This is a genomic window from Meridianimarinicoccus zhengii (assembly GCF_003254465.1).
Classification (GTDB): domain Bacteria; phylum Pseudomonadota; class Alphaproteobacteria; order Rhodobacterales; family Rhodobacteraceae; genus Meridianimarinicoccus; species Meridianimarinicoccus zhengii.
Map to the genome: position 1 here is coordinate 1 of NZ_QDFI01000021.1, position 53,890 is coordinate 53,890.

A 53,890-nucleotide genomic window follows, 5' to 3' on the forward strand; every position below is an offset into this window, starting at 1 on the left:
GCCCGGTCGTCCAACGCGGCCGCGGTCTTGGCGGCGCGCGCCTCGGCTTCGCCCAGCTTCTCCGCGCGCACGGCCAGCACTTCGGCATCGCGGGCCGCGGTTTCGGTCCGGGCGGCCAGTTGCGTCTCCATCCGGTCGAGCCGCGCGCGCTCTGCGTCCAGCGCCGCCCGGTCGGCCTCCAACGCCGCGCGCTCCGCGTCCAGTGCCGCGCGGTCTGCCTCCAGCCGTGCGGCCGTGTCGCCGTCGCGCGCGCGCAGACCCAGGTAACCGGGCCGCAGGTCACGCACGCGGTTGACGTAAAGATCGCCCAGCACCCGGCCATCCGCCACCATCGGCTCCAGCGCCGCATAAAGCCGGTCCCAGGACGCCTCCGCCACCTCGGGCGTATCCGACGGCAGGCCGAAGAACGCCACCGCATCCTGCCATGTCAGGTCCAGCCGCCGCGGCGCATTGGCGGGCGCGTCGTGCCAGTCGATCAGCCGGGCAAGGATCTGCGCGTCGAAGGCGGGGTCGGGGGAGGTCATGGGCGCGCGGTCCTTCGCAGTTGGCCACGCCCGCTTACGCAAGCGACGCGGCGCTGTCACGGAAAACCATGCGCATCGGCACGCGGCGCGGCGATGCTGCGGCGAAATCAGGCAGCTCCACGAAAAAGGCCCCCGGCAAGCGGGGGCCCTGTCACCAAGCGGTCGCTGCCTTACAGCGTCAGCGCCGGGATGATCTGCTTCTTGCGGCTCATGATGCCCGGCAGCACCACGTGGTCGCCCGCGACCGTCGCACCGAAGCTCTTCTCGGCCACGGTTTTCACCACGTCGTTCGGGACCAGCAGCGTCGCCTCTTCGCGCAGGATGTCCACCACGAACAGCAGCACCTCGTCCGCGCCGTCCTCGGTACACACCGTCTTCATGGTCTCCATCAAGCTGGCCTTGCGCCCCAGCGGGATCTCCGGCGCGGTGGTTTCCAGAACCGACACGCGGAAGGTCTTGCCGCCCACGTCGAACTTCTTGCTGTCCATGCGGATCAGCTCGGCATCCGAAAACGCGCTCACGTCGGACTTCGCGGCGAACATCTCGCTTGCATAGGCGCTCAGGTCCACGCCCAGATCGGTGGCCAGCGTTTCGGCCAGCGTGCGGTCCGCTGCCGTGGTGGTGGGCGAGCGGAATTCCAGCGTGTCCGACAGGATGCAGGACAGCATCGCGCCCTTGATCGCTTCGGGCATCTTTGCCGCATCCGCGCCCATCAGGTCGTGCAGGATCGTCGCCGTGCAGGCCACGGGGCGCACGGTGATGTTGATCGGGCCCTTCGTTTCCAGCCCGCCGACCAATTTGTGGTGGTCGATGATCTCCAGGATGTCGGCGTCGTTGATGCCCGCGGGCAATTCAGCGGGGTTGTTGGTGTCCACGATCACCACCGGCGCGCCGGGCTCTACGCCATCGACGATCGCGGGCTTGTCCAGTTTCCAGCGGTCCAGCACGAAGGCGGCTTCGGTGTTCGGCTCGCCCAGCAGCACGGGCGCGGCAGGGGTGCCCTTGATCTGCGACAGGTACCACGCCCAGATGATCGGGCTGCCGGTGGAATCGGTGTCGGGGGCCATGTGGCCGAAAACCTTGATCGTCATGTCGGTCCGTTCGGTTGGGGTGTCCGCGCGCCGTATAGGCGGGAACGGCGCCCATGTCACCCGTCCCCGGCAGGGGCCTGTCGCCGCAGAAGCGCCGCACCGCGGCACCCCGGTGACGCTTGCGGTTTGTTTTTGCCGCGCCGGGTGCTAAGGGCGCGGCACGACCCGTGTCATGCCCCCGTCACAGTAGCGCACAACACCCCGAGGACCCCCCCGCCATGCCCCAATCCGCGGAACCCAAGCTGATCTCCGGCAACGCCAATCGCCCGCTCGCCAACGCCATCGCGCGGCGCATGTCCATGCATCGCGGCATGTCGGTGGGGCTTGTCGACGCCCGGATCGAACGGTTCAACGACGCCGAGATCTTCGTCGAGGTGTTCGAGAACGTCCGCGGCGAGGACATGTTCATCATCCAGCCCACGTCGAACCCCGCCAACGACAACCTGATGGAGCTTCTCATCATGGCCGATGCGCTGCGGCGCAGCAGCGCGGGCCGCATCACCGCCGTGATCCCCTATTTCGGCTATGCACGGCAGGATCGGCGCACCAAGGCCCGCACGCCGATTTCGGCCAAGCTGGTGGCGAACATGATCACCCATGGCGGGATCGAACGGGTTCTGACCATGGACCTGCACGCAGCGCAGATCCAGGGCTTCTTCGACATCCCCGTGGACAACCTCTATGCGTCGCCGGTCTTCGCGCTCGATATCGAACACCAGTTCGCCGGACGGCTCGACGACCTGATGGTGGTGTCGCCGGACGTGGGCGGCGTGGCGCGGGCGCGCGAACTGGCGCAGCGGATCGGCTGCCCGCTCGCCATCGTGGACAAGCGGCGCGAAAAGGCCGGCGAAGTGGCCGAGATGACCGTGATCGGCGACGTGACCGGCAAGACCTGCCTGATCGTGGACGACCTCGTGGATACCGCCGGAACCCTGTGCAAGGCGACGGACGTGCTGCTCGATGCCGGGGCGGAGGAGGTGCACTCCTACATCACCCATGGCGTCATGTCCGGCCCGGCGGTGGAACGGGTAACGAACTCCCGGATGAAAAGCCTCGTGATCACCGACACGATCGAACCCCCGGCGGCGGTGCGGACGGCGGCGAATATCCGCATCGTGCCGGTCGCGCCCATCTTCGCGCAGGCGATCCTGAACATCTGGAACGGCACGTCGGTGTCGTCGCTCTTCGGGCACGAAACGCTGGGTCCGATCTACGAAGGCTTCTATTCGCGCGCCTGACCGGATGCCGGGAGGCACCGGCTTTCGCCGGTGCACCGGGGCGCGGGGCGGCGGATGCGGCGCGCCCCCGCCCCGCGTCCTTTTCGGACCGCAAGGCGTGGCCCCATGCCGCTGCGCGGGATGCCGGGTGGTGTGGCGCTCAGGCCCCGGCCGCGGCCCGTCGGAGCGCAGCGATATTTGTGCCATAGGCCGCCGGATCGTCGGCGCTGCCGCCCGTGAACACCGCCGATCCCGCCACCAGCACATCCGCCCCGGCGGCGGCGATGCGCGCCGCGGTGGTCAGGTTCACCCCGCCATCCAGTTCGATATGGATGGGCCGGTCGCCGATCATCGCGCGCAGGGTCCGGATCGTCGCGATCTGCCCCTCGATGAAGCTCTGCCCGCCGAAGCCGGGATTGACCCCCATCACGCACACGAGGTCCACCAGATCGAGCAGCGGTTCCGCCGCCGCGATGGGCGTGCCGGGATTGATCGCCACGCCCGCCTTCATCCCCGCGCCGCGGATCGCCTGCAACGTGCGGTGGATATGCGGCCCGGCCTCCACATGGGCAGTCAGGATATCGGCCCCCGCATCGGCGAAGGCGTCGATATAGGGGTCCACCGGCGCGATCATCAGGTGCACGTCCATCACCGTTTTCACGTGGCGGCGGAACGCCTTCACCGCGGGCGGGCCGAAGGTCAGGTTCGGCACGAAATGCCCGTCCATCACGTCAACATGCACCCAGTCCGCGCCCTGGTCCTCGATGGCACGGATCTCGCGCCCGAAATCGGCGAAATCTGCGGACAGGATCGATGGCGCGATCTTGATGGTGCGGGAGAACGGGGGGATGGCCATGGGCGGGCTCCTTGTCGCGGGTCGCGCCGGACATAACGCCGCCGCACGCAGTCAACAAGCGGTGCCATGACCGGTGCGGAATAGCCGCCAGTTGCGCACAGCCGTGCCGCGCAGGTCGCCGGATAAGGACCGGGGCGGCACGTCCGGACGGCGCGCGTCACCCGAAGCGGTTGTCCCGCGGGAAGCCGCGCGGGGCCATGCGGCCCGCGCTGGCGCGTTTGCCCAGCCATTCCTCGATCTCGGGCGGGCGAACCGTGCGTGTCTTGCCCTCGGCATAGGGCCAGTTCAACCCGTCGGCGATTCGAAACACCACCGCGTCCGACAGCCCGCCATCCTTGAACTTCTGCAACCGCACGCCCTTGCCCCGGCCCATCTCGGGCAGCTCGTCCAGCGGGAAGACCAGCATCTTGCGGTTCTCGCCCACGCAGGCGACATGGTCTCCTTCCACCGCGCGGCACAACAGCGCCCGGCCCGGCGCGCGCACGTTCAGCACTTGGCGGCCAGCGCGAGTCTGGGCGATCACCTCGTCCTCGGGCACCACGAACCCGTCGCCCGCATCCGACGCCACCAGCAGCCGCCGCCCGGGGCGGTGCACCATCAGCGCCACGATCGCCGCGTCGTTGGGCAGGTCCACCATAAGCCGCAGCGGCTCCCCCATGCCGCGCCCGCCGGGCAGCGCTGCCGCCTGCACGGTGTAGAACCGCCCGTTCGACCCGAACACCACGATCTTGTCGGTCGTCTCGGCATGCAGGACGAAGCGCCCGCGGTCCCCGTCGCGGTATTTCAGCGGCTGGTCCGGGCCGATATGCCCCTTCATCGCCCGGATCCAACCCATCTCGGAACAGACCACCGTTACCGGTTCGCGGTCGATCATCGCCTCCAGCGGCACGTCCGCGGCCTCCACCGCCTCGGCGAAGCCCGTGCGCCGCGCCCCGCCGGGGGCCTCCGCGCCGAAGGCCGCCCGCACCTCCGCCAGCTGCTCCGCGATCCGCGCCCATTGCAGCGCGTCGTCGCCCAGCAGGTCCTCCAGCGCCGCGCGCTCGATCAGCAGATCGTCGCGCTCCCGCTTCAGCTCCATCTCTTCCAGCTTGCGCAAACTGCGCAGCCGCATGTTCAGGATCGCCTCGGCCTGCACCTCGGACAGGGTGAATTCGTCCATCAGCACGGGCTTGGGGTGATCCTCGGTGCGGATGATCGCGATCACCCGGTCGAGGTTCAGGAACGCGACGATATAGCCCTCCAGCACCTCCAGCCGCGCGTCGATCTTGCCCAGCCTGTGCCGCGACCGGCGCAACAGCACCTCCCGCCGGTGGTCGAGGAACGCCCGCAGCACCTCCCGCAGGGAACACACCTTCGGCGTGCGCCCGTCGATCAGCACGTTCATGTTCAGCGAAAACCGCACCTCCAGGTCCGACAGCCGGAACAGCGTCGCCATCAGCACATCGGCATCCACGTTGCGCGACCGCGGCTCCAGCACGATGCGCACGTCGTCCGCGCTCTCGTCCCGCACGTCGGCGAGGATCGGCACCTTCTTCAACTGGATGATCTCGGCCAGCTTCTCGATCAGCCGCGATTTCTGCACCTGGTAGGGGATCTCGGTCACGACGATCTGCCACTGCCCGCGGCCGACCTCCTCGATCTCCCAGCGCGCGCGCAGCCGGAACGACCCGCGCCCGGTGCGATAGCTTTCGGCCATGCTTTCGCGCGACTCCACGATCACGCCGCCCGTAGGGAAATCGGGCCCCTGCACATGGGCCAGAAGTGCGGCGTCCCCCGCCTCCGGGTCCGCGATCAGCGCGAGGCATGCCCCCACCAGCTCGTCGAGGTTATGGGGCGGGATGTTCGTCGCCATCCCCACCGCGATTCCGCTCGCGCCATTGGCCAGCAGGTTCGGGAAGGCCGCGGGCAGCACCACCGGTTCCGTCAGCGTGCCGTCGTAATTGTCGCGGAAATCGACCGCATCCTCGGTCAGACCCTCCAGCAGCGCCTCGGCGGCGGCGGTCATGCGCGCCTCGGTATATCGCGCGGCGGCGGGGTTGTCGCCGTCGATGTTGCCGAAATTGCCCTGACCGTCCACCAGCGGATAGCGCATGGCGAAATCCTGCGCGAGCCGCGCCATGGCGTCATAGATCGCCGCGTCCCCATGCGGGTGATAATTCCCCATCACGTCGCCCGAGATCTTGGCCGACTTGCGGAACCCGCCCGTGGACGACAGCCGCAATTCCCGCATCGCATAGAGGATCCGCCGGTGCACCGGCTTCAGCCCGTCGCGCGCGTCGGGCAGGGCGCGGTGCATGATCGTGGACAGCGCATAGGTTAGGTACCGGCTGCCGATCGCCCGGCGCAGGGGTTCGGTCACGCTGTCTGGCAGGCCGCCGGAAAGGTCGTCGGGCCCGTCGTCGGGCAGGTCGGGTTCATCCATGGCGCGACAGTATCGGCGTGCTCGGGGGGCGGCAAGATCCGTCGCGATCCTCGCCGGTCGGGCGGGCCGCCGCCCCGGCCCCCGCGCCGGGGCCTCCTGCCATCCGCGCGCACCCGTCATCGTGTGGCGGGCAGGCCACCGGGAGGCCCCGGCGCTGCGGCCGGGGCAGGGCGGCGCATGGGGCGACGGATGGCGCTCTGGTCTTGGCGCCGGGAATCGGGTTTGCTGCGGACAGGCGCGACACTGCGGGGCGGCCCATGGCCTTTCGACTGACGATCCTTCTTCTGCTGGCGATTTTCGGCGTGATGTATCTCGCGCCCGATGCGCCCCCGCGGCCCGACCGCATGGCCGCCGCGGATCCTGCGCCGCTCCCTCCCGCAGAGACCCCCGCGCCCGCCGAGGATGCAGCGCCGGGTCCCCTGCCGGAGGCGGCACCGCTGGAACCCGCCCCACCGGGGCCGGCCGACAGCGCCGGGACGCAGGACGCGCCGGATGCCACCGCCGCTGCCGCCCCGCCCGCCGACTCGCCCGCCGATCTGCCGGATGTCACCGTCACACCGCCCCCGGACGATACGGGGCCGGTGACGCTGCCGGGGCTGGGCTTTGGCGATCCGGGCGGGGATACGGCCGACGCGCTGTCGCTGTCCGACGCCGCCCGCGCCCGCGCCGCCCGCGCCGCGGCCAATGCGCGGGCGAATACGCCGGAAGACCCCGTCGTGAACAGCGTGTCCGAGGCGGCGGACGACCTGCTGCGCGGTCTCGTGGCGGGCGGCCAGACCACATCCGCCCCGCCCGTCACCGTGACGACCCCGCCGCAGCCGACCGACACGAACCCGCCGCCCGCCGCGCAGCTTGGCCGTGTCACCGGCAACGCGGTCAACCTGCGCGCCGGCCCTTCGACAGCCAACGATGTGGTAGGGCAGGTCACACTGGGGCAGACCCTGCGCGTGCTCGACCCCGACAGCGACGGCTGGGCCACGGTCGAATTGCCTGCCACCGGCGCGCGTGCCTATATCGCTTCACAGTTCCTCGAAGTCCTGCCCTGACGTGACCGCCCGCAGCATTCTCGTCACCGGCTGCTCCAGCGGCATCGGGCGCGACGCGGCGCTGCACCTGCACGCGCTGGGCTGGCGGGTCTTCGCCACCGCACGGACCGACGCGGATCTTGCGGCGCTGCGCGACGAAGGCCTGACCGCGCTGCACCTCGATTACGAAGACACGGCCAGCATCGACGCGGCCCTGGCCGCAGTCGCCGCGGCCACGGGGGGGCGGCTCGATGCGCTCTTCAACAACGGGGCCTATGCCATTCCGGCGCCGCTGGAGGACATGCCGACCGACGCCCTGCGCGCGATCTTCGAAGCGAACCTGATCGGCTGGCACCACCTGACCCGCGCGGCGATCCCCCTGATGCGACAGGGCGGCGGGCGGATCGTGATGTGTTCCTCGGTGTTGGGCTTCGTCCCCGCCCGCTGGCGCGGCGCCTATATCGCCACGAAATATGCGCTCGAAGGCTATACCGACACGCTGCGGCTGGAGTTGTCCGACACGCCCATCCGCGTGGTGCTGATCCAGCCCGGCCCCATCGCCACCGATTTCCGCCGCAACGCGATTCTGCAATTCGAACGCTGGATCGACTGGAAAGCCTCGGCCCGCGTGGACCAGTATCGCGCGTCGCTCCTGGATCAGCTTTACAAGGGCGGCGGCGGGGCCGCGTTCGAGAAGGGGCCGGAGGCGGTCACCCGCGCGCTGATGTGTGCGCTGACCGACCGGCGGCCCCGCGCGCGATATCGCGTGACGGTGCCAACCCATATGATGGCCGCAGCACGGCGGCTGCTGCCGACCCGGGCAATGGACTGGCTTTGTGGCAAGGCATAGGCGACTTTGCGAGTCCTATGGGAGTCATATGAAAGTCATACGCGAGTCATACGCCGGTTTCGGGTTCGCTTTCCCGTCATGCGCCGCTAGGTGTGGCCCGATCAGGAAGGACAGCACATGCTACAGGATCCGCTTTTCTACGTCGTCGCCGCCGCCTGTCTCGGGGTCGCGGCGATCCTTCTGGTGGGCATCGGCGGCTTCGCCCGCGGGGGCGAGTTCAACAAGAAACATGCAAACAGAATAATGCGTTACCGGATCGCAGCGCAGGCCGTGGCGGTCGTGCTGATCCTCGGTTTCGTGGCATATCGGCAGATGGGTGGGCAGTGACATGGTGGTTCTGAACCGGATCTACACGCGCACGGGCGACGCGGGCGAAACGGCCCTCGGCAACGGCGCGCGGGTTGCGAAATACTCTTTGCGCGTAAATAGTTACGGGACAGTGGACGAGGTCAATGCCACCGTCGGTCTCGCCCGTCTCCACGCCGCGGGGACCGACATGGACACGCAACTGGCCGAGATCCAGAACGACCTGTTCGACCTCGGCGCGGACCTGTGCCGCCCGGACATGGAACGCGACAAGGATGCCGAATACACGCCCCTGCGGATGGTCGATGCGCAGGTCAAGCGCTTGGAAAAGCAGATCGATTCCATGAACGACGCGTTGGAACCCCTGCGGTCCTTCGTGCTGCCGGGCGGCTCGGCGCTGGCAGCACACCTGCATCTGTGCCGCACCGTGGCGCGGCGGGCGGAACGGCTTGTGATGGAACTCGCCTCGCTGGAGGAGATCAACCCGGCCGCGGTGCAGTACCTCAACCGCCTGTCCGACTGGTTCTTCGTCGCCTCCCGCATCGCCAACGACCAGGGTCGCGCCGACGTCTTGTGGGTTCCGGGCAAGCACCGCTGAGCGCGTTGGAACGTCCAGTGGACGTTCCATTGCCCGGAAGGGCTTATGCCCCGGCCCGCAGGGCGGGCAAGCACCGCTGAGCGCAGCGAGGCGGCGGAACGTCCAGTGGACGTGTGGTTGCCCGCAAGGGCCGCACCCCGGACAGGTAGGGCAGGCAAGCACCGCCACGCGGCGCGGCCTCGGTTCAGCCCGACTGTTTGCTCAAACGCAGTCCAAATGCGTCGCAACGTTGCGTATCTTGCACCGCTTGCGTCGTTTTTGCCCTGTCCAGCTGTCCTGCGCATCTCTAAGTAGCGGGTCAGTACTGCCATTCAGGACGACGGATACGGAGTTCGCCATGAAGCTGCTGGTTCCCGTGAAGCGGGTGATCGACTACAACGTGAAGGTGCGGGTCAAGGCCGATGGGTCGGGCGTGGATCTGGCCAACGTGAAGATGTCCATGAACCCGTTCGACGAGATCGCGGTGGAAGAAGCGATCCGCCTGCGCGAAGCCGGTGTCGCCTCCGAGGTCGTTCTCGTCTCCATCGGCGTCAAGCAGGCGCAGGAAACACTGCGCACCGGCCTTGCGATGGGCGCTGATCGTGCGATCCTCGTGGTGGCCGCGGATGACGTGCACACCGACATAGAACCGCTCGCCGTCGCCAAGATCCTCGCCGCCATCGTCAAGGACGAAGAGCCGGGCATGGTGATCTGCGGCAAGCAGGCCATCGACAACGACCTTGGTGCCACGGGCCAGATGCTGGCGGCCTTGCTGGGCTGGGGGCAAGCGACCTATGCGAACAAGATCACGGTGGAGGGCGACGCCGCTACCGTCACGCGCGAGGTCGACGGCGGCCTGCAGACCGTGAAGGTCAAGCTCCCCGCCATCGTCACCACCGACCTGCGCCTGAACGAGCCGCGCTACGCGTCGCTGCCCAACATCATGAAGGCCAAGAAGAAGCCACTGGATGAAAAGTCCCCCGCCGATTACGGCGTGGACGTCACCCCGCGGCTGGAGATCGTGAAGACAGGCGAGCCGCCGCAGCGCGCCGCCGGGATCAAGGTGGGCTCGGTGGACGAGCTTCTGGGCAAACTCAAGGAAGCGGGGGTCGTGTGATGGCTGTTCTTCTTCTCGCGGAAGTGACGGACGGGGCGCTGGGGCGCGATGCGACGGCCAAGGCTGTGACCGCGGCGCAGGCCATGGGCGAGGTCACGCTGCTCTGCGCCGGTGCGCGCGCGGCGGATGCGGCGGCAGAAGCCGCGAAGATCGACGGTGTGGCCAAGGTGCTCGTGGCGGAGGATGCGCTGTACGGGCACCGGCTTGCGGAACCCGTGGCGGCGCTGATCGTCGATCTGGCCAAGGATTACAGCCATGTCTGTGCCCCGGCCACGACGGACGCGCGCAACATCCTGCCGCGCGTGGCGGCGCTGCTGGACGTCATGGTGCTGACCGACGTGATCGGCGTGGTGGACGCGGACACGTTCGAACGCCCGATCTATGCGGGCAACGCGATCCAGACCGTGAAGTCGCGCGATGCGATCAAGGTCATGTCGATCCGCACCACGCCCTTCGCCGCCGCGGGTGAGCAGGCGGCGGCGCCGGTCGAGACCATCGCGGCGGCGGCCGATCCGGCCCTGTCGGAGTGGGTCGAGGACAAGGTCGCCGAAACCGACCGCCCGGAACTGACCAGCGCGGGGATCGTGGTGTCCGGCGGGCGCGGCGTCGGGTCGGAAGAGGACTTTAAGGTCATCGAGAAGCTCGCCGACAAGCTGGGCGCCGCCATCGGCGCGTCCCGCGCGGCGGTGGACAGCGGCTTCGCACCGAACGACTGGCAGGTCGGACAGACCGGCAAGGTCGTGGCGCCCGATCTGTATATCGCTTGCGGCATCTCGGGTGCGATCCAGCACCTGGCGGGCATGAAGGACAGCAAGGTGATCGTCGCGATCAACAAGGACGAAGAGGCGCCGATCTTCCAGGTGGCCGACTACGGTCTTGTCGCCGACCTGTTCGACGCGGTCCCGGAACTGACCGGGAAGCTGTGATCCCGTGACGGCCGCGCGGTTGTGCCGACCGCGCGGCTGGTCTAGGGCACGGGGGTCGATTTACGGGAACCCGGTCATGCGTCGCTTTCTTGTTCTGGCCCTGATGGGGCTGGCCGCCTGCACCTCGCCCTTCGATCCGGAGGTGGAGAATTCCGGGCTGGGCGACTTCAGTCTCCAGCATCTCGTGGTGATCGTGGACGAGCCGATCCAGGGGGCCGTGTCACGGGGCGTGACCGATGCACAGCTGAAGACCGCGGTGACGGACGCCGTGGATGCGCGGTTCCGGCGCTTTGCGGGCGACACGCCCTATTCCATCGGGATCAAGGTCCAGGGTTACGTGCTGGCCCCCCGCGCGGTGCCGGTGCTGTTCGCGCCGCGGTCGCAACTTTACCTGTCGGTCAATGCCTATGACGGGGCGCAGCAGCGGCTGAACGCCGATACCCGGAACCTTATCGTGAACGAGCGGGCGGGCGGTGACACCGTTATCGGGTCCGGCTATTACCAGACGGCCGAAGAACAGCTTGCCGAACTGGCCGAGAATGCCGCGATCGAGATCGAACGCTGGCTGCGCGAGAACGAGGACTGGTTCGGCGGCGCCGCGGCGCGCCCCGAGACGCGCGCAACATCGCAGCCTGACGCGGAAAATCCCGCCGGCGGCGCTTGATTTTCCCGCCCGCGCTTTGTAACGAGCGCGCGTTGTTTGACCCGGGCTGGACCGCAGCCCCAGAGAAAGGCGCCTGATCCCATGGCAAAGGCAAAATTCGAACGGAACAAGCCGCACGTTAACATCGGCACGATCGGCCATGTTGACCACGGCAAGACGACGCTGACGGCTGCGATCACGAAGTATTTCGGCGATTTCCGCGCCTATGACCAGATCGACGGCGCGCCGGAGGAGAAGGCGCGGGGGATCACGATCTCGACCGCGCATGTGGAGTACGAGACCGAGGCGCGCCACTATGCGCATGTGGACTGCCCCGGCCACGCCGACTACGTGAAGAACATGATCACGGGTGCGGCGCAGATGGACGGCGCGATCCTGGTGGTGAACGCCGCGGACGGCCCGATGCCGCAGACGCGCGAGCACATCCTGCTGGGCCGCCAGGTCGGCATCCCGGCGATGGTCGTCTACATGAACAAGGTCGACCAGGTGGATGACGAGGAGCTTCTGGAGCTCGTCGAGATGGAGATCCGCGAGCTTCTGTCGAGCTACGAGTATCCCGGCGACGACATTCCGGTGATCCCCGGCTCGGCGCTGGCGGCGATGGAAGGGCGCGACCCTGAGATTGGCGAGGAATCGATCCGCAAGCTGATGGCGGCGGTGGACGAGTACATCCCGACGCCCGAACGCGCGGTGGACCAGCCGTTCCTGATGCCGATCGAGGACGTGTTCTCGATTTCCGGCCGCGGCACGGTGGTGACGGGGCGCGTTGAGCGCGGCGTGATCAACGTGGGCGACGAGATCGAGATCGTGGGCATCCGCGACACGAAGAAGACGACCTGCACGGGCGTCGAGATGTTCCGCAAGCTGCTGGACCGCGGCGAGGCGGGCGACAACGTGGGCATCCTGCTGCGCGGGATCGAGCGTGAAGGCGTGGAGCGCGGGCAGGTCCTGTGCAAGCCGAAGTCGGTGAACCCGCACACGAAGTTCGAGGCCGAAGCCTACATCCTGACGAAGGAAGAGGGCGGGCGCCACACGCCGTTCTTCGCCAACTACCGCCCGCAGTTCTACTTCCGCACGACGGACGTGACCGGGACGGTGACGCTGGCCGAAGGCACGGAGATGGTGATGCCGGGCGACAACGTGAGCTTCACGGTGGAACTGATCGCGCCGATCGCCATGGAGGAAAAGCTCCGCTTCGCCATCCGCGAAGGCGGCCGCACCGTCGGCGCCGGCGTGGTGTCGAAAATCCTCGATTGAGAATTTTCAGCACTTGGGCGTCGCCGGCGTGGTGTTGAAAATCCTCGACTGAGTGTTGATCGCACCGGGGGGAGCCAAAATCCCCGGCTGCGTCGTGCCGCGGCTCCGGTGGCCTGCACCAGGAGCGGACAGATATGGAAAGGGCGCCCTTCGGCGCCCTTTCTCGTGTGTGGTTGGATCGGGTCAGGTGCCTGCGAGCAGGTTCTCGATCCGGCTGCGGTCGGTCGCGGTCATCCCGCTTTCCAGCACACCCTTGATCTCGGCGATCTGGTTCAGCGACAGGTTCTCGAAGTTGCCGGTGTCGAAGCCTTCGACGCGGAGCGCGTTCTCGACGGCCTGGCCCAGCATCGAGGCGGCCTCGTTCATGCTCTGGGCGCTGACGGCGGGTACAAGTGCGGTCAGGCTGAGCGCGGCGACGGTGGCGAATGCAGCGATACGGTTCTTCATGTCATTCCTCCTTGGGATGTCGGGGTGTCAGCGCGGTGCGTCCGGCTGATGGCACACAGATGGCATGTCGGCGGGCGGAAGGTAAGATCATGAAAACGCTTGAAATAATATCGGACAGCGCACCGCATCGTGACTTTGCGTGTCGCGCAGCGATAGCGATTCAGCGGCGAAGCGGCGGGCCTGCCGACAGCACGCCCGAATCCGGCGTTTCGGTTCACGGGGCAGCGAGGCGGCGTGCGTCACCGTTCCTGAGCCGTGAAGTGCGTGTGATCCTTCGCGCCATGCGCGGCAAGTGTTGCAAGGCGTGACTTTATCGTGAATCACGCCATCCGGACCGGGCGTGAGCCACAGTGACCCCCGGCCATGAAAAAACCCGGCGCGGGGGCCGGGCTTTCCGTGGCGGAGTTGCTGCGCGCCGTCAGAGCGGTGTGAACGCCAGGCTGGTTCCGTTGATGCAGTGCAGGACAATTCCGTCCACGAGCAGGATATGCCCGAGATGGCTGCCGCAGCGGCGGCAATGAGCTTCGATCATGGTCAGGTCCGTATAGGGGTCCATCCCGTATTCGGCGACAGGCCCGTCGATGCCAGTCAGGACGGCGTTTTCCTCGCTGTGGCGGAAGAAGACCCAGCCCTTGTCGACGGGTTCGCGCCACGCGCCGCGGTAGAGCAGCAAGTCGCAGCCCTTGCAGCAGTAGTCGCCGGGGCGTGTCTCCGTCCAGAGTTCGCTAGAGCCGGGCAGTTCCGTGCCGCCCCGGCGAAGGATGCGAAATTCGTCCTGCGTCAGCATGGCGCGCCATTCATCGTCCGTGCGCGTGATCTCGAAGGCGAAACCGGCGGACTGGGCGGCGGCGGCATGGCGCGGTGCGGCAGCGGCGGCGGCTGTCAGGCCCGTGGCGGCGAGAAAGTCCCGCCGGGTCGGGGCGGGCCAGCGGAGTGTGCGGTCTGGTTGTGTCATGGGGGTACCTCCTGTCGCGGAGGATACGGGCGCGGTCCGCTCCGAGAAACGCAACAGGCCGCGATTGTCCGTGTGCGCCGGATCGCGCGACCGTGAAAGGTTGCACGCCTTCCCGAGGCGGGCGGACGTCCCTGGCCGGGCCACGGATTGCCCCTTGCAGCGTCGGGCGAAACTTTCTATCTGTGCGCTTGGCCTAGGGGTTTAGCTCAGTTGGTAGAGCATCGGTCTCCAAAACCGAGGGTCGTGGGTTCGAGTCCCTCAGCCCCTGCCAGCCGTTTTCTTCACATGCATGCCGCCGCGAGAGACCGGGGAAGCGTTCCCCAGTCCTGTCGCGCTGCCGGTTACTGACCCTCCAGTCGTGCCCTTGCATCCGCGGCGCCGTCGAACGCGGGATCGATCTCCAGCGCCCGGGCATAGGCCGCGCGCGCGGCTTCTGCATCGCCGAGTGCCGCAAGGGTCCGCCCCAGCCTGTAGTGCGTCGCGGCTGCGTCCGGGCGGTCTTCGAGCGCCGTCTCGAGAGCCGCGCGCGCAGCTGTCAGATCGCCGTCATGGAACAGGGCCCAGCCAAGCGTATCCATGAGAACGGGTTGGGGCCCTGCGGCATCCACGGCACGCGTGGCAAGCCCGACGGCTTCGGCGGGCGCGTCCTCCGTCAGCAGGGTCGCGAGATTGTTGAGGGCGACGACGTTGTCGACCTCCGTGGCGATGGCCGCCCGGTACGCCGTGATCGCGGTGGGCGTGTCGCCGTTCTCGGCCGCGACGACGCCCAGCCAGACCTGGTCCGCGGCATCGGCATCCGGCGCGCCGACTGCGCGCGCCGCCCAGGACTGTGCGGCGTCGAGATCGCCGAGCCGCCGTGATGCCGCGCTTGCATTGCGCATCAGCGTCCGGTCATCCGGGGCGAGCGCGAGACCCGCGTCGAAAGCTGCAAGCGCGGCGGTGTAGTCGCGCTGTGCTGCAAGCAACCGCCCCTGTTGGAGCCGCAGGGCCGGCGCGTCGGGAAAGGCCGCCACGGCGTCGTCCAGCACGGCGTTCGCGGCTGCGAAGTTCTCCCGCGCGGTCAGGAAGGCTGCGCGGTCCGCGAAGCTTTCGGCACTGGGAAAGCGCGCGGTGCGCGTGGCATGATAGTTTGCCGCACTGTCAAGATTGCCGGCCGCCGCGTTAGACACTGCCAGGGCCGCGAGCACGGGCTCCGGTGCCGTATCCGCGGCATCTGCCCATGGGTCGAGCGTCGCGAGCGCCGCTTGCGGGTCGCCGGTTTCGATCTGCACGCGGGCAAGCGTCGCTGCGAGACCGGGATCGTCGGGGGTCTGCTCCAGCGCGATGCCAAGGTAGCTCGCCGCGTCCGCGTCGCGTCCCATGGCCCGGGCAAGCTCGGCGGATTCCGTCAGGACATCTAGATCCCGCGGCGCGAGTTCCCGCGCGCGGGCGAGCGCTTCTTCGGCCGCGGCTCTGTCCCCGTTGACGGCCCGAAGCCGGGCCACCCGGCGCCACGCATTCGCATCACCCGTCCCGGCGGCCGTTTCGGACAGGAACCGGTCGGCCGCCGCGGTGTCGCCCGTGCGCAGCAGCGTCTGCGCAACACGTTCGATGGGTTCCGCGGCGCTGGTCGGGGCGATCTCATGCGCGCGGCGAAACTGCGCGAGCGCCGCGTCGGTGTCGCCCCGCGCGAGCGCGAGATCGCCGAGGCCGATCAGCGCGGGCCAGAGTTCGGCATCCTTGTCCAGCGCAGCGGCATACGCCTCTGCTGCCTCGTCCGGTCGATCCAGCAGGGTCAGGATGTCGCCGCGCACCACATCCGGGGTGCCATTGTTGCGAAATGCGCCGCTGGCCCGTTCCAGTGCGCTCAGCGCCGCGTCGTAGTCACCGGCATTGGCCCGCGCCAGCCCGAGGATGTGCCAGCCGACCCCGACATCCGGCGCGCTGCGCGTCACGCGTTCGGCGAAACTGGCGGAGGCGGCGAAGTCACCGCGTCCGAGTGCAACGACGGCTTCACGCAGCTCTGCGATGGCAATGGGCCCAAGCGCATCGGCGACACCCGGACGTTCGAGCATCTCTTGCAGGGCGGAGGGCGGTGGCGGCGGTGCGGACCTGTCGAAACTGGCAGCCGAAAGCTGCAAGGGACCGGCAAGCGCGGTGGCCAGAAGAACGGTCGTCAGCACGTCAAATCGCATGGTCCGGTTAACTCCGCCTGAAGGGTTGTCGCGATCCCTGACCGGCGCGCGCGTCGCTCACGGGCAACACGCAAGATTATATCACGGAAAGCAACCAGCTTTTCAAGGTGGTCAGGATTTCACCACCTTCCGTGTCAGATTCGCACATTTCCGTTGCTCGACTCAGAATGAATGGTTAATGTTTCCCTAAGGCGTGACCCTAGGGAAGATGTGAGGGGGCGCGCTGCGGGGGGTGCTCCGTACCTTAACCGACGTGGTTCGGCGCTTCGGTGCCGGTCCCTATTAACGTGTGCCAAGGAGACTGGAAACAATGGTTCGCAATTTCACTCTTGCAGGGACGGCGATCGCTGCCCTTGCGCTTTCGAGCGGGGCGGCATTCGCCGACTCGATCTCGCCGGACATGTTCTCGACCGAATTGCGGCCGGGCGAAAGCGTCACGATCGAGAAGACGGTCGTCGTGAGCGCGGGCGACCCGACGAGCGCCCGGATCGACGTGCACTTCCTGTTCGACACGTCGGGCAGTATGGGTGGCGAGATCAACGCGGCCAAATTGGCGGCGGAAGGTATCCTCGCCGGTCTCGACGGGTTCGGCGATGCCGCTGGTGCGGCTGGTGCATACGCGGAAGCGGCGCGCCTTCCGGGCGTGACCCCGGTAGGTGGCGCGGCGCCCGGCACGGTGCTCAATCTCGACGTTGACACAGATACCTCCGCCGGTGGTGCCGTCGATACGGCGATCAACGCGATCACGCTCAGCAATCCCGATGGCGGCGGGGACGGGCTCGAGAACGGCAACACCGCGATCGAACTCGTGGCCGAAAACGCATCCTGGCGTCCGGGTTCGAGCCGATTCATCTTCGTATTCGGTGATGCCGGGTTCAAGAATTCCGGCACCGACAACGTGGACGGTTCGCCGATCTCGTCCGACGCGGACGTGATGGCGGCACTGGCGGCCAACGACGTGCAACTGTTCGGCCTGACCTACGGCGGCGGGTTCACGAGCAGCATCGAAGGGCTGGGTGGCACGGCGCTTGCCGCCACGCTTGACCCGGATGATATCGTCGATCTCATCACCTCGGGCATCTCGGGCAGCTTCGCGGAATACAACACCGTGAGCGTCGGCGATCTGGGCGGCGGTCTGCCGGGCGTGAGCGTCAGCACCGTCTGCACGGGTGCTGATATCGGCGCCTGCGTGGGTGCCGAAGCGGTCGGCGACTATGATCGCTCGGAAGAGCGCACGTTCACCTTTGACGTGACCTTCACCAATGTGGGGATCCCGGCAGGTGGCGCCGCCGATTTCGACACCTACGCGCTGGTCGATGGCCGCATCGTCGCGACCGAAGCCGACCTGATCACCGCACCGATCCCGCTGCCCGCAGGCGCATGGCTGCTGCTGGGCGGTCTGGGCGGTCTGGCCGCGCTGCGTCGCCGCGCAGCCTGATCCGGGCGTCGGACACAACACTGGGAAGGGGCCGTTCGCGGCCCCTTTTCTGTTTCTGGTTCGGTGTCCGGTCCGTGACTTGAAACCTGGCGCATGAGCGCGTATCTGCCGCCAAAAGGAATCCAGCATGGCCACCAAGAATCCATTCCAGTTCATCCAGCAGGTCCGCAGCGAAGTCGGCAAGATCACGTGGCCCGGCCAGCGCGAGGTTCTCGTGACGAGTGCGATGGTGCTGGTGATGTCCGCGCTCACGGCGGTGTTCTTTTTCTTCGTGGACTGGATCATCCGCAGCGGTCTTGCCTTTACGCTCAACAGTTTCGGCTGAAGCGCAACCGAGACGTGTGCGGGCAGGGGTGATTGCCCCTTGTCATCGCGGGGCGATCAGTCTAGCACACAGCGATGTTTCGGGTTCGGGCGTGCAATGATTCGTTGCGCGCCGCTTTTTTCTTTCGGACGCGGACAATATGACACGACCGGGAAAGCCCGGCACGGGAACCTTGAAGGCGGCAGGCACGATGGCGAAACGGTGGTATTCGGTAAGCGTTCTCTCGAATTTCGAGAAGAAGATCGCCGAGCAGATCCGTAGCGAGGTCGTCGAGAAGGGCCTCGAAGACGAGATCGAGGAAGTGCTCGTTCCCGAGGAAGAGGTGATCGAGATTCGCCGCGGCAAGAAGGTCAGCGTGCCACGCCGCTTCATGCCGGGCTACGTGCTCGTGCGGATGGAGATGACAGATCGCGGGTATCACCTGATCAATTCGATCAACCGTGTAACCGGCTTCCTTGGCCCTCAGGGACGCCCGCTGCCGATGCGCGATGAAGAGGTAAACCACATCCTCAACCGCGTGCAGGAAGGCGAGGAGGCCCCGCGCACCCTGATCCATTACGAGGTCGGCGAGCGCGTGAAGGTCAATGACGGCCCGTTCGAGGATTTCGACGGCATGGTCGAAAACGTGGACGAGGACAACCAGCGCCTGAAGGTGATGGTGTCGATCTTCGGCCGGGAAACCCCGGTCGAGCTGGAATTCACGCAGGTCACCAAACAGACCTGACGTGCGCGGGAGGCGAGCCGGGCGCGCCCGGCGGACCGTACCGCACCAACCGAGCCGGCCTGACGCGTCAGGCGCGGTGTTGTGAAGAAGGAGAGGCCGGATGGCCAAGAAACTCGTCGGGACCTTGAAGTTGCAGGTCAAGGCCGGGCAGGCGAACCCCAGTCCGCCCGTCGGCCCCGCGCTGGGTCAGCGCGGCATCAACATCATGGAATTCTGCAAGGCGTTCAACGCCAAGACTGCGGATATGGAGCCGGGTGCGCCCTGTCCCACCGTGATCAGCTACTATCAGGACAAGTCCTTCACGATGGAAATCAAGACGCCGCCGGCGTCGTTCTATCTGAAGAAGGCCGCAGGCCTGAAGCCCGTGGGCAAGCGGAACCGGCCGCGCGGCAGCGAAGCGCCGGGTCGCCAGACCATCGCGACGATCACCGCGGCGCAACTGCGCGAGATCGCCGAAGCCAAGATGCCCGACCTCAGCGCGAACAGCGTGGACGAGGCAATGAAGATCATCCTCGGCTCCGCGAAGTCGATGGGTATCGAGGTGAAGGGGTAACGTCATGGCCAAGCACGGAAAACGCATCAAGGCCGCACGCGCAGCCTTTACCGGCAAGGAAAACGTCACCGTCGAGGACGCGGTTGCGCTGATCAAGGGCAACGCATCGGCGAAGTTCGACGAGACCGTCGAGATCGCGATGAACCTCGGCGTCGATCCCCGCCACGCGGACCAGATGGTGCGCGGCGTGGTGACCCTGCCCAACGGCACCGGCAAGACGGTGCGCGTGGCGGTGTTCGCGCGCGGCGCCAAGGCCGACGAGGCCACGGCGGCGGGCGCCGATATCGTGGGGGCCGAGGATTTGATGGAAACCATCCAGTCCGGCAAGATCGAGTTCGACCGCTGCATCGCGACGCCGGACATGATGCCGATCGTCGGGCGGCTCGGGAAAATCCTAGGCCCGCGCAACCTGATGCCGAACCCCAAGGTCGGCACGGTGACGATGGACGTGGCGACCGCGGTGAAGAACGCCAAGGGCGGCGAGGTCCAGTTCAAAGTCGAGAAGGCCGGCGTGATCCATGCCGGCGTCGGCAAGGCGTCCTTCACGCCCGAGCAGCTGGCCGAGAACATCCGCGCCTTCGTGGACGCGGTCGCCAAGGCCAAGCCGTCGGGCGCCAAGGGTGCCTATCTGAAGCGGATCGCGCTGAGCTCCACCATGGGGCCGGGCGTGTTCGTCAGCGTGGACAACGCGGCGGCCGCGAACTGAAATTTGGCGGGGTGACCCGCCAAATGGCGGGGCGGCATGCCGCCCTGTCCTGTCCGAGACGGAGGGTGCGTCGCGCCGGGCTGCAAGGCCGCAGGGGCGGGGCTTAATGTCCTTCCTGAGATGGGGTCGAGACTTTTCTCTGGGGTGCGGTTCGGCCGTGCTCTCGGGCGATCTTCTCGGGCCCCTCGTTGAGGACCCGAACGCCGGGCCAGCCCGGCACATGTGAGCCGAGGGGGAGACCCCTCAAACCTGGAGTGGAACTGTGGATAGAGCCCAGAAAGAGAAAGTGGTCGAGGAACTCGGCCAGATCTTCGAAAGCTCTGGCGTTGTGGTGGTTGCCCACTACACGGGTCTTACGGTTGCCGAGATGCAGGATCTTCGGGGGCGCATGCGCGCTGCCGGCGGGTCCGTGCGTGTTGCCAAGAACAGGCTCGCCAAGATCGCCCTCGAGGGCAAGCCGTGCGCAAGCATCGCTTCGCTGTTGACGGGCATGACCGTGCTTTCCTATTCCGAGGACCCCGTGGCGGCAGCCAAGGTGGCCGAGGATTTCGCCAAGGACAACAAGAAGTTCGAGATCCTTGGCGGGGCAATGGGAAGTTCGGCTCTGGACCGGGCCGGTGTGGAAGCCGTGTCGAAGATGCCGTCGCGCGAGGAGCTTATCGCTTCGATCGTCGGCTGCATCGGCGCACCTGCTTCGAACATCGCCGGGGCCATTGGCGCACCTGCTTCGAACATCGCAAGCATCCTTTCGACAATCGAGGAGCGCGGCGAGGCCGCGTGACGCAAGATCCCGTGTCGAGGACGACCTTCGCACGTTGGAACACACCTTTATTGAGACGGAACAGAGAAAATGGCTGACCTGAAAGCACTCGCCGAGCAAATCGTCAACCTGACGCTGCTTGAGGCACAAGAACTGAAGACCATCCTGAAGGATGAATACGGCATCGAACCCGCAGCGGGCGGCGCCGTGATGATGGCTGGTCCGGCCGGCGGCGACGCGGGCGCACCGGTCGAAGAGCAGACCGAATTCGACGTGATCCTGAAGAACGCAGGCGCCGAGAAGATCAAGGTCATCAAGGAAGTCCGCGCGATCACCGGTCTTGGCCTCAAGGAAGCCAAGGAACTGGTGGAAGCCGGTGGCAAGGCCGTGAAGGAACAGGTGTCGAAGGACGAAGCCAACGACATCAAGACGAAGCTCGAGGCCGTTGGCGCCGAGATCGAGTTGAAGTGATCCGGTCGGGCCATCCGGTCCGTACCTGAGTGATATGGCTGGGTCCGGCTTTTGCCGGGCTCGGCCTTCCGCGTCTTGGCAAGGCCCCGTTGCGGGGGTCTTTCCAGGGGGCGGACCGGTCGGGAGGCACCCCGTGGGAAGGGTGCCGGGCATAGACCGGTTCCTTCCATGTTTCAGGAATGCGCCCCGTGGCCCCGGCGGCGGCAGCGTTCCAGCGAAACGAAAGGCGGCGATACACCATGGCGCAAACCTATCTCGGACAGAAGCGGCTTCGGAAATACTACGGCAAGATCCGTGAGGTGTTGACGATGCCGAACCTCATCGAGGTTCAGAAATCGTCCTACGATCTGTTCCTGCGTTCCGGCGAGAGCGAGGTGCCGCTCGATGGCGAAGGCCTGAAGGGCGTGTTCCAATCGGTCTTCCCGATCAAGGATTTCAACGAAACCAGCGTGCTGGAATTCGTCAGCTACGATCTGGAGAAGCCGAAATACGATGTCGAGGAATGCCAGCGCCGCGACATGACCTATGCCGCGCCGCTCAAGGTGACGCTGCGCCTGATCGTGTTCGACGTGGACGAGGATACCGGCGCCAAATCGGTGAAGGACATCAAGGAGCAGGATGTCTACATGGGCGACATGCCGCTCATGACGCCGAACGGCACCTTCGTCGTCAATGGCACGGAACGTGTGATCGTGTCCCAGATGCACCGCAGCCCCGGCGTGTTCTTCGACCACGACAAGGGCAAGTCGCACAGTTCGGGCAAGCTGCTGTTCGCCTGCCGCATCATTCCATATCGCGGGTCGTGGCTCGATTTCGAATTCGACGCCAAGGATCTGGTGTATGCGCGCATCGACCGCCGCCGGAAGCTGCCGGTGACGACGCTGCTTTATGCGCTTGGTCTCGACCAGGAAGGCATCATGGATGCCTATTACGAAACCGTGAATTTCCGCAAGGACGGCAATCGGGGCTGGGTCACGCGTTTCTTCCCGGAACGGGTGCGCGGCACGCGGCCGACCTTCGATCTGGTTGATGCCGCCACGGGTGAGGTGATCTGCGCCGCCGGGGACAAGGTCACACCTCGTCAGGTCAAGAAACTGATCGACGAGGGCACGGTGACCGAACTTCTGGTCCCGTTCGACATGATCATCGGGCGTTACGTCGCCAAGGACATCATCAACGAGGAAACCGGCGCGATCTACGTCGAGGCCGGCGATGAGCTGACCTGGGAAGTTGACAAGGACGGCGAGGTGACCGGCGGGTCGCTGAAGGCGCTGCTGGATGCCGGGATCACCGACATCCCCGTTCTCGACATCGACAACATCAATGTCGGTCCGTACATCCGGAACACAATGGCGATGGACAAGAACATGGGCCGCGATACCGCGCTCATGGACATCTACCGCGTGATGCGCCCGGGCGAGCCGCCGACCGTCGAAGCCGCCAGCAACCTGTTCGACACGCTGTTCTTCGACAGCGAACGGTACGATCTGTCCGCCGTGGGCCGGGTCAAGATGAACATGCGGCTCAACCTGACCGCGGAAGACACCCAGCGCACCCTGCGCCGCGAGGATATCGTGGCGTGCATCAAGGCGCTGATGGAACTGCGCGACGGCAAGGGCGACATCGACGACATCGACCACCTGGGCAACCGCCGCGTGCGGTCCGTCGGCGAGCTGATGGAGAACCAGTACCGCGTCGGCCTTCTCCGCATGGAGCGTGCGATCAAGGAACGCATGTCGTCGGTCGAGATCGACACGGTGATGCCGCAGGATCTGATCAACGCCAAACCGGCGGCGGCGGCGGTGCGCGAATTCTTCGGCTCCTCGCAGCTGTCGCAGTTCATGGACCAGACCAACCCTCTGTCGGAAGTGACGCACAAGCGGCGCCTGTCGGCGCTCGGGCCGGGCGGTCTGACGCGTGAGCGCGCGGGCTTCGAGGTCCGGGACGTCCACACGACCCATTACGGCCGGATGTGCCCGATCGAGACGCCGGAAGGCCCGAACATCGGTCTGATCAACAGCCTTGCGACCTTTGCGCGGGTAAACAAGTACGGGTTCATCGAAACGCCCTATCGCGTGGTCAAGGACGGCCAAGTGACCGACGAGGTGCATTACCTGTCCGCGACCGAGGAAATGCGCCACACGATCGCGCAGGCGAATGCCGTGCTCGACGAAGACGGCAACCTTGTGAACGAGATGGTGAACACCCGCCAGTCGGGTGATTACACCATGGCACCGCGCGAAAGCGTGGACCTGATCGACGTGTCGCCGCGGCAGTTGGTATCCGTGGCGGCCGCGCTGATCCCGTTCCTGGAAAACGATGACGCCAACCGCGCGCTTATGGGGTCGAACATGATGCGGCAGGCCCTGCCGCTGCTGCAGGCCGAGGCGCCGCTGGTGGGCACCGGCATCGAAGAAGTCGTGGCCCGTGACAGCGGTGCCGCCATCGTGGCGCGGCGGTCCGGCGTCGTGGACCAGGTGGACGCCATGCGGATCGTGATCCGCGCGTCCGGCGATCTCGACCCGTCCGACCCGGGCGTGGACATCTACCGCCTGCGCAAGTTCCAGCGGTCGAACCAGAACAGCTGCATCAACCAGCGCCCGCTGGTGAAGGTCGGCGACGTGGTCGAACGCGACGAGGTGATCGCGGATGGGCCCTGCACCGACATGGGCGAACTGGCGGTCGGCAAGAATGTCATCGTCGGCTTCATGCCGTGGAACGGCTACAACTACGAAGACTCGATCCTGATCTCCGAACGGATCGTGCGCGACGACGTGTTCACCTCGGTCCATATCGAGGAGTTCGAAGTCGCGGCGCGGGACACCAAGCTGGGACCGGAGGAGATCACCCGCGACATTCCCAACGTGGGCGAGGAAGCGCTGCGCAATCTCGACGAGGCCGGCATCGTCTATATCGGGGCCGAGGTCGGGCCGGGCGACATCCTTGTGGGCAAGATCACGCCCAAGGGCGAAAGCCCGATGACGCCGGAGGAAAAACTGCTCCGCGCGATCTTCGGCGAAAAGGCCTCTGACGTGCGAGATACCTCCCTGCGCCTGCCGCCGGGGGACTACGGCACGATCGTCGAGGTGCGCGTGTTCAACCGCCACGGCGTGGACAAGGACGAGCGCGCCGTGCAGATCGAACGCGAAGAGGTCGAAAGCCTTGCGCGGGACCGCGACGATGAGATGGCGATCCTCGATCGCAACATCTATGCGCGTCTGAAGTCCATGATCCTCGGCAAGATCGCTGTGAAGGGGCCGAAAGGCGTCAGACCCGGGTCGGAGATCACCGAGGATCTGCTGGCAACCCTGTCGCGCGGGCAGTGGTGGCAGCTGGCGCTGGAACAGGAAGCCGAGGCCCAGATGGTCGAAGCCCTGAACGCCCAGTACGAAAGCCAGCGCCGGGCGCTCGAAGCGCGGTTCGAGGACAAGGTCGAAAAGGTCCGCCGCGGCGACGACCTGCCCCCGGGCGTGATGAAGATGGTCAAAGTGTTTGTGGCGGTGAAGCGCAAGCTGCAGCCGGGCGACAAGATGGCCGGCCGCCACGGCAACAAGGGCGTGGTGTCGCGCGTGGTCCCGATGGAGGACATGCCCTTCCTCGCGGATGGTACGCCGGTGGACATCTGCCTCAACCCGCTGGGTGTGCCGTCGCGGATGAATGTCGGACAGATCCTCGAAACCCACATGGGTTGGGCGAGCCGTGGCCTTGGCATCAAGATCGACGACGCGCTGGGGGAATACCGCCGCACGGGTGACCTGACCCCGGTCAAGGAAGCGATGCGGATCGGCTATGGCGACGATGTGTTCGCGGAAGGCATCGAAGGCATGGACGAGACGCGCCTGGTCGAAGCCGCGTCGAACGTGACGCGCGGCGTGCCGATCGCGACCCCGGTCTTCGACGGGGCGCGCGAGGAGGGCGTGAACGACGCGCTGCGTCGTGCCGGCTTCGATGAAAGCGGCCAGTCCACGCTCTATGACGGGCGCACGGGTGAGCCCTTCGCGCGGAAGGTGACGGTGGGGGTGAAGTACCTGCTGAAGCTGCACCACCTGGTGGACGACAAGATCCACGCACGCTCGACCGGGCCTTACAGCCTCGTGACCCAGCAGCCGTTGGGCGGCAAGGCGCAGTTCGGCGGCCAACGTTTCGGCGAGATGGAGGTCTGGGCGCTGGAAGCTTATGGTGCCGCCTACACGCTTCAGGAAATGCTGACGGTCAAGTCGGACGACGTGGCCGGGCGGACCAAGGTCTATGAAAGCATCGTAAAGGGCGAGGACAATTTCGAAGCCGGTGTGCCGGAGTCGTTCAACGTGCTCGTCAAGGAGGTCCGGGGTCTGGGCCTCAACATGGAACTCCTGGATGCGGAGGATGAGGAGTAGAGCGCAGAATTTCAATTAAAATTCTGAGCCGGGAGATCCCCGCGCGGGGATCTCCACCCCACCGCCGCGCCACTTTCGAGGATACCCGATGAACCAGGAACTCACGAACAACCCGTTCAACCCGCTGACCCCGCCCAAGGCTTTCGACGAGATCAAGGTTTCGCTCGCATCCCCCGAGCGGATCCTCAGCTGGTCCTTCGGCGAGATCAAGAAGCCCGAGACGATCAACTATCGCACGTTCAAGCCGGAACGTGACGGCCTGTTCTGTGCGCGCATCTTCGGTCCGATCAAGGACTACGAATGCTTGTGCGGCAAGTACAAGCGCATGAAGTATCGCGGCGTCGTCTGCGAGAAATGCGGCGTGGAGGTCACGCTCCAGAAGGTCCGGCGCGAGCGCATGGGCCATATCGAGCTGGCTTCGCCCGTGGCGCATATCTGGTTCCTCAAGTCGCTGCCGTCGCGCATCGGCCTGATGCTCGACATGACGCTGCGCGATCTGGAACGGATCCTCTATTTCGAGAATTACGTGGTGATCGAACCCGGCCTGACCGACCTGAGCTATGGCCAGCTGATGTCGGAAGAGGAGTTCATGGATGCGCAGGACGCGTATGGCCTGGACGCCTTCACTGCGGGTATCGGGGCCGAAGCGATCCGGGACATGCTCGCCCAGATCGACCTCGAAGCCGAGGCGCTCAAGCTGCGGGACGAGTTGAAGGAAGCCACGGGCGAGTTGAAGCCCAAGAAGATCATCAAGCGTCTGAAGGTCGTCGAGAGCTTCCTCGAATCCGGCAATCGCCCGGAATGGATGGTGCTGACGGTGGTGCCGGTCATCCCGCCGGAACTGCGCCCGCTGGTCCCGCTCGATGGGGGCCGGTTCGCCACGTCCGACCTGAACGACCTGTACCGCCGCGTCATCAACCGCAACAACCGTCTCAAGCGGTTGATCGAATTGCGCGCGCCGGACATCATCATCCGTAACGAAAAGCGGATGCTGCAGGAATCCGTCGACGCGCTGTTCGACAACGGCCGTCGCGGCCGGGTCATCACCGGCGCCAACAAGCGCCCGCTGAAGTCGCTCTCGGACATGCTCAAGGGCAAGCAGGGCCGGTTCCGCCAGAACCTGCTGGGCAAGCGCGTGGACTTCTCCGGCCGCTCGGTCATCGTGACCGGTCCGGAACTGAAGCTGCACCAGTGCGGGTTGCCGAAGAAGATGGCGCTCGAGCTGTTCAAGCCGTTCATCTATTCGCGGCTCGAGGCGAAGGGCCTGTCCTCCACCGTCAAGCAGGCGAAGAAGCTGGTGGAAAAGGAACGCCCCGAGGTGTGGGACATCCTCGACGAGGTGATCCGCGAACACCCCGTCATGCTGAACCGCGCGCCGACGCTGCACCGGCTCGGCATCCAGGCGTTCGAACCCGTGCTGATCGAAGGCAAGGCGATCCAGCTGCACCCGCTGGTCTGCACCGCGTTCAACGCGGATTTCGACGGCGACCAGATGGCCGTGCACGTGCCGCTGAGCCTCGAGGCGCAGCTGGAAGCCCGCGTGCTGATGATGTCCACGAACAACGTGCTGTCGCCCGCGAACGGCGCGCCGATCATCGTGCCGTCGCAGGACATGGTTCTCGGTCTCTATTACGTGTCGCTGATGCGCAAGGGCCTGAAGGGCGAGGGCATGATCTTCGCCGACGAGGACGAGGTGCAGCACGCGCTCGACGCAGGCGAGGTGCACCTGCATGCGCAGATCACGGCGCGCGTGAAGCAGATCGACGAGCACGGCCAGGAGGTCATGAAGCGCTACGAGACGACGCCGGGCCGCGTGCGGCTGGGTGCGCTTCTGCCGCTCAACGCCAAGGCGCCGTTCGATCTTGTGAACCGGCTGCTGCGCAAGGGCGAGGTGCAGCAGGTCATCGACACCGTCTACCGCTATTGCGGCCAGAAGGAGTCGGTCATCTTCTGCGACCAGATCATGACCATGGGCTTCCGCGAGGCGTTCAAGGCCGGCATCAGCTTCGGCAAGGACGACATGGTGATCCCCGACAATAAGTGGGAGATCGTCAATGGCGTCAAGGAGCAGGTGAAGGAGTTCGAACAGCAGTACATGGACGGCCTGATCACCCAGGGCGAAAAGTACAACAAGGTGATCGACGCGTGGTCCAAGTGCTCGGACCAGGTGGCCGATGCCATGATGGCCGACATCTCGGCGCTGCGTGTCGAGGACGGGGTCGAGCAGGAACCGAACTCGGTCTACATGATGGCCCACTCCAAGGCCCGTGGTTCGCCCGCGCAGATGAAGCAGCTTGGCGGGATGCGCGGCCTGATGGCCAAGCCCGACGGGTCGATCATCGAGACACCGATCATCTCGAACTTCAAGGAAGGTCTGACCGTACTTGAGTACTTCAACTCGACCCACGGGGCCCGGAAGGGCCTGGCCGATACCGCGCTGAAGACCGCGAACTCGGGCTACCTGACCCGGCGACTGGTGGACGTGGCACAGGACTGCATCGTCCGCGCCCATGATTGCGGCACCGACAAGGCGATCACCGCCGAGGCGGCCGTGAACGATGGCGAGGTCGTGGCATCGCTGGCCGAACGCATCCTCGGGCGCGTGTCCGCGGACGACGTTTTGCGCCCCGGCACGGACGAGGTGCTGGTCGCGGAGGGCGAGCTGATCGACGAGCGCAAGGCGGACCTGATCGAGGATGCAGGCGTGCAGAAGATGCGCATTCGCAGCCCGCTGACCTGCGAGGCCGAGGAAGGCGTCTGCGCCATGTGCTACGGGCGTGACCTTGCGCGCGGCACGCTTGTGAACCAGGGCGAGGCCGTGGGCATCATCGCGGCGCAGTCCATCGGCGAGCCGGGCACGCAGCTGACCATGCGGACCTTCCACATCGGCGGGATCGCGCAGGGTGCGCAGCAGTCGTTCCAGGAAGCCGGCAACGAGGGCAAGATCGAGTTCCGCAACGCCTCGATCCTGGAAAACTCCAGCGGCGACAAGATTGCCGTCGGCCGGAACATGCAGCTCGTGATCGTCGGTCCCGAGGGCGAGGAACGTGCCAGCTTCAAGATCGGCTACGGCACCAAGATCTTCGTCACCGAGGGGCAGGATATTGCCCGCGGCACCAAGCTGTTCGAGTGGGACCCCTATACCCTGCCGATCATCGCGGAAAAGGCGGGTGTGGCGAAGTTCGTGGATCTCGTGTCGGGGATCGCGGTGCGCGATGTGACCGACGATGCCACGGGCATGACCCAGAAGATCGTGACCGATTGGAGGTCGGCGCCCAAGGGCAACGACCTGAAGCCCGAAATCATCATCATGGATGGTGCGACGGGCGAGCCGGTGCGCAACGAAGCCGGCAACCCGGTCAGCTATCCGATGTCGGTGGATGCGATCCTGTCGGTCGAGGACGGGCAGGACATCCAGATCGGTGACGTTGTGGCACGGATCCCGCGCGAGGGGGCCAAGACCAAGGACATCACCGGGGGTCTGCCCCGCGTGGCGGAATTGTTCGAAGCCCGTCGCCCGAAGGATCACGCGATCATCGCGGAACTCGACGGCTATGTGCGGTTCGGCAAGGACTACAAGAACAAGCGCCGGATCACGATCGAGCCCTCGGACGAAACGCTGGAACCCGTGGAATACATGGTGCCCAAGGGCAAGCACATCCCGGTGGTCGAAGGTGACTTCGTCCAGAAGGGGGATTACATTATGGATGGCAATCCTGCCCCCCATGACATCCTCCGGATCATGGGGATCGAGGCGCTGGCCGACTACCTCATCAAGGAGGTGCAGGACGTCTATCGGCTCCAGGGCGTGAAGATCAACGACAAGCACATCGAGGTGATCGTGCGCCAGATGCTCCAGAAGTACGAGGTTCTGGACAGCGGCGAGACCACGCTTCTGAAGGGCGAACATGTCGACAAGGCCGAACTCGACGAGATGAACGAGAAGGCCCTGAAGGACAATCGCCGCCCCGCGGAAGCCGAGCCGATCCTGCTCGGCATCACCAAGGCGTCGTTGCAGACACGGTCGTTCATCTCGGCGGCCTCGTTCCAGGAAACGACCCGCGTGCTGACCGAGGCGTCGGTGCAGGGCAAGCGCGACAAGCTGATCGGGCTCAAGGAGAACGTCATTGTCGGCCGGCTGATCCCGGCAGGCACGGGCGGTGCATCCAGCCGCGTGCGGCGTATCGCGTCGGAGCGGGACCAGAAGGTCATCGCGGCCAAGCAGGCCGAGGCCGAGGCGGCGCTGGCCCTGCAGGCGCCGGCCAGCATGGATGCCGACGACGTCTTCGGATCGGGCCAGGCCGATGCCGGTCTCGTCAACACACCCGAAGGCGGGGACGCGTGATCTGCGCCTGACACCACCCAACCGCCGCCCCTGTGGGCGGCGGTTCCATGTCTACCATGCGTGGAATCCGTCCTGTACGGGTTCCGTCCGTCACGTAAAGGGCTGACGGTGGCTTACTCTGCGCGCCGCCATCCTGCCTGACGTGACTGCGTGGCTCATGTGCAGCGACCAATGCCATCGGCGGTCGTTCAAGGACCTGTGCAGCCGGTGAAGAGACGTTGACCAGTTCCACCGCCAACGCGCGCGCTGCCCTGCTGATGACCCTGTCCATGGGCTGTTACGCGCTCAACGACACGTGCATGAAGGCGCTGGGGACGGACCTTCCGCTGGGACAGCTACTGTTCCTGCGCGGGGTTCTCACGTCGATCCTTGTGGGCGGCTGGGTTGCATGGCACGGGCAGTGGCGTGTCCGGCTTATCTCTGCGGACTGGCGGCGGGTTGCGCTGCGTACCGCGGGCGAGGTCGGCGCGGCGTTCTTCTTCATTTCGGCGCTGTTCCACATGCCTCTGGCCAATGCGACAGCCATTCTCCAGGCATTGCCGCTGACCGTGGCACTGGCGGCCGCGGTTTTCCTTGGGGAACCGCTGGGATGGCGCAGGGTCAGTGCCATTCTCGTCGGGTTCGTGGGCGTTCTTCTGATCGTGCGTCCGGGGCCGGAAGGGTTCAACGCCTATACCCTGTTCGCCTTGGCTGCGGTCGCCATGATAACGCTGCGGGACCTGGCGACCCGGCGGATTGCGGGCAGCGTGCCGACGATGGTGGTCGTGCTGTTTTCGTCGCTTGGCGTGATGTTGCTGGGATCGGCGCTTGGGCCTTTCGAGACATGGCTTGCGCTGCGTCCCGTGCATGTCGGGCTTCTGGTGCTGTCGGCGCTGTTCATCCTGCTGGCATATGTGCTGACTGTGCAGGTCATGCGCATGGGCGATGCCGGCGCCACGGCACCTTTTCGCTATACCGGGCTTTTGTGGGCGCTGGTTCTCGGCTATCTGGCCTTCGGGGATTGGCCGACGGCGATCACGCTTCTGGGGGCCTGTATCGTCGTCGCCACGGGCGCGTTCACATATTATCGGGAACGGGTGCTGGCGCGCGCCGTAGCGCGGGGGTATCGCTGTTGACAACCCCTGCGACTCTGCCTATACGCCGCCCAATCGACCGGGCTCTGCCCGTTTGACCCTATACCAGTCGTGGTCATGATCCGGGCGTAATGGCTCCGATCCTCTGGAAACCCACCGCGTCGTCACCTGAGCAAGGGGGACGAATGCGGTGCCTGTGTTTGTCCGCATCCCATGCGGCAGAGGCCACGTGAAGATCCATCCGCGCGTCCCCGGGGCGTGTGACCAGACGATGAACGATGAGCAACGCGGGGATTAAACCGGAATGCCAACGATCCAGCAGCTGATCCGCAAACCGCGGCAGCCCAAAGTGAAACGCTCCAAGTCGCAGCACCTGGAGTCCTGCCCTCAGAAGCGCGGCGTCTGCACCCGCGTCTATACGACCACGCCGAAGAAGCCGAACTCGGCCATGCGGAAGGTCGCGAAGGTGCGGCTCACCAACGGCTACGAGGTGATCAGCTACATTCCCGGTGAAAGCCACAATCTGCAGGAGCACTCGGTCGTGCTCATCCGCGGGGGCCGGGTGAAGGACCTTCCCGGTGTGCGCTATCACATCCTGCGCGGCGTGCTCGATACGCAAGGCGTCAAGGACCGCAAGCAGCGCCGGTCGAAATACGGCGCCAAGCGCCCGAAATAAGAGGATTCCGAGATGTCCCGTCGTCACGCTGCCGAAAAGCGCGAAGTCCTGCCCGATGCCAAGTATGGTGATCGTGTCCTGACGAAATTCATGAACAACCTGATGGTCGACGGCAAGAAATCGACCGCCGAGCGCATCGTCTACAACGCGTTCGACCGGGTCGAGGCGCGGCTGAAGAAAGCCCCCGTGGAAGTGTTCCACGAGGCGCTGGACAACATCAAGCCCGCGGTCGAGGTCCGGTCCCGCCGGGTCGGCGGCGCGACCTACCAGGTGCCCGTCGAAGTGCGCCCCGAGCGCCGCGAGGCGCTGGCGATCCGCTGGCTCATCATTGCCAGCCGCAAGCGCAACGAGAACACGATGGAAGAGCGACTGGCCGGTGAACTGATGGACGCCGTGCAGGGCCGCGGGACCGCCGTGAAGAAGCGCGAAGACACCCACAAGATGGCCGATGCCAACAAGGCATTCAGCCACTACCGCTGGTAAGCAGAGCAAGAGGATACCCTCATGGCACGCGACTATCCCCTGACGCGCTACCGGAACTTCGGGATCATGGCCCATATCGACGCGGGCAAGACCACGACGACCGAGCGCATCCTGTATTACACCGGCAAGTCCCACAAGATCGGCGAAGTCCATGACGGCGCCGCCACGATGGACTGGATGGAACAGGAGCAGGAGCGGGGCATCACGATCACCTCCGCCGCCACGACCACGTTCTGGCAGCGCCAGGAAGACCCGACTGCCGAAGGCACGTCGGACACGAAATTCCGCTTCAACATCATCGACACGCCCGGCCACGTGGATTTCACGATCGAGGTGGAGCGTTCGCTTGCCGTTCTCGACGGTGCGATCTGCCTGCTCGACGCCAATGCCGGTGTCGAACCGCAGACCGAAACCGTGTGGCGTCAGGCCGACCGCTACAAGGTGCCGCGCATCGTGTTCGTCAACAAGATGGACAAGATCGGCGCCGACTTCTTCAACTGCGTGAAGATGATCAAGGACCGCACCGGTGCCATCCCCGCGCCCATCGCGCTGCCGATCGGGGCCGAGGACAAGCTCGAAGGCATCATCGACCTGATCAAGATGGAAGAATGGGTCTGGGAAGGCGAGGATCTGGGTGCGTCCTGGTTCCGTCGTCCGATCCGTGAGGAGCTTCAGGATATCGCAGACGAATGGCGCGCGAACCTCATCGAAGTTGCGGTCGAGGTCGATGACGACGCGATGGAGCAGTATCTCGAAGGCGTCGAGCCCGACGAAGACACGCTGCGCAAGCTGATCCGCAAGGGCTGCCTGACGCTGGCCTTCGTGCCCGTGACCGCCGGTTCGGCGTTCAAGAACAAGGGTGTTCAGCCCCTGCTCAACGCCGTGATCGATTTTCTGCCCGGTCCGCTGGACGTGCCGCCCTACATGGGCTTTTCGCCGGACGACGAAACGGAAACCCGCAACATCGAACGCCGCGCTGGTGATGAAGAGCCGTTCGCGGGTCTTGCGTTCAAGATCATGAACGACCCGTTCGTGGGGTCGCTGACCTTCACGCGGATCTATTCGGGCATCCTGTCCAAGGGCGATTCGGTTCTGAACTCGACCAAGGGCAAGCGGGAACGCATCGGCCGGATGATGATGATGCACTCGAATTCCCGCGAGGAAATCGATTGGGCCGGGTCCGGCGACATCATCGCCCTGGCGGGTCTGAAGGAAACCACCACGGGCGACACGCTGTGCGACCCGAACAAGCAAGTGGTTCTGGAAACGATGACCTTCCCCGATCCGGTGATCGAGATCGCGGTCGAACCCAAGACCAAGGCGGACCAGGAAAAGATGTCCATGGGCCTCCAGCGTCTTGCGGCGGAAGATCCGTCCTTCCGCGTCGAGACCGATCTGGAATCGGGCCAGACGATCATGAAAGGGATGGGCGAACTCCATCTCGACATCCTGGTCGACCGTCTGAAGCGCGAGTTCAAGGTCGAGGCGAATATCGGTGCGCCGCAGGTGGCGTATCGTGAAACCATCGGCCACGAGATCGAGCACACCTACACCCACAAGAAACAGTCGGGTGGGTCGGGCCAATTCGCCGAGGTGAAGCTGATCATCGCACCGACAGAGCCGGGCGAAGGCTATTCGTTCGAGAGCCGCATCGTCGGTGGTGCCGTGCCGAAGGAATACATCCCCGGTGTCGAAAAGGGCATCAAGTCGGTGATGGACAGCGGGCCGCTTGCCGGGTTCCCGGTGATCGACTTCAAGGTGGCGCTGATCGACGGCAAGTTCCACGACGTGGACTCCAGCGTGCTGGCGTTCGAGATCGCGGCGCGGATGTGCATGCGCGAAGGTCTGAAGCGGGCGGGCGCCAAGCTGCTCGAACCGATCATGAAGGTCGAGGTCGTGACGCCGGAGGAATATACCGGCGGCGTGATCGGCGACCTGACCTCGCGGCGTGGCATGGTGCAGGGGCAGGACAGCCGCGGCAACGCGATCGTCATCAACGCCTTCGTGCCGCTGGCGAACATGTTCGGCTACATCAACACGCTGCGCTCGATGTCGTCCGGGCGCGCACAGTTCACGATGCTCTTCGATCATTACGAGCCCGTGCCGCAGAACATCAGCGAAGAAATCCAGAAGAAATACGCTTGACGGGATGGCGGGGTGAACCCCGCCCTACCCACCACCCGTAGGGCGGGGTCGTCCCCGCCGCCCCAAACGCGAACAGGAGGCCGCAATGGCAAAGGCAAAATTCGAACGGAACAAGCCGCACGTTAACATCGGCACGATCGGCCATGTTGACCACGGCAAGACGACGCTGACGGCTGCGATCACGAAGTATTTCGGCGATTTCCGCGCCTATGACCAGATCGACGGCGCGCCGGAGGAGAAGGCGCGGGGGATCACGATCTCGACCGCGCATGTGGAGTACGAGACCGAGGCGCGCCACTATGCGCATGTGGACTGCCCCGGCCACGCCGACTACGTGAAGAACATGATCACGGGTGCGGCGCAGATGGACGGCGCGATCCTGGTGGTGAACGCCGCGGACGGCCCGATGCCGCAGACGCGCGAGCACATCCTGCTGGGCCGCCAGGTCGGCATCCCGGCGATGGTCGTCTACATGAACAAGGTCGACCAGGTGGATGACGAGGAGCTTCTGGAGCTCGTCGAGATGGAGATCCGCGAGCTTCTGTCGAGCTACGAGTATCCCGGCGACGACATTCCGGTGATCCCCGGCTCGGCGCTGGCGGCGATGGAAGGGCGCGACCCTGAGATTGGCGAGGAATCGATCCGCAAGCTGATGGCGGCGGTGGACGAGTACATCCCGACGCCCGAACGCGCGGTGGACCAGCCGTTCCTGATGCCGATCGAGGACGTGTTCTCGATTTCCGGCCGCGGCACGGTGGTGACGGGGCGCGTTGAGCGCGGCGTGATCAACGTGGGCGACGAGATCGAGATCGTGGGCATCCGCGACACGAAGAAGACGACCTGCACGGGCGTCGAGATGTTCCGCAAGCTGCTGGACCGCGGCGAGGCGGGCGACAACGTGGGCATCCTGCTGCGCGGGATCGAGCGTGAAGGCGTGGAGCGCGGGCAGGTCCTGTGCAAGCCGAAGTCGGTGAACCCGCACACGAAGTTCGAGGCCGAAGCCTACATCCTGACGAAGGAAGAGGGCGGGCGCCACACGCCGTTCTTCGCCAACTACCGCCCGCAGTTCTACTTCCGCACGACGGACGTGACCGGGACGGTGACGCTGGCCGAAGGCACGGAGATGGTGATGCCGGGCGACAACGTGAGCTTCACGGTGGAACTGATCGCGCCGATCGCCATGGAGGAAAAGCTCCGCTTCGCCATCCGCGAAGGCGGCCGCACCGTCGGCGCCGGCGTGGTGTCGAAAATCCTCGACTGATACTGACCTTCGGAAATGCAAGTGGGGCGCCCGATGAGGGGCGCTCCACCTCTCTTTTCCAAGCCGCGAAAGGCGACACGACAATGCAAAGCCAAAACATTCGCATCCGGCTGAAGGCGTTTGACTATCGGGTTCTGGATGCCAGCACCCAGGAGATCGTCAACACGGCCAAGCGCACGGGCGCCCAGGTGCGCGGGCCCATCCCGCTGCCGAACAAGATCGAGAAGTTCACCGTCCTGCGCAGCCCGCACGTGAACAAGAAATCGCGCGACCAGTTCGAGATCCGCACGCACAAGCGGCTCCTCGATATCGTCGACCCGACACCGCAGACCGTGGACGCGCTGATGAAGCTCGACCTCGCGGCCGGTGTTGACGTCGAGATCAAGGTTTGAGGGGGGCAGTCGAGATGTTGCGCTCTGGAGTGATCGCGAAGAAGGTGGGGATGACCCGCCTGTTCATGGAAGACGGCAAGCAGGTTCCGGTGACGGTTCTGCAACTCGACGGGTTGCAGGTCGTGGGCACGCGCACAGCCGACCGCGACGGCTACACGGCCGTTCAGCTGGGTGCGGGCGAAGCCAAGGCGAAGCGCGTCAGCAAGCCGATGCGCGGCCATTTCGCCGTGGCGAAGGTTGCGCCCAAGCGCAAGCTGGTCGAATTTCGCGTGGCGCCCGAAAACCTGATCAACGTCGGTGAGGAAATCACCGCGGATCATTACTTCGCGGGCCAGTTCGTGGACGTGTCCGGCACGTCCATCGGCAAGGGCTTTGCCGGTGCGATGAAGCGGCACAACTTCGGGGGTCTGCGGGCCAGCCACGGTGTGTCGATCAGCCACCGCGCGCATGGTTCCACCGGCCAATGCCAGGACCCCGGCAAGGTGTTCAAGGGCAAGAAGATGGCCGGTCACATGGGTGCCGCACGCGTGACCACGCAGAACCTGCAGGTCGTGCGCACGGATGCCGATCGCGGGCTGATCATGGTCAAGGGCGCGGTCCCCGGGTCGAAAGGTGGCTGGGTCACGATCAAGGACGCGGTGAAGAAGCCCTTCCCCGAGAACGCGATCCTGCCCGCCGCGCTGAAGTCCGCTGCGGACGAGGCACGCCGCCTGGCCGAGGAAGCTGCTGCACAGGCCGCCGCTGAAGAGGAAGCCGCCGCAAAGGCCGCCGCCGAAGAAGCCGCCGCCGCCGAAGAAGCCGCGCTGAAGGAAGCCGAGGCCGACATCGCCGCCGACAAGAAGGACGACGAGGCATGAAACTCGATGTGATCAAACTGGACGGCGAAGCCGCCGGCACGGTCGATCTGGGCGACGAGATCTTCGGCCTGGAACCGCGTGCGGACATCCTCCACCGCGTGGTGCGCTGGCAGCGCAACAAGGCGATGGCCGGGACGCACAAGGTCAAGACCCGCTCGGAAACCAGCTACTCGACCAAGAAGATCTACCGCCAGAAGGGCACCGGCGGCGCACGCCACGGCGACCGGAATGCGCCGATCTTCCGCAAGGGTGGTATCTACAAGGGTCCGACCCCGCGCAGCCATGCCCACGACCTGACGAAGAAGTTCCGCAAGCTGGGCCTGAAGCACGCGCTGAGTGCCAAGGCACAGGCCGGCAATCTCGTGGTGCTGGAAGACGCGGCCCTTGCCGACGGCAAGACCAAGTCGCTGGCACAGGCGGTCAAGAAGCTGGGCTGGAAGCGCGTTCTCGTGATCGACGGCGCCGAGGTGAACGCGAATTTCGCGCAGGCCGCGGCCAATATCGACGGACTCGACGTGCTGCCGTCCATCGGGGCCAATGTTTATGACATCCTGCGCCGTGACACGCTCGTGATCACGAAGGCCGGTGTCGAAGCGCTGGAGGCGCGCCTGAAATGACCACCAAAGCCGAACTCTACGATGTGATCCGCAAGCCGGTCATCACTGAAAAGGCCACCATGGCGTCGGAAAACAACGCCGTGGTCTTCGAAGTGGCGATCGATGCGAACAAGCCGCAGATCAAGGAAGCGGTCGAGGCGTTGTTCAACGTCAAGGTGAAGGCCGTGAACACGACCGTCACCAAGGGCAAGGTCAAGCGGTTCCGCGGGATGCTGGGCAAGCGCCGCGACGTGAAGAAGGCCTATGTCACGCTCGAAGAGGGCAACACGATTGACGTGACCACCGGGCTCTGATAGCCCGCGCAAACCCATGGCCCCGGATGCGTCCGGGGCCTTGATTTTTCGCAAGATCGCCCGTTCGCGGGCATTCAACAACGGAAGACAGAAAGCATGGCACTCAAGTCGTACAAACCGACGACGCCTGGCCAGCGCGGGCTGGTTCTGATCGACCGTTCGGAGCTTTGGAAAGGGCGTCCGGTCAAATCCCTCACTGAGGGTTTGACCAAGTCGGGCGGCCGGAACAATACCGGACGGATCACGTCGCGCCGCCGCGGTGGCGGGGCGAAGCGTCTGTACCGCATCGTGGATTTCCGCCGCACCAAGCACGACATGCAGGCCGTGGTCGCGCGGGTCGAATACGATCCCAACCGAACCGCCTTCATCGCGTTGATCCAGTACGAGGATGGCGAGCAGGCCTATATCCTGGCACCGCAGCGTCTTGGCGTCGGTGACAAGATCTTGTCGGGCGCCAAGGTGGACATCAAGCCCGGCAACGCGATGCCGTTCTCGGGGATGCCCATCGGGACGATCGTGCACAACATCGAGCTGAAGCCCGGCAAGGGCGGCCAGATTGCGCGCGCCGCGGGCACATATGCCCAGTTTGTCGGTCGCGATGGCGGCTACGCGCAGATCCGCCTTTCCTCGGGCGAACTGCGGCTGGTGCGCCAGGAATGCATGGCGACCGTCGGTGCCGTGTCGAACCCCGACAACAGCAACCAGAATTTCGGCAAGGCCGGGCGCACGCGCCACCAGGGGCGCCGCCCGTCGGTGCGCGGTGTCGTCATGAACCCGATTGATCACCCCCATGGCGGCGGCGAAGGCCGGACCTCGGGCGGTCGTCACCCGGTCACTCCCTGGGGCAAGCCGACCAAGGGTGCACGCACCCGCGACACGAACAAGGCGTCGCAGAAGCTCATCATCCGCTCGCGTCACGCCAAGAAGAAGGGCCGCTAAACCATGGGACGTTCCGTCTGGAAGGGGCCTTTCGTCGACAGCTACGTGCTGAAGAAGGCCGAGAAATCCCGCGAGTCGGGCAAGAACGAAGTCATCAAGATCTGGTCCCGGCGATCCACCATCCTGCCGCAATTCGTCGGCCTGACCTTCGGTGTCTACAACGGCAAGAAGCATGTTCCGGTCAACGTATCGGAAGACATGATCGGCCAGAAGTTCGGTGAATATTCTCCGACCCGGACCTATTACGGTCACGCGGCGGACAAGAAAGCGAAGCGGAAGTAAGTCATGGGCAAGGACAAGAACCCCCGCCGCGTGGCTGACAACGAAGCGATGTCGAAACTCCGCATGCTTCGCACCAGCCCGCAGAAACTAAATCTCGTGGCGGCGATGATCCGCGGCAAGAAGGTCGACAAGGCGCTGGCCGATCTGACCTTCTCGAACAAGCGCATCTCGCAGGACGTGAAGAAGTGCCTGCAATCGGCGATCGCCAATGCCGAGAACAACCACAATCTCGACGTGGATGAACTGGTCGTGGCCGAGGCGTATGTCGGCAAGAACCTGACGCTGAAGCGCGGGCGCCCCCGTGCGCGTGGTCGGTTCGGCAAGATCATCAAGCCGTTCTCGGAACTCACCATCAAGGTCCGTCAGATCGAGGAGCAAGCCTAATGGGTAACAAGGTCAATCCCGTCGGCATGCGGCTTCAGGTCAACCGGACCTGGGACAGCCGCTGGTATGCCGACACGAAGGATTACGGGAATCTTCTGCTCGAAGACCTGAAGATCCGCGACTTCATCCATGAAGAGTGCAAGCAGGCCGGTGTCAGCCATGTCATCATCGAACGCCCGCACCGCAAGTGCCGCGTGACCGTGCACACGGCCCGTCCCGGTGTCATCATCGGCAAGAAGGGCGCGGACATCGAGGTGCTGCGCAAGAAGCTCGCCGCGATGACGAAGAGCGAAGTGCACCTGAACATCGTCGAGGTGCGCAAGCCCGAGCTTGATGCCCGGCTTGTGGCCGAGAACGTGGCCCAGCAGCTCGAACGCAGGGTCAGCTTCCGCCGTGCGATGAAGCGCGCGGTGCAAAGCTCCATGCGGATGGGTGCACTCGGTATCCGGCTCAACGTGGCCGGGCGTCTGGGCGGTGCGGAAATCGCGCGGACCGAATGGTACCGCGAAGGCCGCGTGCCGCTGCACACGCTGCGTGCCGATATCGATTACGGTTTCGTCGAAGCCACCACGCCCTACGGGATCATCGGGATCAAGGTGTGGATCTTCAAGGGCGAGATCATGGAGCACGACCCGCAGGCCCGTGACCGGAAGGCGCAAGAGCTTCAGGACGGTCCCGCCCCCCGTGGTGCCGGTGGCGGTGGTCGCCGCGACCGCGACCGCTAAGGAGAGACGGACATGCTGCAACCAAAACGCACGAAGTTCCGCAAGGCGTTCAAGGGCCGGATTCACGGCGAAGCCAAGGGCGGATCGGACCTCGCATTCGGCACCTATGGCCTGAAGGCGATCCAGCCGGAGCGTATCACTGCGCGCCAGATCGAAGCTGCCCGCCGCGCCATGACGCGTCACATGAAGCGTCAGGGCCGGGTCTGGATCCGGATCTTCCCGGACCTGCCGGTGACCTCCAAGCCCACCGAGGTGCGGATGGGTAAAGGTAAGGGCTCGGTCGATTTCTGGGCTTGCAAGGTCAAGCCCGGTCGGATCATGTTCGAGCTCGACGGCGTGACCGAAGCCACCGCGCGCGAGGCTCTGCGCCTTGCCGCGATGAAGCTGCCGATCAAGACCCGTCTGGTCGTCCGCGAGGACTGGTAACGTCGCCGCTGCCTGCCTTGGCATATCGACATATCCACCCCCGGCGCAGCGATGCGGCGGGGGTTTTTCGTGGGGCCGGTTTCCCCCGCGCCGCGAAGGGCTTATCACCCGCCGCGTGACCCTTGGTTGAAAGGCATCCCATGACCCGCATCCTTTCGCTGTTCGCCACGCGGCTCTACCAGGCCCCGCTTGCGGACCATGCCCCGGCCATCGACGCGGCCGAACTGGAGGCATCCTGCCTGTCGATCGCTGACGACGATGAGGCCGGGCAGGAATGGTGCGAGGCGAACGATTATCCCGGCTACACGTCCTACGCGTCGCTGACCGATTTGCCATGGCGGTTCCCGATCTTCGGGGACCTTGTGAGGGCGCTTGACGCGCACGTGATGGCGTTCGCCGGGGATCTTGCCTTCGACCTTGGGGACAAGTCGCTGAAGCTGGAGGACATCTGGATCAACATCCTGCCTCAGGGTGGCACGCATGGGAGCCACATCCATCCGCACAGCGTCATTTCGGGCACGACCTATGTGGCGATGCCGGAAGGCACATCTGCGCTAAAGCTGGAAGACCCGCGCCTGCCCATGATGATGGCCGCCCCGCCGCGCCACCGCGACGCGCCCGAGGACCTGCGCAGCTTCGTCTATGTCCGTCCCGCGGTCGGCGACGTGCTGCTGTGGGAAAGCTGGCTGCGCCACGAGGTGCCCATGAACATGGCCGAGGACGAGCGCATAAGCGTCAGCTTCAACTACGCGTGGGCATGACGGCGCGAAAAAGCGTGGCAGTGCTGCACGGAGCGCCATAAGGGGTTGCCATGGCGGGGCGGGCGCAGTATGCGGGCCGCTCATCACGATCTCCACCGGAATCAGGGTGACCCGGCGTGCGCGCACAAGGGGCCTACCGGTGACGTTGAAGAAGGAAAAGGCGATGAACGCCGCTGAACTGCGAGACAAGACGCCGGACCAGCTCCGGGACGAACTGATCCGCCTCAAGAAGGAGGCGTTCAACCTGCGCTTCCAGCAGGCCACCGGTCAGATGGAAAACACCGCGCGCATCCGCGTGATCCGCCGCGATGTGGCGCGGGTCAAGACCGTGCTGACCGAAAAGGCCGCGACCGCTGCCGCAACCCCTGCGCAGGGAGCATAAGAGATGCCCAAACGTATCCTGTCTGGCACCGTGACCTCGGCCAAGAACGACCAGACCGTGACCGTGCTGGTGGAGCGTCGCTTCACGCATCCGGTCATGAAGAAGACCATCAAGAAGACCAAGAAGTATCGGGCCCATGACGAAGCCAACAGCTTCAAGGAAGGCGATACCGTGCGCATCATCGAATGTGCCCCGAAGTCCAAGACAAAACGCTGGGAGGTGCTGACCGCGTAAGCGATCACACCAACCGGTTTCATCGAAACCCTGGGATCAATGCCTGAAAAGCGGTCCCAAAGGTCGGGAGACACCCCATGATCCAGATGCAGACCAATCTGGATGTCGCTGACAATTCCGGCGCTCGCCGGGTGCAGTGCATCAAGGTTCTGGGCGGGTCCAAGCGGCGCTATGCTTCGGTGGGCGACATCATCGTCGTCTCCGTGAAGGAAGCGATCCCGCGTGGCCGCGTCAAGAAGGGCGACGTGCGCAAGGCCGTCGTCGTGCGGACATCCAAGGAAGTGCGCCGCGAAGACGGCACCTCCATCCGGTTCGACCGCAATGCCGCCGTGATCCTGAACAACTCGGGCGAGCCGATCGGCACCCGTATCTTCGGGCCAGTGGTGCGCGAACTGCGCGCCAAGAACTTCATGAAGATCATTTCGCTTGCGCCGGAGGTGCTGTGATGGCCGCGAAACTCCGCAAGGGTGACAAGGTCCGCGTGCTCGCGGGCAAGGACAAGGGCCGCGACGGCGAGATCGTGTCGGTCGATCCGAAGGCCAACAAGGCCGTGGTCGAGGGCGTGAACATCGCCATCCGCCACACCAAGCAATCCCAGAACAGCCAGGGCGGCCGCATTCCCAAGCCGATGCCGATCGACCTGAGCAACCTCGCGCTGCTGGATGCCAACGGCAAGCCGACCCGCGTCGGTTTCCGGATCGAGGACGGCAAGAAGGTGCGCGTCGCCAAGACCACCGGGGAGACCGTGTGATGCTGGATACCGCCAATTACACACCGCGTCTGCGCGCGCTTTTCGACGCCGAGATCAAGGCGAAGATGCGCGAGGAATTCGGCTACAAGAACGCCATGCAGATCCCCCGGCTCGAGAAGATCGTGCTGAACATGGGCGTCGGCAAGGCCGTGCAGGACACCAAGAAGGTCAAGTTCGCGCAGGAAGAACTGACCCGCATCGCCGGGCAGCACGCCGTCGTGACCAAGGCCAAGAAATCGGTTGCCGGTTTCCGGGTGCGCGAAGACATGCCGCTGGGCTGCAAGGTCACGCTGCGCGCGGCGCGGATGTATGAATTTCTCGACCGTCTGGTGACAGTCGCGCTGCCGCGCGTCCGCGACTTTCGCGGGCTGAACGGCAAATCCTTCGACGGCCGCGGCAACTACGCCATGGGCCTGAAGGAGCACATCGTCTTCCCCGAGATCGAATACGACAAGGTGGACGAAGTGCGCGGACTCGACATCATCATCTGCACCACCGCGGCGACGGACGCGGAAGCCAAGGCGCTGTTGAAGCATTTCAACATGCCGTTCAACAGCTGAGCCGCGGGAGAGATCAAGACATGGCAAAGAAATCGATGATCGAACGCGAAAAGAAGCGTCAGGCCCTGGTGGACAAGTTCGCCGCCAAGCGTGCCGCGCTGAAGGAAGTCGCGAACGACGAAGCCCGCCCGATGGAAGAGCGTTTCAAAGCGCGTCTGAAACTGGCGAAACTGCCGCGGAATTCCTCGGCGACACGTCTTCACAACCGTTGCCAGCTGACCGGCCGCCCCCATGCTTACTACCGTAAGCTGAAGGTGTCGCGGATCATGCTGCGGGAACTTGGCTCTGCCGGCCAGATCCCCGGTCTCGTGAAATCCAGCTGGTGAGGGGGGCAGGTCAATGAACGATCCTTTGGGTGATATGCTGACCCGCATCCGCAACGCGCAGCTGCGCGGCAAGGCGACGGTGAAGACCCCGGCGTCCAAGCTGCGGGCTTGGGTTCTCGATGTGCTGGTGGATGAAGGTTACATCCGCGGCTACGAGAAGACCTTCGACAAGAATGGTCATCCGGCGCTGGAAATCGGTCTGAAGTACTTCGACGGCACGCCCGTGATCCGCGACCTGCGTCGCGTGTCCACGCCGGGCCGTCGGGTCTACAAGGCCAGCAAGGAGATTCCGCAGGTCCGTCAGGGTCTGGGCGTGTCCATCGTCTCCACGCCGAAAGGCGTGATGTCGGATGCAGCCGCACGCACTGCCAATGTTGGCGGTGAAGTGCTCTGCACCGTATTCTAAGGAGGTCCGGGTATGTCTCGAATTGGTAAGAAACCCGTGGCCCTGCCTTCGGGCGTGCAGGCGACGGTGTCGGGCCAGACGGTCGAAGTGAAGGGCCCCAAGGGAACCCGCAGCTTTACCGCAACCGACGACGTGACGATCGCGATGGAGGACGGCACCATCGCCGTCACCCCGCGCGGCAAGTCGAAGCGGGCGCTGCAGCAGTGGGGCATGAGCCGCACCATGGTTGCTAATCTCGTCACCGGCGTGTCGGACGGCTTCAAGCGGGAGCTGGAGATCACCGGCGTGGGTTACCGGGCACAGATGCAGGGCAATACCCTGAAGCTGGCGCTTGGCTACAGCCATGACGTGGATTTCCCGGTGCCCGAGGGCGTGACGGTCAGCTGCCCCAAGCAGACCGAGATCGTGATCGAGGGCGCCGACCAGCAGCTCGTCGGCCAGGTGGCCGCAAACATCCGCGAGTGGCGCGCGCCGGAGCCTTACAAGGGCAAGGGTATCCGCTACAAGGGCGAGTTCATCTTCCGTAAGGAAGGCAAGAAGAAGTAAGGACGGCGACAATGGCCAACAGCAAGAGAGATCTGTTCCTCAAGCGTCGTCTGCGCGTCCGGAACAAACTGCGGAAGATGGCGAACGGGCGTCCGCGCCTGTCGGTCTTCCGGTCGAACAAGAACATCAGCGTCCAGCTGATCGACGACGGCAATGGCGTGACCCTTGTGTCCGCATCCTCGCTCGAGAAGGATCTGGGCGTCGTGGGCAAGAACAACGTCGATGCAGCCGCCAAGATCGGCGCTGCCATCGCGGAACGCGCCAAGGCGAAGGGCATCGACGAATGCTATTTCGACCGTGGCGGCTTCCTGTTCCACGGCAAGGTCAAGGCGCTCGCCGATGCGGCGCGCGAAGGCGGCCTGAAATTCTGACGGTCGGGGCCGCGCTTGCGGCCCCGGTTTTTCGGGTGGTCGGCCCCGTTCGGGCCGGCTCGATGATCGGGGGGCACCGCGCCCACTGCGATCGGACAGACAGGCGCGCTGCGCCACAAAGACGAAGGATGCCGCATGGCACGTGACGACAATCGCCGGGGTGGCGGTCGCGACCGCGACGAGAACCCCGAATTCCAGGATCGCCTTGTCGCGATCAACCGCGTTTCCAAGACCGTGAAGGGCGGCAAGCGCTTCGGCTTCGCGGCGCTCGTCGTGGTTGGCGACCAGAAGGGCCGTGTCGGCTTCGGCAAGGGCAAGGCCAAGGAAGTCCCCGAAGCGATCCGCAAGGCGACCGAACAGGCGCGCCGCAACCTGATCCGCGTGCCGCTCCGCGAAGGCCGCACGCTGCACCATGACGTCTACGGGCGTCACGGCGCGGGCAAGGTCATCATGCGCACGGCCCCGCAGGGGACCGGGATCATCGCCGGTGGTCCGATGCGCGCCGTGTTCGAGATGCTTGGCGTGCAGGACGTGGTCGCCAAGTCGATGGGGTCGCAGAACCCCTACAACATGATCCGCGCCACGCTCGACGGTCTGCGGAACGAAGCGAGCCCCCGGATGGTCGCGCAGCGTCGCGGCAAGAAGGTGGCGGACATCCTACCCAAGCGCGACGAGGCACCGGCCGAACAGAGCCAGGTCGCCGAAGACGCAAGCGCATAAGGGAACCTGACAGATGGCAAAGACAATCGTCGTGAGGCAGATCGGTTCGCCGATCCGCCGCCCGGCCAAGCAGCGCGCGACGCTGGTGGGCCTGGGGCTGAACAAGATGCACAAGACCCGCGAGCTGGAGGACACGCCTTCGGTGCGCGGCATGGTCAACTCGATCCCGCATCTGGTGGAAATCATCGAGGAACGGGGCTGACATCGCCTTTCGGGGGTGCCGGTCCGGCGCCCCTTTCCCACAACATGCCGTGGCTGCCCCACACCGTCGCTGGTAGGGCATGTCCGGCCAAGGAGACAAGCGACATGAAACTGCACGAACTTCGTGACAATCCGGGCGCGGCGCGCAAGGCAAAGCGCATCGGCCGTGGCCCCGGCTCGGGCAAGGGCAAGATGGGTGGCCGCGGGATCAAGGGCCAGAAATCCCGGTCCGGTGTGGCTATCGGCGGGTATGAAGGCGGCCAGATGCCGCTCTACCAGCGCCTGCCCAAGCGCGGCTTCAACAAGCCGAACCGCAAGGAATTCGCCGTCGTCAACCTCGGCCTCATTCAGAAATTCATCGACGCGGGCAAGATCGACGTGGCGCAGCCGGTGGACGAGGATGCGCTGATCGCGTCCGGCCTCGTGCGGCGCAAGCGCGATGGTATCCGGGTGCTCGCCAAAGGCGACATCACGGCGGCGGTCAACCTGACCGTCACGGGCGCATCGCAGGCTGCTGTGGATGCCGTGGCCAAGGCCGGTGGTTCACTGACGGTCACAACCGCACCGGCGGCCGAGTAAACGGTTGTGGGCGGCGGCGATGCCGCCTACATGCCTAGTCAGGTTTTCCAGCGCCGCCGACCGGAAACCGGTCCGGCGGCGTTTGCATGAAAGAGATATCGCATGGCATCAGCAGCGGAACAAATGGCCGCGAACATGAGCTGGGGCGCCTTCGGCAAGGCGACCGAACTCAGGCAGCGCATCCTCTTCACCCTCGGGCTTCTGATCGTCTATCGCCTTGGCACCTATATCCCCGTGCCGGGTATCGACGGGAACGAGCTGCGGGCCTTCATGGACCAGGCGGCATCGGGTATCGGCGGCGTGCTGAACATGTTCACCGGCGGCGCCATCTCCCGCATGGGGATCTTCGCGCTCGGGATCATGCCCTATATCTCGGCCTCGATCATCATCCAGCTTCTCGCCGCCATGTGGGAGCCGCTCCAGCAGCTCAAGAAGGAAGGCGAACAGGGCCGCAAGAAGCTCAACCAGTACACGCGCTACTTCACGGTGCTGCTGGCGACGTTCCAGTCCTACGGGCTGGCTGTCAGCCTCGAATCCGGCGGGCTGGCGACCGATCCGGGCTGGTTCTTCCGCATCGCCTGCATGATTACGCTGGTGGGCGGCACGATGTTCCTGATGTGGCTGGGCGAGCAGATCACCCAGCGCGGCATCGGCAACGGCATTTCGCTGATCATCTTCGTGGGCATCATCGCCGAGGTTCCGGCGGCGCTGGCGCAGTTCTTCGCGTCGGGCCGGTCGGGTGCCATCAGCGTGCCGGTCATCATCGGCGTGCTCGTGATGGTCATGCTGACAATCGGCTTCGTGGTGTTCATGGAGCGCAGCTTGCGCAAGATCCACATCCAGTATCCGCGCCGTCAGGTGGGCATGAAGGTCTATGACGGGGGTGCCTCGCACCTGCCGATCAAGGTCAACCCGGCGGGCGTGATCCCGGCGATCTTTGCGTCGTCGCTGCTCTTGCTGCCCACGACGCTGGCGACGTTCTCGCAGAACCAGACCGGGCCGGTCATGTCGACGATCATGGCCTATTTCGGGCCCGGCCAGCCGCTCTACCTGCTGTTCATGACGGCCATGGTGGTGTTCTTCACGTATTTCTACACGCTGAATGTCGCCTTCAAGACCGAGGACGTGGCCGACAACCTGAAGAACCAGAACGGCTTCATCCCCGGCATCCGGCCTGGCAAGCGCACGGCGGAGTATCTCGATTACGTCGTCAACCGCGTGCTGGTGCTCGGTTCGGCCTATCTCGCGGCGGTTGTCCTTTTCCCCGAGATCCTGCGTTCGCAACTGGCGATCCCGTTCTATTTCGGCGGGACCTCGGTGCTGATCGTCGTGTCGGTGACCATGGACACGATCCAGCAGATCCAGAGCCACCTTCTGGCGCACCAGTACGAAGGCCTGATCGAGAAATCGAACCTGCGCGGCAAGAAGCGCTCGGGCGGTGCGAAACGCACGCCCCCCGCGCGGCGCTGACCGGCGCAGGAGACCTCGGTCGCGCGGCGGGGTTACCCCCTGCCGCGCCTTTCATTCCGGATCGTCGCCATGCTGAAGACCCGCATCATTCCCTGTCTCGACGTGAAGGACGGTCGCGTCGTGAAGGGCGTGAACTTCGTGGACCTGATCGACGCGGGCGACCCGGTCGAAGCGGCCCAGGCCTATGACGCGGCGGGCGCGGATGAGCTTTGCTTCCTCGACATCAACGCGACCCATGAAAACCGCGGCACGATGTACGATCTCGCCACGCGCACGGCGGAGCACTGCTTCATGCCGCTGACCATCGGCGGTGGCGTTCGCACGCCCGAAGACGTGCGCAACCTGCTTCTGGCAGGGGCGGACAAGGTGTCGTTCAATTCCGCCGCCGTCGCCAACCCCGACGTCGTGGCCGAATCCGCGGACCGGTTCGGCAGTCAGTGCATCGTCGTCGCAATCGACGCCAAGACCGTGGAACCCGGTCGTTGGGAAATCTTCACACATGGCGGGCGACGGCCCACGGGCATCGACGCGGTCGAATTCGCCCGCCTGGTGACGGAGAAGGGTGCGGGGGAAATCCTGTTGACCTCCATGGACCGGGACGGGACGCGGTCCGGCTTCAACTTGCCCCTGACCCGCGCCATCGCCGATGCCGTGTCGGTGCCTGTCATCGCGTCGGGCGGGGTCGGGACCCTCGACCATCTGGTCGAAGGCGTGACGGAGGGCCATGCCAGCGCGGTCCTTGCCGCATCGATCTTCCATTTCGGCGAACACACAATTGGCGAGGCCAAGGCGCACATGGCCGCGGCGGGCATCCCGGTGCGGCTGTCATGACCGCGCTCGACCGTCTGGCCGCCACCATCGACGCGCGGCGCGGGGCGGACCCTGCGTCGTCCTGGACGGCGAAGCTGCTGGCCAAGGGCCCCGAAAAATGCGCCGAGAAATTCGGCGAGGAAGCCGTGGAGGCGATCATCGAGGCAGTGAAGGGCGACCGCGCGCGGCTGACCACCGAAGCGGCCGACGTGCTTTACCACCTGCTGGTGATGCTGGCCGCGCGCGACGTGCCACTGGCCGATGTGCTGGCCGAGCTTGATCGCCGCAGCGGTCAGTCCGGGCTTGACGAAAAGGCGGGGCGGTAGCGCCTTACAGTTTCGACGAGATCACGCCGGTGGCGAAGCCGCCCCGGCGCAATTCGCCGAACAGACGCTGGTATTCGATCTTGGGACAGCGATTCTGCACGACGCACAGGCCCTGCGCTGCCGCCATCGCGGCCGCTTCGGCATGTTCCACCCCGATCTGCATCCAGACCGTGCGCAGGTCGGGCAGGTGGGTGATGGCCTCATCAACGATCGGCGGCACGTGGTCCGACCGGCGGAAGATATCGACCATGTCCACCCGCGCGTCGGGAGGGATGTCCGACAGATGCGCCACGACGGTTTCCCCGAACAACTGCGCGCCCGCGTGACCGGGGTTGACCGGGATCACGCGATAACCGCGCAGCGACAGAAAGCGCGCCACGTAATGGCTCGGTCGCACCGGGTTGGGCGACACGCCCACGCAGGCGATGACCTTGGTCTCGTTCAGTATGCGGCGCAACTCGGGATCGGTCGTCATGGGGGCAAACCTGCCATGCCACACCACCGGCGTGCCACAAAAAAAACGCCCGGCGTGACCGGGCGCAGGTGTTGGAACGAGGGACAGTTGAGGCACAAGGGTTCCACGTCTTGTGCCCATGCTTTTTAAGGTAGATGTTCGCGCCGCGACGGAAAGGTTCGCGTCTGGCGCGCTGCCGTCAGTTGACGAAATGGTGAAGTGATCCGGCGCCAGGGTCAGTCGAGGATATCCTCGATCAGGTCGAACGCTTCTGACAGGATGCGCCGCGACAGCGACTTCCGCTTGCGTCGGCGCGGCTTCGCGTGCCTTGCGGGCTCAGGTCCGCGGGGCGCCGGGCGGGCAGCGGCTGGCTTCGCTGTCCGGGCACGGTCCACCGGCATCGCCTTGAGGTCGTGCAATGGCGCCCCACAGGCGGCACAGCTCAGTTCGTGGCGTATGTCCCCGCGCAGGACCAGCGCGGCGCGTGTACCGCAATAGCAGCAGGTGGCGATCTTCGTGGCCGGCATCACCCGCCCCCCGTTCGCGCGGCATAGAGCGCGACCGCCGCGGCGGTCGACACGTTGAGCGACCCGAAGGCCCCCGTGGCCGGAACCCGCACCAGCGCGTCACAGGCGGCGCGTGTGCCTTCGCGCAGGCCCGGCCCCTCAGCCCCCAGCACAAGCACCACGGGACGGCCCGCATGGGTCGCAAGCCCCTCGCCAAGGTCCTGGTCGGCCTCGCCCGCAAGACCCAGCAGGACGAAGCCCATGTCGCGCAGCTCTTGCAGCGCAGCGGTCAGATTGCGCACACGTAGATAGGGCTGGCGTTCCAGCGCGCCCGACGCGGTCTTGGCCAGTGCGCCGGTTTCCGGTGCCGCGTGGCGGGCAGGTGCGACTACGGCCCGCGCCCCGAACACCTCGGCCGAGCGCAGGATGGCCCCGACGTTGTGCGGGTCCGTCACACGGTCGAGCGCCACGACGATGGCGCGGCCGCCCGCATCATCGCCCGTGGCACAGCGATCGGCGAGGCTCCCCCAGTCCAGCGGCCGGACCTCCAGCGCCGCACCCTGGTGCACCGATCCGGGGTCGAGCGGCACCGGGAACCGGCGCGGGTCGACGATCTCCGGCTCCATCCCGCTCGTGGCGATCGCATCGGCCAGCTTGTCTGCGGCGTTCCGCGTCGCCACCAGCCGCAGGCGGTGGCGTGCCGGGTTCACCAGCGCATCGCGCACCGCATGCAGGCCGAACAGCCACAGGGTCTCCGCGGCGGCCGCGCGCTTGGCCTGTTCCTTTTCGACCACCCATTTCGGTTTTTTCACGGATGTCACCCCTGCCGTTCAAGGTCCGGACCATGCGCCAAGGGTACCGGGCAGGCAAGCCCGCAGCACCCTGCGCACGGCCGCTTTTTCGCCTTGACCCGCTTCGCGCGGGCCGGTATCCCCGCGCACGTTGGGCGACGGGCTGCAAGGTGCGGCAGCGGACTGTAACTCCGCCGGGGAGACCCACGCCTGGTTCGATTCCAGGGTCGCCCACCATCCCCTTCCAGAAAACGGTATCCCCACAAGTGCGGGTTGCGGCGCTGGCCTGGCCCCGCACGCAATAGGGCCACGGGTGCATGCCCGCGGCCCCAAGCGATCCGGCCCGGCGCAGGCTGGTCACGAATGGATCGGACCGTCCCCGCAGGCCAGTGCCGCTTCGCGCACGGCTTCGGAATAGGTCGGATGCGCGTGGCAGGTGCGCGCGACATCCTCGGCCGCTGCGCCGAATTCCATGGCCACGCAGATCTCGTGGATCAGGTCGCCCGCCATCGGGCCGATGATATGCGCCCCGAGCACCCGGTCCGTCGCCTTGTCGGCGAGGATCTTCACGAACCCGTCCGCGGCGAAATTGGCCTTGGCCCGACCGTTGCCCATGAAGTTGAACTTGCCGACCTTGTAGGCGACCCCGGCTTCCTTCAGCTGCTCCTCGGTCTTGCCGACGCTGGCGACTTCCGGGTGGGTGTAGATCACGCCGGGGATCACGTCGTAATTCACGTGCCCCGCCTGTCCCGCGATGACCTCGGCCACGGCCATGCCCTCGTCCTCGGCCTTGTGCGCCAGCATCGGGCCGTCGATCGCGTCGCCGATGGCATAGACGCCCTTGACGCTGGTGGCGTAGTGCCCGTCGGTCACGACCTGCCCGCGCTTGGACATCTCCATGCCTAGATCGCCCAGTCCCAGCCCGTCGGTGAAGGGCTTGCGGCCCGTGGCCACGAGCACGATCTCCGTATCGACCGTGTGCTCGCTGTCGTCCTTGCGCAGCTTGTAGGTGACCTTGGCCTTGGTCTTCATGGACTCCACCTTCTGCACGGCCGCCCCCAGCGTGAAGGACAGGCCCTGCTTGGCGAGGATCTTCTGGAAATTCCGCGCGACCTCTGCGTCTTGGCCGGGCGTGATCGCATCGAGATATTCGATCACCTGCACCTCGGTCCCAAGCCGCGCATAGACCGACCCCAGCTCCAGCCCGATCACGCCGCCGCCGATCACCACCATCGACTTGGGGATCTTGCCCAGTTCCAGCGCGCCGGTGGAGGTCACCACGGTCTTCTCGTCGATCTCCACGCCGGGCAGCGACGACGGTTCCGACCCCGTGGCGATCACGATGTGCTTGGCGTTGTGCGTCTCGTTGCCGACCAGCACCTTCCCGGCCTCGGGGATCTTGCCCCAGCCCTTCAGCCAGTCGATCTTGTTCTTCTTGAACAGGAACTCGATGCCCTTGGTGTTCTGGCCGATCACGTCGTCCTTGTAGGCGAGCATCGCCTTCCAGTCGATCTTGGGGGCGGCGACCTTGATGCCCATCTTCTCGAAATTGTGCTCGGCCTCGTGCACCTGGTGGGAGGCATGCAGCAGCGCCTTGGACGGGATGCAGCCGATGTTCAGGCAGGTGCCGCCCAGCGTGTCGCGCCCTTCGACGCAGGCGGTCTTCAGCCCCAGCTGCGCGCAGCGGATGGCGCAGACATAGCCGCCGGGGCCGCTGCCGATCACGATCACATCATAGTCTGCCATTTTCGTCTCCCTCGGGCATCGGCCCGTCTGTCAGTCGTCGGTCAGCCGCCCAGTAGCGCGGCGATGAGCATCAGCCCGGTGGCGAGGTAGCCCGCGGCGAAGACCACCGACCGCCATGGCACGAGGCCGTAGAAATAGGCGGGCACATAGGCCACGCGCGCCATGAGGTAGCCCCATGCGCAGGCCGCCGTCAGCGCGGAGTTCGCCCCCGCCAGAGAGACCACGCCGACCGCCACGGCGAAAGGCAAAAGTCCCTCAATATGGTTATCATAGGCCCGCTTGAGCCGGAGCGTGCCGGGGTCCAGCGGCTTCGGCGGCGGCCCGTCGCGCGGCGACAGGAAGTAGCCCGGCCCGATCTCCAGGTTCGCGCGCACGGCCATGATGGCGAGTTGCACCAGCAGCAGCAGGGCCGAGAGGGCGAGAGCGGTGAGTTCGGGGGGCATTTCGTCTATCCTAGTGATTTAATGACGCCACCAAGAAAGCCGCCAAGGGCGGTGGCAAACTTGTGGTAGTCAACTTGTCCTTCACTTACTTTCGTGACAGCGGAGGAAAGCTTTTCCTCGTTTCCCCTAATATTTACGTCTTGATCAAGAATTGCCATCCCACGCGCAGTAAGTGCAATGTTCTGGACTGAGCCGCTAGCATAACCGCCCATTGTTCGATTGTATTCTTCGACCCTGATCAGGCCTTCGTTTTCGAGCCAAGCGACACAAGGATAAAAAAACGTCTCGTAGCTACTATCGAGGTCAAGATCTTCAAAGTGCAGATCCCAATGACTAACTCCATTTTCCATTGCGATATTCAGGATCTTTGCGAGAACTAAATTCGTCTTCTCAAGAGCATCCATATAACGGCTCCGCTTCCTTATCTTGGGGTGCTAAATTTCACGGTCATAACTCCACGAGTTACTGCTGCGGAGTCTTCAGCACCTCGCTACTGCTCAAACTTCCCAAAACCCCGCTACTCCACCCCCGACAACGCGTCCCGCGCCGTGGCGATCTCCTCGTCCAGCGAACGCCCCTCTTCATGCGCCTCGACGATCCGTTTCAGCACGGCCCGCAGCCGCGCCGCTTCACCCGGCGCCGCGGGCCGGGCGCGGGCGAAGAAATCGGCGTCGAGGGCCGGGTTCTCGTCGTAGTCTTCGGGCGGTTTGTGGCGGGCGGTCATGGGATTTCCCTCCGGTTGGCCTTGCGAAGCGAGATTACGCGGATGCGGCCCGCGCGCCAAGCATACACAAGGATATGGTATCGTCCCGCGATCCTGCCCAACGCCTGGAACCGTGTCTCGCCAT

At 65.3% G+C, this 53,890-nt stretch carries 63 protein-coding genes and 2 tRNA genes (1 of these 65 cut by a window edge); 50 read left to right on the plus strand and 15 right to left on the minus strand.

Translation table 11 applies throughout. The features are described from left to right. The coding region (locus tag DDE13_RS08795) for a hypothetical protein (RefSeq protein WP_222626060.1) at positions 1–524 on the minus strand (524 nt) is incomplete at its 3' end. Between the two features lie 170 nt (positions 525–694). Then, positions 695–1,615, minus strand: coding sequence for a manganese-dependent inorganic pyrophosphatase (locus DDE13_RS08800; protein ID WP_111403533.1), 921 nt, complete (start codon positions 1,613–1,615; stop codon positions 695–697). Between the two features lie 218 nt (positions 1,616–1,833). On the opposite strand from DDE13_RS08800, the gene DDE13_RS08805 reads away from it, so the two are divergent. Beyond that, positions 1,834–2,853 carry a ribose-phosphate pyrophosphokinase gene (locus DDE13_RS08805; protein ID WP_111403535.1) on the plus strand — a complete coding sequence of 340 codons (1,020 nt, stop codon included), beginning with the start codon at positions 1,834–1,836 and terminating at the stop codon, positions 2,851–2,853. A gap of 139 nt (positions 2,854–2,992) precedes the next feature. On the opposite strand, the gene rpe is transcribed toward DDE13_RS08805, so the two are convergent. Together rpe and parC are read right to left on the minus strand one after the other, a co-directional pair. Next, a complete protein-coding gene (rpe, locus tag DDE13_RS08810; protein ID WP_111403537.1) occupies positions 2,993–3,688 on the minus strand; it encodes a ribulose-phosphate 3-epimerase in 696 nt (231 codons plus the stop codon). A gap of 157 nt (positions 3,689–3,845) precedes the next feature. Further along, positions 3,846–6,110 carry a DNA topoisomerase IV subunit A gene (gene parC, locus DDE13_RS08815; protein WP_111403539.1) on the minus strand — a complete coding sequence of 755 codons (2,265 nt, stop codon included), beginning with the start codon at positions 6,108–6,110 and terminating at the stop codon, positions 3,846–3,848. 257 nt (positions 6,111–6,367) lie between these two features. Between parC and DDE13_RS08820 the strand changes: the two genes are divergently transcribed. The 8 genes from DDE13_RS08820 to tuf (DDE13_RS08855) all read left to right on the plus strand — a co-directional run bounded on the left by DDE13_RS08820 (position 6,368) and on the right by tuf (DDE13_RS08855) (position 12,832). Beyond that, positions 6,368–7,156, plus strand: coding sequence for an SH3 domain-containing protein (locus DDE13_RS08820; RefSeq protein WP_111403541.1), 789 nt, complete (start codon positions 6,368–6,370; stop codon positions 7,154–7,156). A 1-nt stretch (position 7,157) separates the two neighbouring features. After that, the gene (locus DDE13_RS08825; RefSeq protein ID WP_111403543.1) at positions 7,158–7,985 is read left to right on the plus strand and encodes an SDR family NAD(P)-dependent oxidoreductase; all 828 of its coding nucleotides are present in this window, start codon (positions 7,158–7,160) and stop codon (positions 7,983–7,985) included. Between the two features lie 117 nt (positions 7,986–8,102). Beyond that, entirely contained in the window at positions 8,103–8,312 is a 210-nt protein-coding gene (locus DDE13_RS08830; RefSeq protein WP_111403545.1) for a twin transmembrane helix small protein, read from the plus strand. Between the two features lies 1 nt (position 8,313). Then, positions 8,314–8,889 (plus strand): cob(I)yrinic acid a,c-diamide adenosyltransferase, encoded by a 576-nt coding sequence (locus DDE13_RS08835; protein WP_111403547.1) that lies wholly within the window; start codon positions 8,314–8,316, stop codon positions 8,887–8,889. Between the two features lie 337 nt (positions 8,890–9,226). Continuing rightward, positions 9,227–9,985, plus strand: coding sequence for an electron transfer flavoprotein subunit beta/FixA family protein (locus DDE13_RS08840; RefSeq protein WP_111403549.1), 759 nt, complete (start codon positions 9,227–9,229; stop codon positions 9,983–9,985). Further along, complete coding sequence (locus tag DDE13_RS08845; protein WP_111403551.1) at positions 9,985–10,911, plus strand: electron transfer flavoprotein subunit alpha/FixB family protein; 927 nt, start codon at positions 9,985–9,987, stop codon at positions 10,909–10,911. The genes DDE13_RS08840 and DDE13_RS08845 overlap by 1 nt, the downstream gene beginning before the upstream one ends. A gap of 76 nt (positions 10,912–10,987) precedes the next feature. Next, complete coding sequence (locus tag DDE13_RS08850; RefSeq protein WP_111403552.1) at positions 10,988–11,575, plus strand: hypothetical protein; 588 nt, start codon at positions 10,988–10,990, stop codon at positions 11,573–11,575. Positions 11,576–11,656: 81 nt separating this feature from the next. Continuing rightward, complete coding sequence (gene tuf / locus DDE13_RS08855) at positions 11,657–12,832, plus strand: elongation factor Tu (protein WP_111403554.1); 1,176 nt, start codon at positions 11,657–11,659, stop codon at positions 12,830–12,832. 183 nt (positions 12,833–13,015) lie between these two features. On the opposite strand, the gene DDE13_RS08860 is transcribed toward tuf (DDE13_RS08855), so the two are convergent. Beyond that, positions 13,016–13,279 carry a hypothetical protein gene (locus DDE13_RS08860; RefSeq protein ID WP_111403556.1) on the minus strand — a complete coding sequence of 88 codons (264 nt, stop codon included), beginning with the start codon at positions 13,277–13,279 and terminating at the stop codon, positions 13,016–13,018. 418 nt (positions 13,280–13,697) lie between these two features. Continuing rightward, on the minus strand, positions 13,698–14,234 hold the full coding sequence (locus DDE13_RS08865) for a peptide-methionine (R)-S-oxide reductase (RefSeq protein WP_111403558.1): 537 nt from the start codon (positions 14,232–14,234) through the stop codon (positions 13,698–13,700). 195 nt (positions 14,235–14,429) lie between these two features. Between DDE13_RS08865 and DDE13_RS08870 the strand changes: the two genes are divergently transcribed. Further along, a tRNA-Trp gene (locus DDE13_RS08870) sits at positions 14,430–14,505 on the plus strand. Positions 14,506–14,575: 70 nt separating this feature from the next. Here the strand turns inward: DDE13_RS08870 and DDE13_RS08875 are convergent. Beyond that, positions 14,576–16,408: a tetratricopeptide repeat protein gene (locus DDE13_RS08875; protein WP_111403560.1), complete on the minus strand. Its 1,833-nt coding sequence runs from the start codon at positions 16,406–16,408 to the stop codon at positions 14,576–14,578. 310 nt (positions 16,409–16,718) lie between these two features. Here DDE13_RS08875 and DDE13_RS23400 point away from each other — a divergent pair, with 310 nt between their 5' ends. The 39 genes from DDE13_RS23400 to DDE13_RS09070 all read left to right on the plus strand — a co-directional run bounded on the left by DDE13_RS23400 (position 16,719) and on the right by DDE13_RS09070 (position 49,102). Next, positions 16,719–17,846, plus strand: a complete 1,128-nt coding sequence (locus tag DDE13_RS23400; RefSeq protein WP_235868648.1) for a vWA domain-containing protein — start codon at positions 16,719–16,721, stop codon at positions 17,844–17,846. Positions 17,847–17,973: 127 nt separating this feature from the next. After that, positions 17,974–18,171, plus strand: coding sequence for a preprotein translocase subunit SecE (secE, locus tag DDE13_RS08885; protein ID WP_111403562.1), 198 nt, complete (start codon positions 17,974–17,976; stop codon positions 18,169–18,171). Between the two features lie 190 nt (positions 18,172–18,361). Continuing rightward, positions 18,362–18,895 carry a transcription termination/antitermination protein NusG gene (nusG, locus tag DDE13_RS08890; protein WP_111403655.1) on the plus strand — a complete coding sequence of 178 codons (534 nt, stop codon included), beginning with the start codon at positions 18,362–18,364 and terminating at the stop codon, positions 18,893–18,895. Between the two features lie 100 nt (positions 18,896–18,995). Then, positions 18,996–19,448: a 50S ribosomal protein L11 gene (gene rplK, locus DDE13_RS08895; RefSeq protein ID WP_111403564.1), complete on the plus strand. Its 453-nt coding sequence runs from the start codon at positions 18,996–18,998 to the stop codon at positions 19,446–19,448. Between the two features lie 4 nt (positions 19,449–19,452). Then, positions 19,453–20,154, plus strand: coding sequence for a 50S ribosomal protein L1 (gene rplA, locus DDE13_RS08900; protein ID WP_111403566.1), 702 nt, complete (start codon positions 19,453–19,455; stop codon positions 20,152–20,154). Between the two features lie 262 nt (positions 20,155–20,416). Then, entirely contained in the window at positions 20,417–20,935 is a 519-nt protein-coding gene (gene rplJ, locus DDE13_RS08905) for a 50S ribosomal protein L10 (protein ID WP_111403568.1), read from the plus strand. A 69-nt stretch (positions 20,936–21,004) separates the two neighbouring features. Next, complete coding sequence (gene rplL, locus DDE13_RS08910) at positions 21,005–21,385, plus strand: 50S ribosomal protein L7/L12 (protein WP_111403570.1); 381 nt, start codon at positions 21,005–21,007, stop codon at positions 21,383–21,385. Positions 21,386–21,624: 239 nt separating this feature from the next. Next, a complete protein-coding gene (rpoB, locus tag DDE13_RS08915) occupies positions 21,625–25,761 on the plus strand; it encodes a DNA-directed RNA polymerase subunit beta (RefSeq protein ID WP_111403572.1) in 4,137 nt (1,378 codons plus the stop codon). An 88-nt stretch (positions 25,762–25,849) separates the two neighbouring features. Then, positions 25,850–30,106, plus strand: coding sequence for a DNA-directed RNA polymerase subunit beta' (gene rpoC / locus DDE13_RS08920; RefSeq protein WP_111403574.1), 4,257 nt, complete (start codon positions 25,850–25,852; stop codon positions 30,104–30,106). Positions 30,107–30,324: 218 nt separating this feature from the next. Continuing rightward, a complete protein-coding gene (locus DDE13_RS08925) occupies positions 30,325–31,221 on the plus strand; it encodes a DMT family transporter (protein ID WP_235868649.1) in 897 nt (298 codons plus the stop codon). A gap of 262 nt (positions 31,222–31,483) precedes the next feature. Further along, on the plus strand, positions 31,484–31,855 hold the full coding sequence (gene rpsL / locus DDE13_RS08930; protein ID WP_008331617.1) for a 30S ribosomal protein S12: 372 nt from the start codon (positions 31,484–31,486) through the stop codon (positions 31,853–31,855). 12 nt (positions 31,856–31,867) lie between these two features. Further along, positions 31,868–32,338, plus strand: a complete 471-nt coding sequence (gene rpsG / locus DDE13_RS08935) for a 30S ribosomal protein S7 (RefSeq protein ID WP_111403576.1) — start codon at positions 31,868–31,870, stop codon at positions 32,336–32,338. 21 nt (positions 32,339–32,359) lie between these two features. Continuing rightward, positions 32,360–34,483 (plus strand): elongation factor G, encoded by a 2,124-nt coding sequence (gene fusA, locus DDE13_RS08940; RefSeq protein WP_111403578.1) that lies wholly within the window; start codon positions 32,360–32,362, stop codon positions 34,481–34,483. 85 nt (positions 34,484–34,568) lie between these two features. After that, entirely contained in the window at positions 34,569–35,744 is a 1,176-nt protein-coding gene (tuf, locus tag DDE13_RS08945) for an elongation factor Tu (RefSeq protein ID WP_111403554.1), read from the plus strand. Positions 35,745–35,827: 83 nt separating this feature from the next. Continuing rightward, positions 35,828–36,136 carry a 30S ribosomal protein S10 gene (gene rpsJ / locus DDE13_RS08950; protein WP_111403580.1) on the plus strand — a complete coding sequence of 103 codons (309 nt, stop codon included), beginning with the start codon at positions 35,828–35,830 and terminating at the stop codon, positions 36,134–36,136. Positions 36,137–36,150: 14 nt separating this feature from the next. Then, on the plus strand, positions 36,151–36,993 hold the full coding sequence (rplC, locus tag DDE13_RS08955) for a 50S ribosomal protein L3 (RefSeq protein WP_111403582.1): 843 nt from the start codon (positions 36,151–36,153) through the stop codon (positions 36,991–36,993). Then, positions 36,990–37,610 carry a 50S ribosomal protein L4 gene (gene rplD, locus DDE13_RS08960; protein WP_111403584.1) on the plus strand — a complete coding sequence of 207 codons (621 nt, stop codon included), beginning with the start codon at positions 36,990–36,992 and terminating at the stop codon, positions 37,608–37,610. The genes rplC and rplD overlap by 4 nt, the downstream gene beginning before the upstream one ends. After that, entirely contained in the window at positions 37,607–37,903 is a 297-nt protein-coding gene (locus DDE13_RS08965; protein WP_111403586.1) for a 50S ribosomal protein L23, read from the plus strand. The genes rplD and DDE13_RS08965 overlap by 4 nt, the downstream gene beginning before the upstream one ends. A gap of 96 nt (positions 37,904–37,999) precedes the next feature. After that, positions 38,000–38,842 (plus strand): 50S ribosomal protein L2, encoded by an 843-nt coding sequence (gene rplB, locus DDE13_RS08970; protein WP_111403588.1) that lies wholly within the window; start codon positions 38,000–38,002, stop codon positions 38,840–38,842. 3 nt (positions 38,843–38,845) lie between these two features. Then, entirely contained in the window at positions 38,846–39,124 is a 279-nt protein-coding gene (gene rpsS, locus DDE13_RS08975; RefSeq protein WP_111403590.1) for a 30S ribosomal protein S19, read from the plus strand. Positions 39,125–39,127: 3 nt separating this feature from the next. Continuing rightward, positions 39,128–39,508 carry a 50S ribosomal protein L22 gene (rplV, locus tag DDE13_RS08980; protein ID WP_111403592.1) on the plus strand — a complete coding sequence of 127 codons (381 nt, stop codon included), beginning with the start codon at positions 39,128–39,130 and terminating at the stop codon, positions 39,506–39,508. Further along, complete coding sequence (rpsC, locus tag DDE13_RS08985) at positions 39,508–40,233, plus strand: 30S ribosomal protein S3 (RefSeq protein ID WP_111403594.1); 726 nt, start codon at positions 39,508–39,510, stop codon at positions 40,231–40,233. Before rplV ends, rpsC begins: the two co-directional genes overlap by 1 nt. A 12-nt stretch (positions 40,234–40,245) precedes the next feature. Beyond that, positions 40,246–40,659, plus strand: coding sequence for a 50S ribosomal protein L16 (gene rplP, locus DDE13_RS08990; RefSeq protein WP_111403596.1), 414 nt, complete (start codon positions 40,246–40,248; stop codon positions 40,657–40,659). Between the two features lie 140 nt (positions 40,660–40,799). Continuing rightward, positions 40,800–41,420 carry a TIGR02466 family protein gene (locus tag DDE13_RS08995; RefSeq protein ID WP_111403598.1) on the plus strand — a complete coding sequence of 207 codons (621 nt, stop codon included), beginning with the start codon at positions 40,800–40,802 and terminating at the stop codon, positions 41,418–41,420. 163 nt (positions 41,421–41,583) lie between these two features. Next, complete coding sequence (gene rpmC, locus DDE13_RS09000; RefSeq protein WP_111403600.1) at positions 41,584–41,802, plus strand: 50S ribosomal protein L29; 219 nt, start codon at positions 41,584–41,586, stop codon at positions 41,800–41,802. A gap of 3 nt (positions 41,803–41,805) precedes the next feature. Then, on the plus strand, positions 41,806–42,036 hold the full coding sequence (rpsQ, locus tag DDE13_RS09005) for a 30S ribosomal protein S17 (RefSeq protein ID WP_111403602.1): 231 nt from the start codon (positions 41,806–41,808) through the stop codon (positions 42,034–42,036). 77 nt (positions 42,037–42,113) lie between these two features. Further along, the gene (rplN, locus tag DDE13_RS09010; protein ID WP_111403604.1) at positions 42,114–42,482 is read left to right on the plus strand and encodes a 50S ribosomal protein L14; all 369 of its coding nucleotides are present in this window, start codon (positions 42,114–42,116) and stop codon (positions 42,480–42,482) included. After that, positions 42,482–42,787: a 50S ribosomal protein L24 gene (gene rplX, locus DDE13_RS09015; protein WP_111403606.1), complete on the plus strand. Its 306-nt coding sequence runs from the start codon at positions 42,482–42,484 to the stop codon at positions 42,785–42,787. The genes rplN and rplX overlap by 1 nt, the downstream gene beginning before the upstream one ends. Then, complete coding sequence (rplE, locus tag DDE13_RS09020; RefSeq protein WP_111403608.1) at positions 42,787–43,347, plus strand: 50S ribosomal protein L5; 561 nt, start codon at positions 42,787–42,789, stop codon at positions 43,345–43,347. Before rplX ends, rplE begins: the two co-directional genes overlap by 1 nt. Positions 43,348–43,367: 20 nt before the next feature. Further along, positions 43,368–43,673 carry a 30S ribosomal protein S14 gene (gene rpsN / locus DDE13_RS09025; protein ID WP_111403610.1) on the plus strand — a complete coding sequence of 102 codons (306 nt, stop codon included), beginning with the start codon at positions 43,368–43,370 and terminating at the stop codon, positions 43,671–43,673. Positions 43,674–43,686: 13 nt separating this feature from the next. Continuing rightward, positions 43,687–44,079 (plus strand): 30S ribosomal protein S8, encoded by a 393-nt coding sequence (rpsH, locus tag DDE13_RS09030; protein WP_111403612.1) that lies wholly within the window; start codon positions 43,687–43,689, stop codon positions 44,077–44,079. Between the two features lie 12 nt (positions 44,080–44,091). Next, entirely contained in the window at positions 44,092–44,625 is a 534-nt protein-coding gene (gene rplF, locus DDE13_RS09035) for a 50S ribosomal protein L6 (protein ID WP_111403614.1), read from the plus strand. An 11-nt stretch (positions 44,626–44,636) separates the two neighbouring features. Next, a complete protein-coding gene (rplR, locus tag DDE13_RS09040; RefSeq protein WP_111403616.1) occupies positions 44,637–44,996 on the plus strand; it encodes a 50S ribosomal protein L18 in 360 nt (119 codons plus the stop codon). A 135-nt stretch (positions 44,997–45,131) separates the two neighbouring features. Continuing rightward, entirely contained in the window at positions 45,132–45,716 is a 585-nt protein-coding gene (gene rpsE / locus DDE13_RS09045) for a 30S ribosomal protein S5 (RefSeq protein WP_111403618.1), read from the plus strand. Between the two features lie 13 nt (positions 45,717–45,729). After that, positions 45,730–45,918, plus strand: coding sequence for a 50S ribosomal protein L30 (gene rpmD / locus DDE13_RS09050; protein WP_111403620.1), 189 nt, complete (start codon positions 45,730–45,732; stop codon positions 45,916–45,918). Positions 45,919–46,022: 104 nt separating this feature from the next. Further along, the gene (gene rplO, locus DDE13_RS09055; RefSeq protein WP_111403622.1) at positions 46,023–46,496 is read left to right on the plus strand and encodes a 50S ribosomal protein L15; all 474 of its coding nucleotides are present in this window, start codon (positions 46,023–46,025) and stop codon (positions 46,494–46,496) included. A gap of 102 nt (positions 46,497–46,598) precedes the next feature. Continuing rightward, positions 46,599–47,966 (plus strand): preprotein translocase subunit SecY, encoded by a 1,368-nt coding sequence (gene secY, locus DDE13_RS09060; RefSeq protein WP_111403624.1) that lies wholly within the window; start codon positions 46,599–46,601, stop codon positions 47,964–47,966. Positions 47,967–48,035: 69 nt separating this feature from the next. Next, a complete protein-coding gene (hisF, locus tag DDE13_RS09065) occupies positions 48,036–48,797 on the plus strand; it encodes an imidazole glycerol phosphate synthase subunit HisF (RefSeq protein ID WP_111403626.1) in 762 nt (253 codons plus the stop codon). Next, the gene (locus tag DDE13_RS09070; RefSeq protein ID WP_111403627.1) at positions 48,794–49,102 is read left to right on the plus strand and encodes a phosphoribosyl-ATP diphosphatase; all 309 of its coding nucleotides are present in this window, start codon (positions 48,794–48,796) and stop codon (positions 49,100–49,102) included. The genes hisF and DDE13_RS09070 overlap by 4 nt, the downstream gene beginning before the upstream one ends. A gap of 4 nt (positions 49,103–49,106) precedes the next feature. Here the strand turns inward: DDE13_RS09070 and DDE13_RS09075 are convergent, their stop codons facing one another. From DDE13_RS09075 to rlmB, 3 genes are all read right to left on the minus strand, one after another. Beyond that, positions 49,107–49,577, minus strand: a complete 471-nt coding sequence (locus DDE13_RS09075; RefSeq protein ID WP_111403629.1) for a CoA-binding protein — start codon at positions 49,575–49,577, stop codon at positions 49,107–49,109. Between the two features lie 215 nt (positions 49,578–49,792). Continuing rightward, positions 49,793–50,083, minus strand: a complete 291-nt coding sequence (locus tag DDE13_RS09080; protein WP_222626061.1) for a hypothetical protein — start codon at positions 50,081–50,083, stop codon at positions 49,793–49,795. Continuing rightward, positions 50,083–50,874, minus strand: coding sequence for a 23S rRNA (guanosine(2251)-2'-O)-methyltransferase RlmB (gene rlmB / locus DDE13_RS09085; protein WP_111403659.1), 792 nt, complete (start codon positions 50,872–50,874; stop codon positions 50,083–50,085). Before rlmB ends, DDE13_RS09080 begins: the two co-directional genes overlap by 1 nt. 132 nt (positions 50,875–51,006) lie before the next feature. Here rlmB and DDE13_RS22805 point away from each other — a divergent pair. Beyond that, positions 51,007–51,090: transfer RNA gene (locus tag DDE13_RS22805), tRNA-Tyr, on the plus strand. 120 nt (positions 51,091–51,210) lie between these two features. On the opposite strand, the gene lpdA is transcribed toward DDE13_RS22805, so the two are convergent. From lpdA to DDE13_RS09105, 5 genes are all read right to left on the minus strand, one after another. After that, positions 51,211–52,599, minus strand: coding sequence for a dihydrolipoyl dehydrogenase (lpdA, locus tag DDE13_RS09090; protein WP_111403633.1), 1,389 nt, complete (start codon positions 52,597–52,599; stop codon positions 51,211–51,213). 41 nt (positions 52,600–52,640) lie between these two features. Next, entirely contained in the window at positions 52,641–53,042 is a 402-nt protein-coding gene (locus DDE13_RS09095; protein ID WP_111403635.1) for an MAPEG family protein, read from the minus strand. 5 nt (positions 53,043–53,047) lie between these two features. Further along, a complete protein-coding gene (locus DDE13_RS22810) occupies positions 53,048–53,446 on the minus strand; it encodes a hypothetical protein (RefSeq protein WP_162630922.1) in 399 nt (132 codons plus the stop codon). 113 nt (positions 53,447–53,559) lie between these two features. Beyond that, entirely contained in the window at positions 53,560–53,766 is a 207-nt protein-coding gene (locus tag DDE13_RS09100) for a hypothetical protein (RefSeq protein ID WP_111403637.1), read from the minus strand. Further along, positions 53,763–53,890: the end of a BrnT family toxin gene (locus DDE13_RS09105; protein WP_111403639.1), read on the minus strand. Its footprint extends 133 nt past the window's final position; only the last 128 of its 261 coding nucleotides appear in the window; the start codon falls outside the window, past its right edge; its stop codon occupies positions 53,763–53,765. The genes DDE13_RS09100 and DDE13_RS09105 overlap by 4 nt, the downstream gene beginning before the upstream one ends.

What these genes read in the sequence shown, in the direction of transcription:
- DDE13_RS08800 (WP_111403533.1), bottom strand. Translation starts at nt 1,615, where the DNA reads ATGACGATCAAGGTTTTCGGCCACATGGCCCCCGACACCGATTCCACC.
- DDE13_RS08805 (WP_111403535.1), top strand. Translation starts at nt 1,834, where the DNA reads ATGCCCCAATCCGCGGAACCCAAGCTGATCTCCGGCAACGCCAATCGC.
- rpe (WP_111403537.1), bottom strand. Translation starts at nt 3,688, where the DNA reads ATGGCCATCCCCCCGTTCTCCCGCACCATCAAGATCGCGCCATCGATC.
- parC (WP_111403539.1), bottom strand. Translation starts at nt 6,110, where the DNA reads ATGGATGAACCCGACCTGCCCGACGACGGGCCCGACGACCTTTCCGGC.
- DDE13_RS08820 (WP_111403541.1), top strand. Translation starts at nt 6,368, where the DNA reads ATGGCCTTTCGACTGACGATCCTTCTTCTGCTGGCGATTTTCGGCGTG.
- DDE13_RS08830 (WP_111403545.1), top strand. Translation starts at nt 8,103, where the DNA reads ATGCTACAGGATCCGCTTTTCTACGTCGTCGCCGCCGCCTGTCTCGGG.
- DDE13_RS08835 (WP_111403547.1), top strand. Translation starts at nt 8,314, where the DNA reads ATGGTGGTTCTGAACCGGATCTACACGCGCACGGGCGACGCGGGCGAA.
- DDE13_RS08840 (WP_111403549.1), top strand. Translation starts at nt 9,227, where the DNA reads ATGAAGCTGCTGGTTCCCGTGAAGCGGGTGATCGACTACAACGTGAAG.
- DDE13_RS08845 (WP_111403551.1), top strand. Translation starts at nt 9,985, where the DNA reads ATGGCTGTTCTTCTTCTCGCGGAAGTGACGGACGGGGCGCTGGGGCGC.
- DDE13_RS08850 (WP_111403552.1), top strand. Translation starts at nt 10,988, where the DNA reads ATGCGTCGCTTTCTTGTTCTGGCCCTGATGGGGCTGGCCGCCTGCACC.
- tuf (WP_111403554.1), top strand. Translation starts at nt 11,657, where the DNA reads ATGGCAAAGGCAAAATTCGAACGGAACAAGCCGCACGTTAACATCGGC.
- DDE13_RS08860 (WP_111403556.1), bottom strand. Translation starts at nt 13,279, where the DNA reads ATGAAGAACCGTATCGCTGCATTCGCCACCGTCGCCGCGCTCAGCCTG.
- DDE13_RS08865 (WP_111403558.1), bottom strand. Translation starts at nt 14,234, where the DNA reads ATGACACAACCAGACCGCACACTCCGCTGGCCCGCCCCGACCCGGCGG.
- DDE13_RS08875 (WP_111403560.1), bottom strand. Translation starts at nt 16,408, where the DNA reads ATGCGATTTGACGTGCTGACGACCGTTCTTCTGGCCACCGCGCTTGCC.
- DDE13_RS23400 (WP_235868648.1), top strand. Translation starts at nt 16,719, where the DNA reads ATGGTTCGCAATTTCACTCTTGCAGGGACGGCGATCGCTGCCCTTGCG.
- secE (WP_111403562.1), top strand. Translation starts at nt 17,974, where the DNA reads ATGGCCACCAAGAATCCATTCCAGTTCATCCAGCAGGTCCGCAGCGAA.
- nusG (WP_111403655.1), top strand. Translation starts at nt 18,362, where the DNA reads ATGGCGAAACGGTGGTATTCGGTAAGCGTTCTCTCGAATTTCGAGAAG.
- rplK (WP_111403564.1), top strand. Translation starts at nt 18,996, where the DNA reads ATGGCCAAGAAACTCGTCGGGACCTTGAAGTTGCAGGTCAAGGCCGGG.
- rplA (WP_111403566.1), top strand. Translation starts at nt 19,453, where the DNA reads ATGGCCAAGCACGGAAAACGCATCAAGGCCGCACGCGCAGCCTTTACC.
- rplL (WP_111403570.1), top strand. Translation starts at nt 21,005, where the DNA reads ATGGCTGACCTGAAAGCACTCGCCGAGCAAATCGTCAACCTGACGCTG.
- rpoB (WP_111403572.1), top strand. Translation starts at nt 21,625, where the DNA reads ATGGCGCAAACCTATCTCGGACAGAAGCGGCTTCGGAAATACTACGGC.
- rpoC (WP_111403574.1), top strand. Translation starts at nt 25,850, where the DNA reads ATGAACCAGGAACTCACGAACAACCCGTTCAACCCGCTGACCCCGCCC.
- rpsL (WP_008331617.1), top strand. Translation starts at nt 31,484, where the DNA reads ATGCCAACGATCCAGCAGCTGATCCGCAAACCGCGGCAGCCCAAAGTG.
- rpsG (WP_111403576.1), top strand. Translation starts at nt 31,868, where the DNA reads ATGTCCCGTCGTCACGCTGCCGAAAAGCGCGAAGTCCTGCCCGATGCC.
- fusA (WP_111403578.1), top strand. Translation starts at nt 32,360, where the DNA reads ATGGCACGCGACTATCCCCTGACGCGCTACCGGAACTTCGGGATCATG.
- tuf (WP_111403554.1), top strand. Translation starts at nt 34,569, where the DNA reads ATGGCAAAGGCAAAATTCGAACGGAACAAGCCGCACGTTAACATCGGC.
- rpsJ (WP_111403580.1), top strand. Translation starts at nt 35,828, where the DNA reads ATGCAAAGCCAAAACATTCGCATCCGGCTGAAGGCGTTTGACTATCGG.
- rplC (WP_111403582.1), top strand. Translation starts at nt 36,151, where the DNA reads ATGTTGCGCTCTGGAGTGATCGCGAAGAAGGTGGGGATGACCCGCCTG.
- rplD (WP_111403584.1), top strand. Translation starts at nt 36,990, where the DNA reads ATGAAACTCGATGTGATCAAACTGGACGGCGAAGCCGCCGGCACGGTC.
- DDE13_RS08965 (WP_111403586.1), top strand. Translation starts at nt 37,607, where the DNA reads ATGACCACCAAAGCCGAACTCTACGATGTGATCCGCAAGCCGGTCATC.
- rplB (WP_111403588.1), top strand. Translation starts at nt 38,000, where the DNA reads ATGGCACTCAAGTCGTACAAACCGACGACGCCTGGCCAGCGCGGGCTG.
- rpsS (WP_111403590.1), top strand. Translation starts at nt 38,846, where the DNA reads ATGGGACGTTCCGTCTGGAAGGGGCCTTTCGTCGACAGCTACGTGCTG.
- rplV (WP_111403592.1), top strand. Translation starts at nt 39,128, where the DNA reads ATGGGCAAGGACAAGAACCCCCGCCGCGTGGCTGACAACGAAGCGATG.
- rpsC (WP_111403594.1), top strand. Translation starts at nt 39,508, where the DNA reads ATGGGTAACAAGGTCAATCCCGTCGGCATGCGGCTTCAGGTCAACCGG.
- rplP (WP_111403596.1), top strand. Translation starts at nt 40,246, where the DNA reads ATGCTGCAACCAAAACGCACGAAGTTCCGCAAGGCGTTCAAGGGCCGG.
- DDE13_RS08995 (WP_111403598.1), top strand. Translation starts at nt 40,800, where the DNA reads ATGACCCGCATCCTTTCGCTGTTCGCCACGCGGCTCTACCAGGCCCCG.
- rpmC (WP_111403600.1), top strand. Translation starts at nt 41,584, where the DNA reads ATGAACGCCGCTGAACTGCGAGACAAGACGCCGGACCAGCTCCGGGAC.
- rpsQ (WP_111403602.1), top strand. Translation starts at nt 41,806, where the DNA reads ATGCCCAAACGTATCCTGTCTGGCACCGTGACCTCGGCCAAGAACGAC.
- rplN (WP_111403604.1), top strand. Translation starts at nt 42,114, where the DNA reads ATGATCCAGATGCAGACCAATCTGGATGTCGCTGACAATTCCGGCGCT.
- rplX (WP_111403606.1), top strand. Translation starts at nt 42,482, where the DNA reads ATGGCCGCGAAACTCCGCAAGGGTGACAAGGTCCGCGTGCTCGCGGGC.
- rplE (WP_111403608.1), top strand. Translation starts at nt 42,787, where the DNA reads ATGCTGGATACCGCCAATTACACACCGCGTCTGCGCGCGCTTTTCGAC.
- rpsN (WP_111403610.1), top strand. Translation starts at nt 43,368, where the DNA reads ATGGCAAAGAAATCGATGATCGAACGCGAAAAGAAGCGTCAGGCCCTG.
- rpsH (WP_111403612.1), top strand. Translation starts at nt 43,687, where the DNA reads ATGAACGATCCTTTGGGTGATATGCTGACCCGCATCCGCAACGCGCAG.
- rplF (WP_111403614.1), top strand. Translation starts at nt 44,092, where the DNA reads ATGTCTCGAATTGGTAAGAAACCCGTGGCCCTGCCTTCGGGCGTGCAG.
- rplR (WP_111403616.1), top strand. Translation starts at nt 44,637, where the DNA reads ATGGCCAACAGCAAGAGAGATCTGTTCCTCAAGCGTCGTCTGCGCGTC.
- rpsE (WP_111403618.1), top strand. Translation starts at nt 45,132, where the DNA reads ATGGCACGTGACGACAATCGCCGGGGTGGCGGTCGCGACCGCGACGAG.
- rpmD (WP_111403620.1), top strand. Translation starts at nt 45,730, where the DNA reads ATGGCAAAGACAATCGTCGTGAGGCAGATCGGTTCGCCGATCCGCCGC.
- rplO (WP_111403622.1), top strand. Translation starts at nt 46,023, where the DNA reads ATGAAACTGCACGAACTTCGTGACAATCCGGGCGCGGCGCGCAAGGCA.
- secY (WP_111403624.1), top strand. Translation starts at nt 46,599, where the DNA reads ATGGCATCAGCAGCGGAACAAATGGCCGCGAACATGAGCTGGGGCGCC.
- hisF (WP_111403626.1), top strand. Translation starts at nt 48,036, where the DNA reads ATGCTGAAGACCCGCATCATTCCCTGTCTCGACGTGAAGGACGGTCGC.
- DDE13_RS09070 (WP_111403627.1), top strand. Translation starts at nt 48,794, where the DNA reads ATGACCGCGCTCGACCGTCTGGCCGCCACCATCGACGCGCGGCGCGGG.
- DDE13_RS09075 (WP_111403629.1), bottom strand. Translation starts at nt 49,577, where the DNA reads ATGACGACCGATCCCGAGTTGCGCCGCATACTGAACGAGACCAAGGTC.
- DDE13_RS09080 (WP_222626061.1), bottom strand. Translation starts at nt 50,083, where the DNA reads ATGCCGGCCACGAAGATCGCCACCTGCTGCTATTGCGGTACACGCGCC.
- lpdA (WP_111403633.1), bottom strand. Translation starts at nt 52,599, where the DNA reads ATGGCAGACTATGATGTGATCGTGATCGGCAGCGGCCCCGGCGGCTAT.
- DDE13_RS09095 (WP_111403635.1), bottom strand. Translation starts at nt 53,042, where the DNA reads ATGCCCCCCGAACTCACCGCTCTCGCCCTCTCGGCCCTGCTGCTGCTG.
- DDE13_RS22810 (WP_162630922.1), bottom strand. Translation starts at nt 53,446, where the DNA reads ATGGATGCTCTTGAGAAGACGAATTTAGTTCTCGCAAAGATCCTGAAT.
- DDE13_RS09100 (WP_111403637.1), bottom strand. Translation starts at nt 53,766, where the DNA reads ATGACCGCCCGCCACAAACCGCCCGAAGACTACGACGAGAACCCGGCC.